At 48.8% G+C, this 57,671-nt stretch carries 54 protein-coding genes and 2 pseudogenes (1 of these 56 running past the window's edge); 31 read left to right on the forward strand and 25 right to left on the reverse strand.

The features are described from left to right. The 3 genes and pseudogenes from M977_RS25570 to M977_RS22710 all read left to right on the forward strand — a co-directional run. Positions 1–730: pseudogene (locus tag M977_RS25570) on the forward strand (hypothetical protein); the annotation flags it as partial. Continuing rightward, the gene (locus M977_RS22705) at positions 727–1,077 is read left to right on the forward strand and encodes an RrF2 family transcriptional regulator (RefSeq protein ID WP_064519119.1); all 351 of its coding nucleotides are present in this window, start codon (positions 727–729) and stop codon (positions 1,075–1,077) included. The pseudogene M977_RS25570 and the gene M977_RS22705, both read left to right, overlap by 4 nt. Then, entirely contained in the window at positions 1,065–1,283 is a 219-nt protein-coding gene (locus tag M977_RS22710) for a DUF1187 family protein (protein WP_064519121.1), read from the forward strand. The genes M977_RS22705 and M977_RS22710 overlap by 13 nt, the downstream gene beginning before the upstream one ends. Here the strand turns inward: M977_RS22710 and M977_RS25370 are convergent. Then, complete coding sequence (locus tag M977_RS25370) at positions 1,258–1,518, reverse strand: hypothetical protein (protein WP_157092121.1); 261 nt, start codon at positions 1,516–1,518, stop codon at positions 1,258–1,260. The genes M977_RS22710 and M977_RS25370 overlap by 26 nt on opposite strands. 57 nt (positions 1,519–1,575) lie before the next feature. Here M977_RS25370 and M977_RS22715 point away from each other — a divergent pair, with 57 nt between their 5' ends. The 5 genes from M977_RS22715 (at position 1,576) to M977_RS22735 (ending at position 5,649) form a co-directional block, all read left to right on the forward strand. Then, positions 1,576–1,836: a hypothetical protein gene (locus M977_RS22715; protein ID WP_064519123.1), complete on the forward strand. Its 261-nt coding sequence runs from the start codon at positions 1,576–1,578 to the stop codon at positions 1,834–1,836. Beyond that, on the forward strand, positions 1,814–2,956 hold the full coding sequence (locus M977_RS22720) for a tyrosine-type recombinase/integrase (RefSeq protein ID WP_064519127.1): 1,143 nt from the start codon (positions 1,814–1,816) through the stop codon (positions 2,954–2,956). The genes M977_RS22715 and M977_RS22720 overlap by 23 nt, the downstream gene beginning before the upstream one ends. Before the next feature lie 157 nt (positions 2,957–3,113). Next, entirely contained in the window at positions 3,114–4,514 is a 1,401-nt protein-coding gene (locus M977_RS22725; protein WP_064519129.1) for a cytochrome ubiquinol oxidase subunit I, read from the forward strand. Next, entirely contained in the window at positions 4,514–5,527 is a 1,014-nt protein-coding gene (cydB, locus tag M977_RS22730; protein WP_064519131.1) for a cytochrome d ubiquinol oxidase subunit II, read from the forward strand. Before M977_RS22725 ends, cydB begins: the two co-directional genes overlap by 1 nt. After that, positions 5,527–5,649 (forward strand): DUF2474 domain-containing protein, encoded by a 123-nt coding sequence (locus M977_RS22735; protein WP_064519133.1) that lies wholly within the window; start codon positions 5,527–5,529, stop codon positions 5,647–5,649. The genes cydB and M977_RS22735 overlap by 1 nt, the downstream gene beginning before the upstream one ends. 44 nt (positions 5,650–5,693) lie before the next feature. Here the strand turns inward: M977_RS22735 and M977_RS22740 are convergent, their stop codons facing one another. Genes M977_RS22740 through nfrB form a run of 3 tightly spaced genes read right to left on the reverse strand, consistent with a single transcriptional unit; the run spans position 5,694 to position 11,559 of the window. Further along, entirely contained in the window at positions 5,694–6,557 is an 864-nt protein-coding gene (locus tag M977_RS22740; RefSeq protein WP_064519135.1) for a DUF4434 domain-containing protein, read from the reverse strand. Continuing rightward, the gene (locus tag M977_RS22745; RefSeq protein WP_064519137.1) at positions 6,557–9,337 is read right to left on the reverse strand and encodes an NfrA family protein; all 2,781 of its coding nucleotides are present in this window, start codon (positions 9,335–9,337) and stop codon (positions 6,557–6,559) included. Before M977_RS22745 ends, M977_RS22740 begins: the two co-directional genes overlap by 1 nt. Then, positions 9,334–11,559 carry a cyclic di-3',5'-guanylate-activated glycosyltransferase NfrB gene (nfrB, locus tag M977_RS22750; RefSeq protein ID WP_064519141.1) on the reverse strand — a complete coding sequence of 742 codons (2,226 nt, stop codon included), beginning with the start codon at positions 11,557–11,559 and terminating at the stop codon, positions 9,334–9,336. Before nfrB ends, M977_RS22745 begins: the two co-directional genes overlap by 4 nt. A gap of 325 nt (positions 11,560–11,884) precedes the next feature. Between nfrB and M977_RS22755 the strand changes: the two genes are divergently transcribed. Together M977_RS22755 and M977_RS22760 are read left to right on the forward strand one after the other, a co-directional pair. After that, entirely contained in the window at positions 11,885–12,214 is a 330-nt protein-coding gene (locus M977_RS22755) for an SMR family transporter (RefSeq protein ID WP_034457061.1), read from the forward strand. Positions 12,215–12,423: 209 nt separating this feature from the next. Continuing rightward, positions 12,424–12,669, forward strand: coding sequence for a DUF2554 family protein (locus M977_RS22760; RefSeq protein WP_064519219.1), 246 nt, complete (start codon positions 12,424–12,426; stop codon positions 12,667–12,669). 70 nt (positions 12,670–12,739) lie between these two features. On the opposite strand, the gene M977_RS22765 is transcribed toward M977_RS22760, so the two are convergent. Beyond that, positions 12,740–13,483 (reverse strand): SDR family oxidoreductase, encoded by a 744-nt coding sequence (locus M977_RS22765; RefSeq protein ID WP_064519143.1) that lies wholly within the window; start codon positions 13,481–13,483, stop codon positions 12,740–12,742. Between the two features lie 170 nt (positions 13,484–13,653). Here M977_RS22765 and M977_RS22770 point away from each other — a divergent pair, with 170 nt between their 5' ends. Beyond that, complete coding sequence (locus tag M977_RS22770) at positions 13,654–13,956, forward strand: winged helix-turn-helix transcriptional regulator (protein WP_064519222.1); 303 nt, start codon at positions 13,654–13,656, stop codon at positions 13,954–13,956. 50 nt (positions 13,957–14,006) lie between these two features. Here the strand turns inward: M977_RS22770 and M977_RS22775 are convergent, their stop codons facing one another. The 3 genes from M977_RS22775 to M977_RS22785 form a co-directional block, all read right to left on the reverse strand. Continuing rightward, the gene (locus M977_RS22775; RefSeq protein ID WP_064519145.1) at positions 14,007–15,125 is read right to left on the reverse strand and encodes an S-(hydroxymethyl)glutathione dehydrogenase/class III alcohol dehydrogenase; all 1,119 of its coding nucleotides are present in this window, start codon (positions 15,123–15,125) and stop codon (positions 14,007–14,009) included. A gap of 31 nt (positions 15,126–15,156) precedes the next feature. Continuing rightward, positions 15,157–15,432 carry a metal/formaldehyde-sensitive transcriptional repressor gene (locus M977_RS22780; RefSeq protein WP_064519147.1) on the reverse strand — a complete coding sequence of 92 codons (276 nt, stop codon included), beginning with the start codon at positions 15,430–15,432 and terminating at the stop codon, positions 15,157–15,159. A gap of 298 nt (positions 15,433–15,730) precedes the next feature. Further along, positions 15,731–16,000, reverse strand: a complete 270-nt coding sequence (locus M977_RS22785) for a hypothetical protein (RefSeq protein ID WP_064519149.1) — start codon at positions 15,998–16,000, stop codon at positions 15,731–15,733. A gap of 413 nt (positions 16,001–16,413) precedes the next feature. Here M977_RS22785 and M977_RS22790 point away from each other — a divergent pair, with 413 nt between their 5' ends. Next, the gene (locus M977_RS22790) at positions 16,414–17,412 is read left to right on the forward strand and encodes a glycosyltransferase family 2 protein (RefSeq protein ID WP_064519151.1); all 999 of its coding nucleotides are present in this window, start codon (positions 16,414–16,416) and stop codon (positions 17,410–17,412) included. A gap of 62 nt (positions 17,413–17,474) precedes the next feature. Here the strand turns inward: M977_RS22790 and cybB are convergent, their stop codons facing one another. Continuing rightward, positions 17,475–18,005, reverse strand: a complete 531-nt coding sequence (cybB, locus tag M977_RS22795) for a cytochrome b561 (RefSeq protein WP_064519153.1) — start codon at positions 18,003–18,005, stop codon at positions 17,475–17,477. A 190-nt stretch (positions 18,006–18,195) separates the two neighbouring features. On the opposite strand from cybB, the gene gap reads away from it, so the two are divergent. Next, complete coding sequence (gene gap / locus M977_RS22800; protein ID WP_064519225.1) at positions 18,196–19,197, forward strand: type I glyceraldehyde-3-phosphate dehydrogenase; 1,002 nt, start codon at positions 18,196–18,198, stop codon at positions 19,195–19,197. 45 nt (positions 19,198–19,242) lie between these two features. Here gap and dbpA read toward each other — a convergent pair whose 3' ends face one another. Then, positions 19,243–20,616, reverse strand: coding sequence for an ATP-dependent RNA helicase DbpA (gene dbpA / locus M977_RS22805; RefSeq protein ID WP_064519155.1), 1,374 nt, complete (start codon positions 20,614–20,616; stop codon positions 19,243–19,245). A gap of 270 nt (positions 20,617–20,886) precedes the next feature. Here dbpA and M977_RS22810 point away from each other — a divergent pair, with 270 nt between their 5' ends. Further along, positions 20,887–21,177, forward strand: a complete 291-nt coding sequence (locus tag M977_RS22810; protein WP_064519157.1) for a Bor family protein — start codon at positions 20,887–20,889, stop codon at positions 21,175–21,177. Between the two features lie 528 nt (positions 21,178–21,705). Here M977_RS22810 and M977_RS22815 read toward each other — a convergent pair. Further along, positions 21,706–22,068: a hypothetical protein gene (locus M977_RS22815; RefSeq protein WP_064519159.1), complete on the reverse strand. Its 363-nt coding sequence runs from the start codon at positions 22,066–22,068 to the stop codon at positions 21,706–21,708. 599 nt (positions 22,069–22,667) lie between these two features. Between M977_RS22815 and M977_RS22820 the strand changes: the two genes are divergently transcribed. Both M977_RS22820 and M977_RS22825 read left to right on the forward strand, forming a co-directional pair. Then, positions 22,668–23,072, forward strand: coding sequence for an MbcA/ParS/Xre antitoxin family protein (locus M977_RS22820; protein ID WP_064519161.1), 405 nt, complete (start codon positions 22,668–22,670; stop codon positions 23,070–23,072). Further along, positions 23,072–23,761, forward strand: a complete 690-nt coding sequence (locus tag M977_RS22825) for an RES family NAD+ phosphorylase (RefSeq protein WP_064519164.1) — start codon at positions 23,072–23,074, stop codon at positions 23,759–23,761. Before M977_RS22820 ends, M977_RS22825 begins: the two co-directional genes overlap by 1 nt. Before the next feature lie 167 nt (positions 23,762–23,928). Here M977_RS22825 and M977_RS22830 read toward each other — a convergent pair whose 3' ends face one another. Next, the gene (locus tag M977_RS22830) at positions 23,929–32,502 is read right to left on the reverse strand and encodes a glycoside hydrolase family 94 protein (RefSeq protein WP_064519166.1); all 8,574 of its coding nucleotides are present in this window, start codon (positions 32,500–32,502) and stop codon (positions 23,929–23,931) included. A 299-nt stretch (positions 32,503–32,801) separates the two neighbouring features. Then, on the reverse strand, positions 32,802–33,098 hold the full coding sequence (locus M977_RS22835) for a putative quinol monooxygenase (protein WP_064519167.1): 297 nt from the start codon (positions 33,096–33,098) through the stop codon (positions 32,802–32,804). Between the two features lie 143 nt (positions 33,099–33,241). On the opposite strand from M977_RS22835, the gene M977_RS22840 reads away from it, so the two are divergent. Beyond that, positions 33,242–33,643 carry a YybH family protein gene (locus M977_RS22840; RefSeq protein WP_064519173.1) on the forward strand — a complete coding sequence of 134 codons (402 nt, stop codon included), beginning with the start codon at positions 33,242–33,244 and terminating at the stop codon, positions 33,641–33,643. 260 nt (positions 33,644–33,903) lie between these two features. Here the strand turns inward: M977_RS22840 and M977_RS22845 are convergent, their stop codons facing one another. From M977_RS22845 to M977_RS22860, 4 genes and pseudogenes are all read right to left on the reverse strand, one after another. Further along, positions 33,904–34,167, reverse strand: a complete 264-nt coding sequence (locus M977_RS22845) for a TA system toxin CbtA family protein (protein ID WP_243839566.1) — start codon at positions 34,165–34,167, stop codon at positions 33,904–33,906. A 127-nt stretch (positions 34,168–34,294) separates the two neighbouring features. Next, positions 34,295–34,630 carry a type IV toxin-antitoxin system YeeU family antitoxin gene (locus tag M977_RS22850; RefSeq protein WP_064519175.1) on the reverse strand — a complete coding sequence of 112 codons (336 nt, stop codon included), beginning with the start codon at positions 34,628–34,630 and terminating at the stop codon, positions 34,295–34,297. A gap of 13 nt (positions 34,631–34,643) precedes the next feature. Next, on the reverse strand, positions 34,644–35,123 hold the full coding sequence (locus M977_RS22855; RefSeq protein ID WP_064519177.1) for a JAB domain-containing protein: 480 nt from the start codon (positions 35,121–35,123) through the stop codon (positions 34,644–34,646). Positions 35,124–35,134: 11 nt separating this feature from the next. Next, positions 35,135–35,452, reverse strand: a pseudogene (locus M977_RS22860) (antirestriction protein); the annotation flags it as partial. Positions 35,453–35,456: 4 nt separating this feature from the next. On the opposite strand from M977_RS22860, the gene M977_RS22865 reads away from it, so the two are divergent. Next, complete coding sequence (locus tag M977_RS22865) at positions 35,457–36,677, forward strand: multidrug effflux MFS transporter (protein WP_064519180.1); 1,221 nt, start codon at positions 35,457–35,459, stop codon at positions 36,675–36,677. 122 nt (positions 36,678–36,799) lie between these two features. Here M977_RS22865 and M977_RS22870 read toward each other — a convergent pair whose 3' ends face one another. Further along, the gene (locus M977_RS22870; RefSeq protein WP_245163538.1) at positions 36,800–37,825 is read right to left on the reverse strand and encodes an alpha/beta hydrolase; all 1,026 of its coding nucleotides are present in this window, start codon (positions 37,823–37,825) and stop codon (positions 36,800–36,802) included. 272 nt (positions 37,826–38,097) lie between these two features. On the opposite strand from M977_RS22870, the gene M977_RS22875 reads away from it, so the two are divergent. The 9 genes from M977_RS22875 (at position 38,098) to M977_RS22915 (ending at position 46,389) form a co-directional block, all read left to right on the forward strand. After that, on the forward strand, positions 38,098–39,264 hold the full coding sequence (locus tag M977_RS22875; protein WP_209438618.1) for an aldo/keto reductase: 1,167 nt from the start codon (positions 38,098–38,100) through the stop codon (positions 39,262–39,264). Between the two features lie 14 nt (positions 39,265–39,278). Next, complete coding sequence (locus M977_RS22880) at positions 39,279–39,959, forward strand: heavy metal response regulator transcription factor (protein ID WP_012606387.1); 681 nt, start codon at positions 39,279–39,281, stop codon at positions 39,957–39,959. 15 nt (positions 39,960–39,974) lie between these two features. After that, positions 39,975–41,432 (forward strand): heavy metal sensor histidine kinase, encoded by a 1,458-nt coding sequence (locus M977_RS22885; protein ID WP_064519184.1) that lies wholly within the window; start codon positions 39,975–39,977, stop codon positions 41,430–41,432. A 64-nt stretch (positions 41,433–41,496) separates the two neighbouring features. Next, positions 41,497–41,976, forward strand: coding sequence for a (R)-mandelonitrile lyase (locus M977_RS22890; protein ID WP_012606389.1), 480 nt, complete (start codon positions 41,497–41,499; stop codon positions 41,974–41,976). After that, on the forward strand, positions 41,954–42,703 hold the full coding sequence (locus tag M977_RS22895) for a carboxymuconolactone decarboxylase family protein (RefSeq protein WP_064519186.1): 750 nt from the start codon (positions 41,954–41,956) through the stop codon (positions 42,701–42,703). The genes M977_RS22890 and M977_RS22895 overlap by 23 nt, the downstream gene beginning before the upstream one ends. 12 nt (positions 42,704–42,715) lie before the next feature. Next, entirely contained in the window at positions 42,716–43,300 is a 585-nt protein-coding gene (locus M977_RS22900; protein ID WP_064519188.1) for a flavodoxin, read from the forward strand. 107 nt (positions 43,301–43,407) lie between these two features. Beyond that, positions 43,408–44,472: an alpha/beta hydrolase gene (locus tag M977_RS22905; protein ID WP_064519190.1), complete on the forward strand. Its 1,065-nt coding sequence runs from the start codon at positions 43,408–43,410 to the stop codon at positions 44,470–44,472. Between the two features lie 520 nt (positions 44,473–44,992). Further along, positions 44,993–45,778, forward strand: coding sequence for a hypothetical protein (locus tag M977_RS22910; RefSeq protein WP_064519192.1), 786 nt, complete (start codon positions 44,993–44,995; stop codon positions 45,776–45,778). A 125-nt stretch (positions 45,779–45,903) separates the two neighbouring features. Next, entirely contained in the window at positions 45,904–46,389 is a 486-nt protein-coding gene (locus M977_RS22915; RefSeq protein ID WP_064519194.1) for a GNAT family N-acetyltransferase, read from the forward strand. A 153-nt stretch (positions 46,390–46,542) separates the two neighbouring features. Here the strand turns inward: M977_RS22915 and M977_RS22920 are convergent, their stop codons facing one another. After that, complete coding sequence (locus tag M977_RS22920) at positions 46,543–47,448, reverse strand: glutathione S-transferase C-terminal domain-containing protein (protein ID WP_064519196.1); 906 nt, start codon at positions 47,446–47,448, stop codon at positions 46,543–46,545. A 173-nt stretch (positions 47,449–47,621) separates the two neighbouring features. After that, complete coding sequence (locus M977_RS22925; protein ID WP_064519231.1) at positions 47,622–48,167, reverse strand: NADPH-dependent FMN reductase; 546 nt, start codon at positions 48,165–48,167, stop codon at positions 47,622–47,624. A gap of 107 nt (positions 48,168–48,274) precedes the next feature. Here M977_RS22925 and M977_RS22930 point away from each other — a divergent pair, with 107 nt between their 5' ends. Further along, positions 48,275–49,177, forward strand: a complete 903-nt coding sequence (locus tag M977_RS22930; RefSeq protein ID WP_064519197.1) for a LysR family transcriptional regulator — start codon at positions 48,275–48,277, stop codon at positions 49,175–49,177. 13 nt (positions 49,178–49,190) lie between these two features. On the opposite strand, the gene M977_RS22935 is transcribed toward M977_RS22930, so the two are convergent. Next, entirely contained in the window at positions 49,191–50,099 is a 909-nt protein-coding gene (locus tag M977_RS22935; protein ID WP_064519199.1) for a DMT family transporter, read from the reverse strand. Positions 50,100–51,134: 1,035 nt separating this feature from the next. Between M977_RS22935 and M977_RS22940 the strand changes: the two genes are divergently transcribed. Next, on the forward strand, positions 51,135–52,022 hold the full coding sequence (locus tag M977_RS22940; RefSeq protein ID WP_064519202.1) for a transporter substrate-binding domain-containing protein: 888 nt from the start codon (positions 51,135–51,137) through the stop codon (positions 52,020–52,022). A gap of 588 nt (positions 52,023–52,610) precedes the next feature. Here M977_RS22940 and M977_RS22945 read toward each other — a convergent pair. Together M977_RS22945 and M977_RS22950 are read right to left on the reverse strand one after the other, a co-directional pair. After that, complete coding sequence (locus tag M977_RS22945) at positions 52,611–53,114, reverse strand: GrpB family protein (RefSeq protein ID WP_064519206.1); 504 nt, start codon at positions 53,112–53,114, stop codon at positions 52,611–52,613. 406 nt (positions 53,115–53,520) lie between these two features. Next, positions 53,521–54,732, reverse strand: a complete 1,212-nt coding sequence (locus tag M977_RS22950) for a YbfB/YjiJ family MFS transporter (RefSeq protein WP_064519208.1) — start codon at positions 54,730–54,732, stop codon at positions 53,521–53,523. Positions 54,733–54,844: 112 nt separating this feature from the next. Between M977_RS22950 and M977_RS22955 the strand changes: the two genes are divergently transcribed. Continuing rightward, a complete protein-coding gene (locus M977_RS22955; protein WP_064519210.1) occupies positions 54,845–55,720 on the forward strand; it encodes a LysR family transcriptional regulator in 876 nt (291 codons plus the stop codon). Positions 55,721–55,761: 41 nt separating this feature from the next. Here the strand turns inward: M977_RS22955 and M977_RS22960 are convergent, their stop codons facing one another. Next, positions 55,762–56,439 (reverse strand): alpha/beta hydrolase, encoded by a 678-nt coding sequence (locus M977_RS22960; protein ID WP_064519233.1) that lies wholly within the window; start codon positions 56,437–56,439, stop codon positions 55,762–55,764. A gap of 110 nt (positions 56,440–56,549) precedes the next feature. On the opposite strand from M977_RS22960, the gene M977_RS22965 reads away from it, so the two are divergent. Beyond that, the gene (locus M977_RS22965; RefSeq protein ID WP_064519212.1) at positions 56,550–57,248 is read left to right on the forward strand and encodes a DsbA family oxidoreductase; all 699 of its coding nucleotides are present in this window, start codon (positions 56,550–56,552) and stop codon (positions 57,246–57,248) included. 59 nt (positions 57,249–57,307) lie between these two features. Here the strand turns inward: M977_RS22965 and M977_RS22970 are convergent, their stop codons facing one another. Next, a protein-coding gene (locus M977_RS22970; protein WP_342446883.1) for an ArsR/SmtB family transcription factor crosses the window boundary here: on the reverse strand, positions 57,308–57,671 show its 3' portion. 8 nt of this gene lie beyond the right edge of the window; only the last 364 of its 372 coding nucleotides appear in the window; the start codon falls outside the window, past its right edge; the stop codon is at positions 57,308–57,310.

Raw genomic sequence — 57,671 nt, forward strand, 5'->3', positions numbered from 1 at the left:
AGCCGAAATTGTCGCTGCAGCGTGTGGCATAAAATTACAGGTAACAGACAACAATGAAGATGCGACCGAACAGAGCCCGCAGAACACAGCAGATGTTCTGGTCACTGGCAGCTCAGAAGATGGCAAGCTGGCAGAAAATGCAGCTGGTGCTGGCGAACCGACGCAGGAAGTAGGTCCTGAATATACCCGTGTGTTGATGAGCGACCGGGAGATTGAAATCAGCCACGCTATTAACGCCCTGCTTTCTGGTTGCACTGACGTTATGGGGAAAGAAGAAGCTGAAGGTGTCGTTACCTGCACTGGCCATCTTATCTCTGAAATATTCCCTCTTCTTCTTGCTGACATCGCAGCAACAGAATTCTGCCTGTCGCCTGATTTCAGCGACGAAGAAATTCATCACGTGACCACCAGCATTCTTGATTCCTGGTCTGATAATGAAGCAAAGCGCCAGATAGTTACCCTGGATGCTATTACGGAATTGCGCACAGAATTATCCGCGCCGGCACTCATCAAGAAACCCGTTATTAAGGTGAAGCCACGCCCGGTACCAGAGACAACAACTACTCCAGACTTCATCCGCTATCAGCAATTAACGGCCGCCGCCATTCAGGGTTTGTGTGCCAATCCTGCTTATGCAATGCGTGATGCGGAAGATATCGCTTATCAGGCCCACGAAGTTGCTTGTGAGGCAATCCGCAACGAAGGAATGGCTCCGGGGGTGAGCGAATGAGAATAGCATCTAAGCACGATGCCGCACTGGCTTTACTACTGGCGCTAACAGATGAAGTTCATACCCTCGCCAGTATCTCTGTAGAGATCAACTTATCGGTCAGTTACCTGGAGCAATTGGCTACAAAACTGCGCGGGGCGAAACTTATTGAGTCTGTTCGGGGTCCGGGTGGTGGCTATCGTCTTTCCCGCCCACTGCATGACATTACCGTCGGTGACATTTTAACAGCCATTGGCACCGAAACGGGTCGTCAGGGTTTTGGGCTGTTTGACGAAATACAGCGTCGACTTAAGCACGTTGCATTGAGTGATCTGGGTAAAGGAGTGGAAGCATCATGTACAAAATAACTGCAACCATCCTGAAGTCTGGTGGACTGCCTGTTGCCTGGACTTGTAACTCGAAAGAACCGCTCACCAGCAGACAGTGTGAGAAGAGATTTTCCCGGGGTAAAGAGGTCGGGAAAACCGCTGAGGTGTGCGTCTCAGTGACAAATTTTGAATGCATCGCCATTGAGTCAGAGCGCAAGCCTAAGCGTGGCAAAAATGTCCAGTAAGCGCCGACTGCGTCGTAAGCAATGCGATGGAAAGATGCAACACCCTACTCTGGCAGGTGCGTTTATAGCGATAAAGATGCTTCACCGTCGTTATGGCCACCAGGGGCAAATGCGAGCCTACCGCTGTCAGTTCTGCCACAAATTCCATATAGGGCATGCACCAGGCAGAAATGGGATCGGTAGTGGCTGGCGGTAACGATACCCGGACATCGTTAAATACAGTGATTTTCAGCAATCAGTTTTCACCCGGCCTGTTAATTACAGTACAGGCCGGTCATGAGGTTAAGTGACCATGGCAAAAACCATTCTCATACAGGATTGGGCGAATGGCCCTAATGGATTTGGGTACCCACAAAAACAATCCCGTTTGAATCACCTGGCAAAAACAGGGCAGATTTCACCACCAGCCAAAAAAGACGGAAAAAGATGGGTGGTTGATGAAGATGCCGTTTTCATTGGTTGCGTCGGGAAAATTAAAATTTCCCGTAACTTGCCGGACAAAGTTAAATCATTGGTTGAGAGAACCATTAATGGGCGCTCCTCGCAAACATAACATCGATATCGAAAACCTTTATGTGAAACTCGATAAACGAAACAACAAAGTCTATTGGCAGTATAAAGACCCGCTTACCCTGAAGTGGCTAAGCTTTGGAACGGATGAAACGATAGCAAAGACGGCAGCAATTGAGCTGAACCGTATATTTGCGGAGCAGCAGGTAGAGCAAAGTTACGCTCTTATTGATATAGCCCGGAGGAGGCAAAAAAATCCTCAACCTGTTGGATTGAGATTTAAGGATTGGGTAGAGAAATATAATTCGATCGTTGAGAAAAGGAATGCCAAAGGTGAGATTTCAAACGCAAGTGCGTATGAGCGTAAGCGAGCAGCAAATATTCTGTGCTCGCGTATAGCCAATACTCCGTTAGCAAGTGTTGGCTCCAGAGAGATGGCTGCAATCCTGGAAGAGTACATCGATGAGGGGAAAAAAAGTATGGCTAAACATCTTCGCTCGAGCTGGACGGATATTTTTAAGGAAGCCCAGTTCGCTGGTGAGGTTCCTCCAGGATTTAACCCCGTACAGTCCACTCGTAAACCTAAAGTTGAAGTTACTCGCGCGCGCTTACAAATAGAAGATTGGCTAAAAATACTCGAAGCAGCAAGAGTTCGTTATTCTCCATGGGCTTTCAACGCCCTTCGTCTAGCATTGGTAACCGGGCAGCGACTATCGGACATTCTTCACATGCAATTTAAGGATGTAAAAGACGGTTATTTATTCGTGGTGCAGGGTAAAACCGGCAGTAAGATCGCCCTTCCCTTATCGCTTCGCTGTGAGGCTGCAGGGCTAACATTAGAAGATGTTATAAACGGATGCCGTGATCACGCTTTAAGTCCTTACCTAGTCCATCATTGCGGGGCGACTTCAAGGGCAAAAGCTGGGAAGACCATTAATAAAGCAACTGCGAGCACCATGTTTGCACGTTGTCGAGAGGATGCTGGCATCATCACGCCGGAGGGGAGAACACCAGTTTCATTTCATGAGCAGCGATCACTTGCTGAGCGCTTATACGAAAAACAAGGTATCAATACACAAAAATTGCTGGGCCATAAAACCGCCGCAATGACACAGCTGTATCATGACGAACGTGATGATGGATGGGCGTACATCGCAGTGTGATTTATACGCAATTTTGGGGAAGAGTTTTGGGGGAGTTTTGGGGAAAGGTTTTGGAAGGGGTAAAACTGTTATAGCTTTATGCTGAGAGTCTGTTTCTACAACCCAGATGTGACGCGGCTTACAATCGAATCGAATCAATTTTTATGCGGAGTACTGCATGTTCGGTTTAGACGCTTTTCATCTGGCAAGAATTCAGTTTGCATTTACTGTCTCCTTCCACATTATTTTCCCTGCCATTACTATCGGGCTTGCCAGCTATCTGGCAGTGCTAGAAGGGTTATGGCTGAAATCTAAAAATCCGACTTATCGTTCGCTATACGATTTCTGGTCAAAGATCTTCGCTGTTAACTTCGGCATGGGCGTGGTGTCCGGGCTGGTAATGGCCTATCAGTTCGGCACTAACTGGAGTGGTTTTTCTCAATTTGCGGGCAGCATCACCGGGCCGCTTTTGACCTATGAAGTGCTGACGGCATTTTTCCTGGAAGCCGGGTTCCTGGGCGTGATGTTATTTGGCTGGAAACGTGTCGGGCCTGGGCTTCATTTCTTTGCCACCTGTATGGTGGCACTGGGTACACTTATCTCGACCTTCTGGATTCTGGCCTCTAATAGCTGGATGCAAACGCCGCAAGGGTTTGAAATTCACAACGGCCAGGTGGTGCCGGTGGACTGGTTCGCGGTGGTATTTAACCCCTCCTTCCCTTACCGCCTGTTGCATATGTCGGTAGCCGCATTCCTCAGTAGTGCCTTTTTTGTTGGTGCATCGGCAGCCTGGCATTTGCTGCGTGGCAACAAAAGCCCAGCCATTAAAACCATGTTTTCAATGGCGCTTTGGATGGCGTTAATTGTTGCGCCTCTGCAAGCCATGATTGGCGATATGCACGGACTTAATACCCTGAAACACCAGCCTGCCAAAATTGCCGCTATTGAAGGCCATTGGGAGAATGTACCCGGGGAGCCAACCCCGCTACTGCTATTTGGCTGGCCAGATATGGAGCAAGAGCGCACGCGCTTTGGTCTTGAGATCCCGGCACTTGGCAGCCTGATCCTTACCCATAGCCTGGATAAGCAAGTTCCTGCGCTAAAAGAGTTCCCAAAAGAAGACCGCCCAAACTCAACGATAGTGTTCTGGTCGTTCCGTATTATGGCAGGCCTGGGCATGTTGATGATTCTGGCGGGCGTGATGAGTTTGTGGCTGCGCTATCGCCATCGTTTATACGAGAACCGCACCTTCCTGCGCTTTATGATGTGGATGGGGCCATCCGGGCTCATTGCTATTCTGGCCGGTTGGGTCACGACAGAAGTGGGACGCCAGCCTTGGGTTGTATATGGTCTACTGCGCACTAAAGATGCTGTTTCAGCACACGGCAACTTGCAGATGAGCATCAGCCTTCTGACCTTCTTTGTGGTCTATATGTCGGTATTTGGCGTGGGGTATAGCTATATGATCCGCCAAATTAAGAAAGGGCCACAACCGTTTAACGACGATACACCTCCTTCGCACGGCACACCTTCTCGTCCGCTCTCTGCGGCAACTCAATCATTAGAGGAGTTACGTTAATGGGCGTCGATCTGTCAGTTATCTGGTTTGTCATTATTGTCTTCGCAACACTTATGTACATTGTGATGGATGGTTTTGATCTCGGCATCGGCATTCTGTTTCCGTTTGTTCGTGATGCAGATGACCGCGATGTGATGGTGAACAGCGTGGCTCCCGTTTGGGACGGCAACGAAACCTGGCTGGTTCTCGGGGGAGCTGCATTATTTGGGGCGTTTCCTCTCGCGTACGCCGTTATTATTGATGCACTCACCATTCCGTTAACGTTAATGCTCATCGGCCTGATTTTTCGTGGTGTGGCATTCGAGTTTCGCTTTAAAGCAACGCCTGCGCATCGGCCTTTCTGGGATAAAGCGTTTATTGGTGGCTCAATAGTGGCGACGTTTTGCCAGGGCATTGTGGTTGGGGCGGTAATTTCCGGCTTCCCGGTCATCGGGCGCACCTTTGGTGGCTCGCAACTGGACTGGATTACACCGTTTAATCTGTTCTGTGGAGTTGGTCTGGTGGTGGCGTATGCGCTACTGGGGGCGAGTTGGCTGGTCATGAAAAGCGAAGATCCATTGCTTAAAACCATGCGTAAAGCCGTAAAGCCACTGCTGGTGATGATGTTGGCTATTATCGCAATTATCAGTATCTGGACGCCACTTGCTCATCCGCAAATCGCAGCCCGCTGGTTTAGCGTGCCGAATCTGTACTTCCTGTTGCCGGTCCCCCTCCTGGTGGTGTTGTGCAGCATCTGGTTATGGAAAGCAGTCGGTTCTGAGGAAAGCTGGCATAGCACACCGTTTTTGCTGACGCTGGGGCTGATTTTCTTAGGCTTTAGCGGACTGGGAATCAGTATCTGGCCCTATCTCATTCCGCCGTCAATTACGCTTTGGCAGGCCGCAGCGCCACCGCAAAGCCAGGGCTTTATGCTGGTCGGCGCGCTGTTTATTATCCCGATCATTTTGGTTTACACCTTCTGGAGCTACTACGTTTTTCGCGGAAAAGTACAACATGGCGAGGGGTATCACTGATGAAACAGACCGGGATCCGTTTGTTATGGATGGTGGCGTTATGGGGCGCGAGTGTTTTGGCTTTGACCGCTGTGGGGATGGGATTTCGGCTGTTAATGACAGCCGCCGGGTTTAAGTCCTGAGATAAAAATGTCGGATAACGTTTACGCATATCCGACATTGATTTTTAGATGGCTAACACACCGCTTGCCACACTCATATAACGCAATGAGAAGTAGACTCTGTCCTGCCCCGGCGGGACAGGTGTCGCAAGCCATTTTTGCTGATACTCCGATGGTGCAGGGGTCGCTTTAAAAGTTTTGGCCTGTTTATCCTGACGGAACAGTTCGATAACTTTCCCCGCAGACGGTGCTTTCAGGTACAGCGCCCGTTCAGCAGCAGTCAGCATTTGCGTTCCCGCTCCATCCTGCACCCACACTTTTACGCCACTATGACTAAGGGTTGTTACCCATTTACGGTAAGAGTCAGGTGTCATATTTCCGGCAAAGAAGCTACTCACAGCAACGGGTTTATCAGCAACCGCCGCCAATGACAGACGGGTTTTACTCAGCCAGCTAAGCGCTGCTTGCTGCATTTGCGGGTCACGCCAGCGCAGGTCATCGAGTTCACTACTGATATACCAACCCGCAATCGACTTTTCACCCAGTACGTCTACCCAACGTTTTGCTACCGCAACATCATCAGCACGTAAGCGATTGAGATAATTTTCTAGCGCGGGGAGCGGCTGTTTTTGCCGTTCGAAAAATTGACCGTCTGCAGCAAGGCCGATAACGAGCTTCATACCGTTGGTAGTGGTTAGTTGCGCTTTATGTTCAAGCCAGGCGCGAGATTCACCATCGCGAAACGCATTATCGTAGCGGCTCCACTGCAATACCAGGGTATCAATTCCCTGCCCTTTGAGTTTGTTCAACACGCTCTGCCACTGGGCATCAGTCACTGTGGTATCACGCAATTGTGGCTGATACATCACCGCATTCATGGCATTGGCAAAAGGGGTAACCAGCAGTAACGCGGTTAATAGGATCTTCATTACCAGCGAGCTCCCAGAGTCAGGAAAAGATTATTTTTGGAGTCTGTATCGCGGTTATGCCCGGAGAACGCACGCTGATACTCAAGCCCAACACTGACTTTGTGTGGGAAGGCGCTGTAGTGTGTCTCCCCAAACCAGGTATTCAGTCTCACACCGACACCACCAAGGGTGTTGTCACGATACGGAGTATCAGTACTGGCGTTGTACTGGGCATGCCAGTAAGGCTCAATAGTTTGTTTGCCGTTGATTTTTTGATGCCAGCTCATGCGGTAATCGGCGGTATAAACTTGATAATCCGCTTTAACAAAGTGCGCCGCATCCAGATAGAGATTTTGAGCTATCCAACCATTTCCTGTCGGATGCCAATCATCACTATATTTACCGCCGTTAAAGAACGAGGCACTGGCACGCAGCATAACGTCAGCCTGGCCGTGATGATGATCCAACGGGATCTGTTGTTCAGCCGCCAGATAAATAACCTGGTCACGAAGCGGTTTCCAGCGCACACCAACACCCAACATTGGCTCATATACCGGCATAAAGTTCTGCTGGCCATTGCTGTCGCTACCTGCAAACACACGGCTGTAAACGGAAAGCTGATCGCCGTCGATGAGTTGGTTTTTACCGATACGGTACTCAGCCTCAAATTGTTGATAGCTACGATAACTTTTCCCCTGCTGAACCCCGTTATTGCTGCCTCCACTATTAAGTGAGTCTGGCGTTAAACCGAATGAACCATCGTAGGTGAAAGTCCAGCGACGTTGGCTATCTTCGTGAGTTCGGCGGAACGCAAAACGGTCTTCTTGTTGTTTGTCGCTCAGCTGTTGTTGTGGCGTGATGCTGTTATCAATGTCATCCACAACTTGCTCGCTGTACTGCTTAGTTTTCGGCTTATCGTCCAGTCGTTCATTGAGATACACCAACTGGCGTAAGATCTCTGGCGAGTCCGTGTGGGTTTCACGGGCTTTTTCCAGTGCATCGCGGGCTTCGCGATGCTTACCTTGCGCTAATAGTGCAAAACCACGTGCGGCATCATCCATTACGGGAGTCGATTCCAGTTTCAGATCCGACATTCCACGCTGTGAGGCAACATTCTGCCAATGGGCAAAGGCCTTCTCGTCTCCGGCAAGTTTTGCGCTGCGAGCCGCAGCCTGCACATCGTTATCCACCATTTCTGTGGCAGGAACCTGTGCCCAACTCGCTTTGGCAAGTGCGTAATCTTCTGTAGCGTAAGCCAGATAAGCCACCTGACGTTGGTAAAATGGCGAAGGGTCACGCGCAACCGCTTGTTCGGCAGCGTAAAGCGCAAGGCCTGGCTGCCCCGGATAGCATTGCGCAAGATGCGACCAGCTTTCAGCGTCATACTGCGCAGATAAATCACCTAATATGTTTCGCACCTGCGTGCAGTTTTCCTGCCCCTGGAATAGTCGTGCCTGTGCCATACGTTGCGTGGCGGTCGGCAAAGGTCTGGCAAGGCGAGCTTTATTTTCGGCGGTCAACCAATCCGGATGTGCTGCAAGCTGGCTATACAAACGTATACTCAGTGAATGCTGTAACTTACCGGCCTGAGTAAATGGCCAGTAACGCAATAGCAATTTTGTAGCCGCTTTCCACTGACCCATAGAAACCAGCTGAAAGCTGGCAGTTTCCAGTTCTTGCGCTGATAAACCGCGAGTTTGCGTGATTTTACTAATGAGCTGCATGCTGGACTGCGTGTCTTTCTGCGCCAGACTTAATGCTAAACGCTGATCGAGCGCCTGCATTTCCGGGAAGGTATTGAGCAGTTCGTTCGCCCCTTTCCAGTCACCTTTTTGGATGCGGATGGGTACTAAAGTCGATAACACATACTGTTTGTTTTCTGGATGTTTAACGCTCCATCCCGCAACTGTGTGCCCTGGTTGCTGGCTATAGGTTGCCAATAACCGCATCCAATTACGTTCTTCTATGGCTGAATCAAATACCGGTTTACGGTTTGCGAGATAACGGCGCAACTGAGTCAGAGCATTACGCTCAGCCAATGACTGCGCGTAAGCCAGTTGCATTCCGGCACTGTTCATCACTCCCTGGCTTTGCAAATCCAGGATTCGTTGGTCACGCTGCATATGTAACAGAATGGCAAACCATTGTTGATACTGTGCGTCAGTCAGTGTCGCCTCACTGTCCAACAGGGCAAAACCCTGGTCTGCTGCACTCCACTGTTGCAAGAAAATTGCCCGCTGCGTGTAGTTGTCCGTCAGTTGCTGCCCCTCTTTTGAGTGACGGAATTTCGTGTCAGACAACTGCGCTCGGGCAATATCTAACTGATTGAGTTTGAGAGCATAGTTGCCTACTTCACTGCGACACTGAACGCCCGGTGAGGCATCGCAGTTTTTCTGGAATGCCAGCAATTGCTCGTAGGTTTTGACTTCTGGAGCAGGCACAGGAATCGCCACCAGTGCGCGCTGTAAGTCAGCGTTTTGTGGCCTTTTCGCGAGCTCAGTTTCTAGCAATTCCCGAGCTTTCTTATCGTGGCCGAAGTGTCGATAAGCCTCAGCAAGCCATAACGACAAGCGCACACTCTCGGGGGCCATTGCATGGGCATGTTCAAAACTACGCAATGCACGAGTTTCATCATTTGCTTTCAAGGCTTCATGTGCCCGCTCAATATGCGGATAAACCTTGAAGTAAAGGTAATCATTGAGTCCCAGATCTTGTTTAGTTCCTTCCTTAGCAGCCAAAGCTGGTACGGCAAGTAAAACACCGCAAACCAGAGCTGCCAGCGGGGTTAGACGTATCTTCATCCTGCCTCCCCGTATAGTCGAGCCTGTTGCAATCCGCTGATACCTGCTTTTTGCAGTAGGCCTTTGAACGAGGGTTGCAATCTCTTTTGCTGTGCCAGCGCGTGATCAACAACGTGTTGACTCACTACCCCTTCTTGCACCAGAAACTCGCCGAACATCAAATCGCTGCGTTCATAACGTAATAGAACAGCTCGCAGAACAGCTTCATTGAGGTGAGACTCATTACTCAACACTTCAGCAAACAGAAGTTGCCCGGAGACATATTTGTCCCAAATCTCATCAGCCTGCGCTTTCGTGAGAAGGTTTTCTTTGACGGCACAGTCGAGCAATTGCTTTTCCTTCGTCAATTGTTCATCGCCGTACCAATGACGCAGGCCAATAACTACCTGGCCTCGCGGCACAATAACGTAGCTCACATTCCGCCCGAGTTTGCGGCCCAGCGCCGACAGCGAAACCGGATCGATCGAGTTTTCACAAGCCAGAACAAGGGTGTCGCCTTCCATGCGCAATGGCAGAACCGCATGGTGCTGCACCACTTTTGCAGGAACGCTCTTAATCAATGATTCATCAAGTGCAAGAGGATCGATTGACTCCATTGGCACTTCAGCTTGTTTTGCCAGCGCAACAGCAAGCTGATATGCAGTGATATAGCCCAATTGCACCAGACTTCCGCCCAGTTTTAGGCCTGGAATGCGCTTTTGCAGCGCTTCCTCAAGTTCAGCCTGGGTAATCACACCAGAATCCACCAGGATATAACCCAGAGGTTGAGCAGAGCGTTGATCGCTTACGGTCGGGAAATCGTGAGTAGTTTTATCCCATGCCACGCGACGTGGATCGCCATGTTGGATAACCTGCTTAATCGCCCGCCAGTTCGCCACAAAGTTAATCAAGTTGCCCCAGAACAAGCGCGGTAATACCAATAAGCCTTGCCCCAGTCCGTAATAACCTGTCACGAATATCATGCGTTGAATGATGCGGTTAGACATCAGCAGTAAGTTAATCCACAGCAACATCGTCAGCCATGTACCGCCGACAAATATTGATAAGAACTGCCATGCCCCATCGACCATGCGCTGATAAATGATGATGGCAACCAGTTGCAGCATTACTAGCATTGCCGCGAAACTGAGAAAGTTTGCAATCGCACCTTTGCGGTCGCGCCACAGGAAATAGTTGAGAACCGGGCTTGAACTCCAGCGGTGAGTTTTAAAACCCTGGAACACGATGCCGATTATCCAGCGAGACTTTTGGCGCACAGCTGTGGCAAAGGTGTCAGGGAAATATTCGCGCACGCAGATAACATTGGCAGTTCGGGCACGTTGACCAAAGGGTTTGGCCGATTTGTCATTTGCGTCAACAACCGGGAAGCGACAAAAAATCTCTTCCATCCCTTTTTGACGCAGACGGAAACCAATATCGTAATCTTCCGTCAGGCTCTGCACATCAAACGCAATGCCGTCACCATCGGCTAATAGCGCCAAAACCGCACGGCGGCTAAAACATGTACCCACCCCTGCGCTGGGTACCTGCCCCGCTAAGGCCTCACGTACCGGTACATCTTTACCATGCAGCTCTGAAAATTCATCCAGATAACTCAAGCTTGTGAAGTGTGTCCATTTGCGTTCAAACGGATAAACTGGGATCTGAATTAAGTCTTTTCTATCAACCAGATAATTAAAAAGACGCAATTCGAGTGGAGAAATAACATCTTCTGCGTCATGAAGAATAAAACCGGAGAAATTAAAACGCGCGCTGTTTTCAAACTGTAAAATAGCATCCAGAATGTTGTTCAGGCAGTCTGCTTTGCTGGTGGGACCAGGCCGTGCGCATACCACTTTATGAACATTTGGAAAACGTGCGCAGACTTCATCTACATCACGTTGCGTATCCGGGTCATTAGGGTAAGTCCCTACAAAGATATGGTAGTTTTCGTAGTCCAGTGAACTGGCGGCAAGACGCGCCATATTACCGATAACCCCGGTTTCATTCCATGCAGGGACCATAATAGCCAACGCTTTTTCTTGCGGCTCATATAGGGCTTTATAGTCCAGATAATCATTTTTGCGGTATACCGTAACCGAGCGCCATACCCGGCGAACCCAGTAAACAATATCGATAAATAAATCATCAATTCCGCTAATTAACATCAATATCGCCAGAGTAATAGCGACAACTTTCAAACCGTAGAGATACGTTGAAAAGTAATCAACAAACCAGTCCATTTTTTACCCCAAAGGTCACGTAAAGCCTGTTGCAGCCATCCACAAGAGGTCAGATGCATCTACAGCAAGGCCTCAAATGTTACCGGTATCATAGTGTAATAAGATAAATCCAGGAAGGATATAAATCTAGTATTAACGTTTTTTACAATCCATGAAATTGTACCATCAACGCTAAAACCAGTGTTTTCAACTGACACTTACAACTGTTACAGGATATACAGCAAGGAAACAAAATGAGAATTTTCTATAACAGTGAGGGGCATTTCTTGCCAGAAATGGCTTTGATCTTTACATTGACGGCCTGAATAGTGAGGGAGAAACAAACATGACTTATATCTGGCTGATTGTGGCAATTATTGCAGAAGTGATTGCGACCACTTCACTGAAACTCTCCGAAGGCTTTAGCCGTTTATGGCCAAGCGTGGTCACCATTGTGTTTTACGGCGTGGCGTTTTATTGCCTATCGGTAACCATGCGCACCATCCCTACCGGGATTATTTATGCAATCTGGTCAGGTGCTGGAATTGTGTTAATCGGTGCGGTGGGCTGGATTTTTTTGGGGCAGAAACTCGATTGGCCGGCGATTGCGGGTATGGCATTGATCATTATTGGCGTGTTGGTCATTAACTTGTTTTCAAAGTCGGTCGCGCATTAATCCCTCTTTTTATAGCCATGTTTGCGGTCTTTTCCAACACGAAAGCTTGCCAGCATGGCATATCAATTATTAACCATTCGTAAACCAAATCTTAACTATTGAACCTTTTACACTGCTGACAATTCTTTTGCTTTATTTCTAAAAGTTGAATAGTAACTAGACGGAATTATCTATACAGTGTGCCCGTCAAGTTAATGAGGTTGATGGTAATGGTTAAACAATTGAGATCAAAATTAGGGATGATTTTGTTGCTGATAGGCACGGCGCTCTTCTCCGGCCAGACTACAGCGCAAACACATGGTCATTTTTATTTGGTCGTCAAAAGTGCTGACATGTTGCTACGCCATCAGGCTGATAGTGACGAAATCCGTCAGGCTGCCGAAGACTCCGCCGCCGATTTTCGTGAGCAGCATTTTCACGTGAAAGAGCGCCGCGCGGGGACTTATCAACTTTAAGACGATATAACTCAGTTCGATTTAAACGAATATCTACTGTGGTAAATCGAACTGAGCTCTTCAATCGCTCTTACAAATTGCCCACCCCACCATCTATTAATAATTCGCTGCCGACCATAAAGGCAGACTCATCGGATGCGAGAAAGACGGCAGCTTTTGCCAATTCGAGAGCCGTACCCAAACGACCTATTGGCACGAGCGCACGAATCTCTTCGCGGAGTGCTTCCTCCGATGCACCATTGCCAAGCTTACCCAAAGCCGGGGTTTCAGTTGGGCCAGGGCTTAATCCATTCACCCGAACTCCTCGCGAGTGCAGCTCGCCAGAAAGGGTTCGCGCCAGAGAAAGGATTGCGGCTTTGCTGGCCGCATAAGCATTGCTTTGTGGCAAACCAATATGTGCACTCACGGAACCACAGACAATTATCGACGATGGGTTAGCCAGAAGTGGCAATAGCGCCTGAATCAAGAAGAACGGCCCTTTAAGATTGGTATTCATCAATCGGTCATAACTGCTTTCGTCCCATTCCTGTAGCGGATGATGCGTTACGTCACCGGCATTTACATACAACACGTCGAGACGCGGGCACCATTGTGCAATCTGTTCAGCCAAATCACGTTGTTGATCGATATCTCCCGCATCGCTGCGAATGATATGTACATTTCCCAGTTGCTCTTTCGCGGCCAATAATCCTGATTCGCTACGTCCGGTGATGGTAACCGTCGCTCCTTCCGCAAGAAACTGCCGCGCCGTCTCAAACCCAATACCGCTAGTGCCACCGGTGATTAATGCGTATTTACCTTGAAGTCTGCCCATTACCGTTACCCCGCGATTGACTAGTCAGAGCATTATTTACGCTATAGTATCTTTTGGATAGTAGGCACCGTTTGGATACTAAGGCACTCGATGGGATGGATTGACAATTCACAGGAGCAAACGTGATAAATAATTTTTCGGCCTTGCCAATAGCAGGTGAAAGCTGCCCGATGGTCAGTTTTGTGAATCTGATTTCTGGGAAATGGGCAATCCCGATTCTTTACCGCTTGATAATCATTGATGAGCCGGTGCGCTTTAGCGATCTACAGCGTGCGGTTCATCCCATTACTCAAAAAGAGTTGACGCGCCAGCTACGCCAATTTGAATCCAGACGATTGTTGACCCGGCAAGTCTTCGCAGAAGTGCCACCGAGAGTGGAGTATCAGATAACGGAATTAGGAAAGTCGCTACGCCCTACGCTTGATTCATTAGCAGACTGGATGCGGGAAAATAGTGAGAAGTTGAGAGAGTAGCCCCCTCACTGATACGCTATTAAATAGAATCAGTGAGGGGTTTTTAACGGTTACTTATCGCCGAAATGGATAACAGTACGAATCGATTTACCTTCATGCATTAAATCGAAGGCTTCATTGATTTGTTCAAGCGGCATACGGTGGGTGATGAACGGGTCCAGGTTGATTTTGCCAACCATCGCGTCTTCCACCATACCTGGCAACTGTGTACGCCCTTTCACTCCACCAAATGCAGAACCACGCCATACGCGGCCGGTTACTAACTGGAACGGACGAGTTTTGATCTCTTGACCTGCGCCCGCTACACCAATGATAACGCTTTCGCCCCAGCCTTTATGGCAGCATTCCAGCGCGGAACGCATTACGTTGACGTTGCCTATACATTCAAAGCTGAAGTCCACGCCGCCGTCGGTCAGTTCGACAATCACGTCCTGAATCGGCTTTTCGTGGTCTTTCGGGTTGATGCAATCGGTCGCACCCATTTCGGTCGCCAGTTTGAATTTCTCTGGATTGGTGTCAATGGCCAGAATACGCCCGGCTTTCGCCTGTACCGCACCCTGAATCACTGCCAGACCAATACCGCCCAGGCCAAATACTGCAACAGTATCGCCCTCTTTTACTTTCGCCGTGTTGTGCACCGCGCCGATACCGGTAGTGACGCCACAACCTAACAAGCACACTTTATCCAGTGGTGCTTCCGGGTTAACTTTTGCCAGAGAAATTTCCGCAACCACAGTGTACTCACTGAAAGTACTGGTGCCCATGTAGTGGTAAATCGGTTCGCCATTATAAGAAAAACGCGTGGTGCCATCCGGCATCAAACCTTTACCCTGAGTGGCACGAACGGCCTGGCACAGGTTAGTTTTTCCTGATTTACAGAACTTACACTCGCGGCATTCTGCGGTGTACAAAGGAATGACATGATCGCCTGGTTTCAGGCTAGTAACACCCTCGCCCACTTCCATAACGATACCGCCGCCTTCATGGCCCAGCACTGCCGGGAACACGCCTTCAGGATCATCACCAGATAAGGTGAAAGCGTCGGTATGGCAAACGCCAGTATGGGTAATCTTTACCAGCACTTCGCCTTTTTGTGGCGGTGCTACATCAATTTCTACGATTTCAAGCGGTTTGCCTGGGCCAAATGCAACAGCTGCACGTGATTTCATGTTCTTCTTCCGTCGTCAGGTGGGAGTGATTTTATTTTAGATAAGAGCGAATTAAATTACCGACTTCTGCCATACGTACAGCACGCTGATCCTCAGAGGTTTCCCCCGCGACCAGCTCGTCTTTTAGATGGATCTCCATCATTTCGCCCATCAGGCCGTTCGCCGCTCCGCGAACCGCTGCGATTTGTTGCAAAATGGCGATGCACGGATCGCCATTTTCCAGGGCGCGCTCTATTGCTTCAGTCTGGCCCCGTATGCGTCGCACGCGAGTCAGAATGCGTTTTTTGTCTTCAGGTGAATGTGGCATTTTGACCTCCTGATACTATAGGGGGGTATGGTACACTATTTTCAGAAATATTGATGAATTTCTATTTTTGTTAAATAACAAAGAATTAAGTTCAAGAATAAACACGCACGTGAATCAGCGCTGATACATGTCAGTCTGCAAATACGTCAACAAGTCGAATGTTTAAACCACGATGGAATCATAGCAGAGCGATTGTTTCACTGAGGAATGGTACGAATGGAAGAAAGAAGATGAGAAAAAGTAGCCGTTGGTGTTGTGGCTGTTCCGGTGTCATAACACCAACGGGATTTATGATCTGCTACTTTTTGCGAAAGAGATTAATAGCAACTGCCGTCAGAATCCCTATCAGGGGCATGGCTATAGCGCCCGCTAAAAAATTATGCTGGTCTATTCGCTTTTCCCTGCGGATATCAGCAAAGCGGGCAAGCGCGTGTTTTTCATCAATAGCACTGACCTCTTCGAATTGTTTTTCGTAACCCTGTTCAGTCAACCGAGCTGTTTTGTCCGAGTCAGACCTTTCTAATACAACGGTTTGTTTACCTTGTTGAAAAAAACAATAATCCGGCATTTGGTGCTCCACATTGAGGAATATGTGATTAAACAACATACAGACCGGTATTAATTGCGTACATACCTGCCTGCGGATTCGCATCCAACTGCTCACATATTTGCATTTTAGTTGATCAATTCCAGCAAAATATGAAGTAATACTGGGATAGCTAACTGCAAGGTTCATCTGCTTTCACCCTACTTCGTTTGAGCCATCTGTCGGCACCACATCTTTTTGCGTGCGTGCAACGCTAACGTCATAGCCGCTCTCATCCCTCCATGCAGTATGGCGGCTAACTGGCGAAGTTCTATCACTTCGTTTATCGGTATAAAGGATCGATTCTTTCGTGAAATCTTGGAAAATGAAGATCTATTCCTTAACGCAACCAATAACTAATGGTTAGGATGCGGCGTAAACCAAGAAGTGTTAAAATGTGGCAATATTTTAAAGAAGAACAAAAAGCGAGCTTCGACACATTGATGAAACTAAGTATTATCATCCCATGCTACAACTCTGCCGAATTTATTGAAGATTGTCTTGAATCCGTCCTCCCTAATATCCAAAGTGATATGGAGGTCATCGTTGTCAATGATGGTTCGACTGACAATAGCAGTGACGTTATAAAAAACGTCGGGCACCGTTATCTTGATAAAAACTTGATCATTATTAATCAAGACAACGCTGGTTTATCTGCGGCCAGAAATAAAGGGTTAAGCATAGCTTCCGGAGAATATATTTCACTCCTGGATTCTGATGATATTTATGATCGACAATTTTGGTGTGAAGTTCCTCCTCTTCTTAACGATTCATCGATTGATATCATCGAGTTTAATGCTGAACAGTTTGAGAATGAACTATCGAACATAGTCGAACATATTGATTGTGCAGTTTTTTCTGGAAAAAAGCATATCTCTTCAGTCGAACAATTGAAGCCTGCATTTCAGCGTTCCAAGTGGTATCCATGGGCCAGGGTTTACAAAAAATCGTTATTTCTGGACAACAATATTGAATTCCCAAATGGAAGGCTATACGAGGACATGAGCACTGTCCCCGCTTTGTATTTAAAATGTAAATGCATTTTTGGAGTTAACAAATCACTTATCTGGTACCGTTTTCACAAAAAAAGCATCACCCAAACTTTCAGGCAAAAAGACATTTCTGATTTGGTTTATGTTGCAACCAAACTATCATCTCTTTCAAAAGAGAACCCTGAAGCAAAAGAAATTATTTTCCCTACCATGCAGAGGGTGTTTAATTTTATTAAATACACTCTGGTTAAAAATAAACAGGCAAATTTTCCGCTGTCAGAACAAAGAGCATTGCGAAAGGCATTAATGTCTTTTATAAGCGAATTCAAGCTCTCTCGTAAAATTCAAATACTCATTCTTCCTGTTTATCTAAATACTATCGTAAGAATAAGAAAAAAATAATTTAGTCTATGCGAGTTGGCCCTTCCAACCATTCTGGATTTCCAGGGCCAACTCGGTTGAATTTAGCCCTTTTTACCTGGCATCATGCGCAGCAATGTATTGTCTCTCCACACATAATGGTGGAACAGTGCGGCAAATGCATGAATGCCAATCACAAAGTAACCGATGTTAGCGATAAGCTCGTGGTAGCTCTTAATGGTAAATTCCATATCCTCACCAGGTTCAATCGCATGCGGCATAGGAATGCCAAACACCGACCAGTCACTGCCTTTAAAGTACACTGTTGTAAAGCCGAGAATCGGTAACACAATAAACATCAGATAGATAATCGTGTGCACCAAATGGGACATTCCCGTAATAGCAGGATGCGGTTTTGGAGTAATTGCTGGTGCGCGATATTTAATGCGTATCAGCAAGCGGGCAATCATCAAAAAGAACACGCTGATCCCACAAGTCACATGAGTTGCGTTGAAGACAGGACGATACGATCGCGGTGCAAAACCTTTCAGTTCCATCGCGCAATATGCCCCCACTATCAATAAAAAAACCAGCCAATGAAGTGTTATCTGTAACGAGGTGTATTTGCTGCGCATTAGGGTGTCCTGCTTAGTCACAATGATTTTTCCAGGATAGCGGCTAATTCTTAGAAAATCATTAACATCTGGTGAAATTATCTAACATCCCCCCTAACAAAACCTGTTTGCGGCACCTCGGTTTATGAACTATCACTAGAGTTGATTAAGGATTGAGCAATTCCTGATGATTAAAAGTGGGGTTCATATCATGAAAAAAATCGGTATCAATGGCTTTGGTCGCATTGGTCGTCTGGTATTACGCCGTGTTCTTGAAACTAAAAGCGAAGTTGAAATTGTCGCTATCAACGATCTTACCTCGCCAAAAGTGCTGGCCTACTTGCTTAAGCATGACTCCAGCTATCATAACTTTGACGGAACAGTGGATTACACTGACGGTGCGTTAATCGTCAACGGTAAGAACATTGCGGTGTATGCCGAAAAAGAGGCGAAAAATATCCCGTGGGGGAAATTGGGTGCTGAGATCGTTATCGAGTGCACTGGTTTCTATACTTCGGAAGAGAAAGCCAGCGCACATCTGGACGCAGGTGCGAAGAAAGTGCTGATTTCCGCTCCCGCTGGCGATATGAAAACCATCGTCTTTAACGTTAACTGCAACACTATTACGCCAGAAGATAAAATCCTCTCTGTCGCCTCCTGCACCACTAACTGCCTGGCGCCAATGGCGAAAGCGCTGCACGACAACTTTGGTATTAAAGTTGGCACCATGACTACTATCCATGCATATACCGGTACACAATCACTGGTGGATGGCCCGCGAGGTAATGATCTACGAGCCTCTCGTGCTGCGGCACAAAATATTATTCCGCATACCACAGGTGCTGCAAAGGCTATTGGTCTGGTGATCCCTGAACTGCAAGGCAAACTCAAAGGGCACGCGCAACGTGTACCGACACTTACTGGTTCAGTAACAGAACTGGTGTCTATTCTTGAGAAAAAGGTGACGGTAGAGGAAATTAACGCAGCGCTGAAAAAAGCAACTGAGGGCAATGAATCGTTTGGCTATACCGATGAGGAGATTGTGTCGTCCGATATAGTCGGCACGAATTTTGGTTCGGTGTTTGATGCAACACAGACAGAAGTTACCGAAGTTGGCGATTTGCAATTGGTTAAAACCGTGGCCTGGTACGATAACGAATACGGTTTTGTCACGCAGTTGGTACGTGTATTGGATGCGGTAGCGAAGGAATAACAGATCCCTCTCCCTGTCTGATTCGCAGGGAGAGGTTTTAAAGACTTATTTCAGCAAACGCACTTTAACTGATTTGCCTTTGATCTTGCCCTGTTGCAACTGTTTCCACGCATGGCGTGCAACAGACTCACGAACCGCAACATAAACGTGCATTGGGTGCACATCGATTTTACCGATATCCGCCCCATCCAGCCCCATGTCACCAGTCAACGCACCAAGAATATCGCCCGGGCGCATTTTCGCTTTCTTGCCACCATCAATACACAACGTCACCATTGTCGCTTCAAGTGGTTTGATGCTGCCACCGGTTGGTGCAGGCTGCCAGCTCAGGGACAAGTTCAGCATTTCAGCCAACACGCTGGCGCGTTGTGCTTCTTCTGGCGCGCAAAGACTGATAGCTAAACCACTTTCCCCCGCACGCGCAGTACGGCCGATGCGGTGAACGTGAACTTCCGGGTCCCAGGATAGTTCGTAGTTGATGACCATTTCCAGCGCTTTGATATCCAGGCCACGAGCCGCAACATCGGTTGCCACTAACACCCGGCTGCTACCGTTGGCGAAACGCACCAGCGTTTGATCGCGGTCACGCTGTTCCATGTCGCCGTGCAGCGCCAGCACGCTTTGATTGCTTTCGCTCAGTGCATCACAAACGGCCTGACAATCTTTTTTGGTATTACAGAACACTACGCAAGACGCGGGCTCATGCTTGCTAAGCAGTTTTTGCAGCAGGCTGATTTTGCCGCTACGTGAGATTTCGTAGAACTGCTGTTCAACAGACGGCAGTTCGTCTACTGAATCAATTTCGATAGTTTCCGGGGAACGCTGAACACGGGAACTGATTGCGGCGATCGCGGTAGGCCAGGTCGCAGAGAACAATAACGTCTGGCGATCCTGTGGTGCATAGCTAATGACTTCATCAATTGCATCTGCAAAGCCCATATCCAGCATACGGTCGGCTTCGTCCAGCACCAGCGTTTGCAAAGCGTTTAACTTAACGGTCTCTTTTTTCAAGTGATCCAGTAAACGGCCTGGGGTTGCGACAATAACATGCGGCGCATGTTGCAATGAATCACGCTGGGCACCAAATGGCTGGCCACCACATAACGTCAGCACCTTGATATTTGGCATATAACGCGCAAGGCGACGTAATTCTTTGGCCACCTGATCGGCCAGTTCACGCGTTGGGCATAGCACCAGCGACTGAGTGATAAACTGGCTCGCATCAATATGTTGCAACAAACCAAGGCCAAAGGCCGCAGTTTTACCACTGCCGGTTTTCGCCTGAGCACGGACATCTTTCCCAGCCAGTATCGCGGGTAATGCAGCCGCCTGAACAGGCGTCATGGTGTGGTAACCAAGTTCGGTGAGATTGGCGAGTTGTTCTGCTGGCAGAACGTTTAGGGTAGAAAAAGATGTCACAGTTATACTCTCAATTAATGGGCTGTCAGACAGCGTCTGGCGCGCATCTTAGCAGATTTGAGGTGGCAAGGCGGCAGTTTCAGGCAAAATAGCGCTGGAGTTTTCAATCATAAAGCGACCATGGGTAAACGTCGGCCCCACTGTTTGTTTGGAACATAAACGGAAATCAAACGATACCCGAGATAATTCTTAAGCATTGCTAGTCGGATTTAATAACCACATATACAATGCGAGGCTGTTTATGGTAACCATAATTAAAATAAGGTATTTATGAAAAAGTTAATGATAGCGGTTGTTGCTTCTATGGTTTTATCTGGCTGTGCTCAGCAAACATTTACGATTAACAAGGATATTGCTGAGAAACCACAGCAAACCACTACACACCATTTCTTTGTTAGCGGAATTGGTCAAACAAAAACTGTTGATGCTGCAGCTGTATGTGGTGGCGCTGATAAAGTTGTTCGCACTGAAGTGCAGCAGACATTTGCTGACGGTTTCCTGGGCTTTATCACTCTGGGGATTTATACCCCTCGTGATGCCCGCGTATATTGCTCTAAATAAATACCCTTGCCGGTGTTATACCCGTCGTACTTCAAGTTGCATGTGCGTTGGCTACGTTTACTCACCTGACAAATCTGCCTGGAGCAGATTTGAACGCTGTTTACAGCGCCCCAAAGGGGCCAGCGCAAGCGCTGTTCAAAAGGCTGAAGCCTTTTATCCTGCATCTTGAATTATTTTGGGTATATGCACCGATATTAAACATTGTTGATATGGTTAATACAAAATAATAACATGCCGAAATGATACCATCAGGCAATAGTATAAAAATAAATAAGAAGATAATTTTCAATGACATGGGGATTTAAAATAGCAACAGCAATTCTTGTTGTTGTCGTGCTAGTTTGGTTGATGCTAATTATCAATACATTTGATAAATATGCACACTTTCATTATTTGATCGATCAAATTGAAGGGACTTACTTGAGGTGACCTAAGTTAAATCACCTCAATTTATAATATTGTACTGATTCTAAAACCCCACCACTGACACATTGCCATTTCACAAAAATTATCTAAAATATCAATACATTAACTAGTGTGCGTGTTGATATTGAGATAGACCATTAACTCAGCTTTTGCGCTCTGTTTAGCGGCTGCGTCTTCGGCAACGATATAAAATGTTCTGGATGAACCTTCTGGTGCTTTCTCAGCAGGATAAACGGTGTAATTTAAATCCTTCTTACCTGATGCTATCTGGCATTTCATAGCCCATGCATTCACCTCTTTCTCATCACTCATACATGTCGTCGGCCCGTAGGAATAGCTGAGATAAGAACCCACCCGCTCCTCTGCATCTTTTACATAGGATGGAGCACAGTTGAGCCAATAAACCCCGCAAAGCACTAATGCAAGTGGAGTTGCGACTAAAGAAATAAGATGTGTTTTTTTCATGATCCCAGAGCTATTTTAAATTAGAGGGCTCGAAGTATATAGGAATCCGCTTATTGATTACACATTTTGAAATGGTTTTTTTATATTTGTATTAAATCGTATTCAATCACGCCAATTATAACTGTGCGTGAATATTAATTTTGATACTAGTTTGCGGTATCTATATTTTAATTTATTGTTAATAACATGTTGTACTCAGCAGTATAAAACTCGTAAGTAATTAGTTTTCCCCTAAAAGTATATCCATAAAATATTTAAGCCTTTCTGTTTATTTGGCAATTATCTCTCATCGCCATAATTCCTGGCATCAATACCTGCCCGTGTATAGGCCGTCATTCCATACAAGATTCGAACAGTAGGACATGCTAAAAGCTGCGAGCCATGCCTCTCACTGGAAAAATACCGAACGGGAATCACCTATGGAATGGCTACCAAATTTAGCTTGCGACTCTGAAGGCAGATAATGTCTATGCGAGGTATTGCTTCCACATGCGGTTAGCTACGTCTTAATTGTACATATATGAACAATTCCTCTATGCTTGTAATTAAGTTAACTCATGTCTCAGTTTTTAGCTGGCACAGATTATAGAGGAGGACATATGGCTAACACAGTACAGAAAGACCATCTAAATGGCGCCATTGACCCCAGCAAAGCGCTACCTGTGGTGTTTCGCATTCTGGATAAATGGCACTGCAATTCTGATGAACAGCTGAAATTACTGGGTATTTCATCGCGTTCAACATTGAACAAATACAAAGAGTCTAACGGGGGAATTCGTCTAACCTTGGACATGCAGGAACGAATGAGCTACATCCTCAATATTCATAAGTGTCTGCGATTGCTGTTTACAGCTGACGACAGTATTTATGGCTGGGTGCGCAAACCTAATAGCCATCCTTTCTTTGCTGGACGTACAGCAATGGATGTGATGAAAAGTGGCCGAGTGGCCGACCTGTATGAGGTTGCCAAACGGCTGCATGCATGGCGTGGGGGAATGGCTTAATGCAAGAGCCGCCACTAACCAAGTTCGAAGGGGAGAAAGCCTATCGGATAATCCCAAGTCGCTATCCAACAATTGATTTGTATGAGGACGTGGCTAGCACCGACGAACTTGAGGCTGTTTGGGCTATAGAGGCAATGACCAATGACCGGTTAAAAGAAGAGGCCGGAGAGTTATCATTGGTACCAAAACACGATTGGTTGGTGGGTATTCATGGAAGCAGTTATGTAATGGCGGCATTCACCCATTTAAATCCGGAGGGAGCACGATTTACCACTGATGATTTTGGCGGCTACTATTGTGCTCCTAAGTTAGATACCGCTATCAAAGAAACGGTGTACCACCAGGAGCGTGTATTAGGTTATACCTGCGAGCCTGCACAGAAAGTGCAGATGCGCGTTCTGTTAACTACATTTGACGCAACCTTGTCTGATATTACAAGCGAACCGTTCCTCTCCTCACCTATCTATCACGCCACGGATTACAGCCAGGCAAAAGCCTTTGCTCAGACTCAGAAGTCCCAAAACGTGGACGGTATCCATTATCGCTCCGTTCGCCATACAGAGCATTTTTGCTATGTACTCTATCGACCTTGCCTGATTACTCATGTTCATCAGGCGCAACATTTAGAGTATCACTGGAATGGAAGCGCCATTACAAACGTACTCAGTATTCAGCTATATGGTGAATAACTGAAAACCGCTGGTTTGCCTGCGCCATTTTTTCGGTAAACATTTCAGTGGATACTACTGAAATGAGTAGTATCCTTTTGAACTGTCGTAAAAGTATGGTTCTGTTTGTGGCTCATCTGTAACTTAAGCGACAAGCCGCTAGCAGCTTTCTTCTGTGTTAGAAAATATTAGATTTCTGTCCCTAAATTAATCTCTACAACGTGCCGCTGCCCATCATCCATCAGCGGGATAATATTTCCTGGCTGCGATACTCCATCCAGCATGACCTGATATTCGCCCTCACCGCGCTGCGCATTTATCTGATAATCACTCGAACTATGTCGATAAACCATGCTTACATAAGGCCAGTCGCGTGGCAGTAATGGGTGAATGGTGATTGAGTCACCATGGCGTTGAATACCCAGCAATGTTTCAATGATTAACCGATACGCCCAACCGGCCGAACCGGTATACCAGCTCCAGCCACCCCGCCCGGTGTGCGGCGCAACGCTATAAATATCTGCCGTCATTACATACGGTTCAACTTTATAACGTTCAATGGCATCCGCAGTAAGTCCGTGATTGATCGGGTTAATCAGCGACCATAGCTGCCAGGCCCGCTCGATATTCCCGCTACGGGCAAATGCCATCACCGCCCATATTGCTCCGTGAGTATATTGCCCACCGTTTTCACGCACACCAGGCAGGTAACCCTGAATGTAGCCGGGGTTAGGCCCGTTTCCGTTAAATGGCGGGGTAAGAAGTTTTATCAGCCCAGCCTCGTTATCCACCAGGCGTGAGTCCAGCGCCTGCATCGCTTGCGCACACCGCTCCGCACTTCCCGCACCGGATAACACAGCCCAACTTTGGGCGATAGCATCTATCTGGCACTCTTTTGCGCTTTGCGAACCCAAAGCTTCTCCACTATCAAAATAGCCCCGGCGATACCACGCACCATCCCAGGCCGCAGCTTCAAGATTGATTTGCAGTTTTGCGGCTTCTTGACGGCACATTGCGCCAATTTCATCGTCGTGGATTTGTTCGGCAAGCTGCGCAAATTGCTGCAAAACATCATAGAGGAAGAATCCAAGCCAGACGCTCTCGCCCTTGCCTTCCAGCCCGACGAGGTTCATGCCGTCGTTCCAGTCGCCCGCGCCCATCAACGGCAAACCATGTTGACCAAATCGCAATCCGTGACGAATGGCTTTTACGCCGTGTTGCCAGAGCGTCTCTTCAAGCGCGCTGATAACCGGTTGTTCATAGGCCGACTCTTCTCCTGGCTGTAATTCACGACCTTCAAGGTACGCCAGACGATGGTCGAGCAAACCGATGTCGCCGGTGGTTTTAACGTAGTGGCAAATAGACAGCGGCAACCAAAGATAATCATCAGAACAACGGGTGCGAACTCCATTCCCTAATGGTGGATGCCACCAGTGTTGAACATCTCCTTCAACAAACTGACGTGATGCACACAGCAAAATTTGCTCGCGCAGCCGTTCCGGCGCGGCATGGCTCAGAGCCAATGTGTCTTGCAACTGATCGCGGAAACCAAAAGCGCCACCAGACTGGTAGTAACCGCTGCGAGCCATCAGGCGGCAAGCGATGGTCTGGTAAAGCAGCCAGCCATTAGCCAGTAAGTTAACCGCAGGGTCCGGGGTAGAAACGATGATTTTGTCGAGCATGCGATGCCAGTGGCTGTGAACATTCGCCAGCTCACCGCGCGCGGCGTCTTCACTCAGATACTGGTTAATCATTGATTCCGCGTCATGCGGACTCTGCCCGATACCCAGCACAAAAATAAATGTCCGTTGGTCCCCATCAATCATCGTAGTAGCAGACTGAACCGCGCCGCATGGGTCGAGCCCCGCGCCCGTTTTATCAGACAAGGTGCGTAGCTTCATGGCTGCCGGGTCGCGCTGTGAACCATTGCGTCCAAGAAATTCCCGACGGTCGCCCGTGACTGAGCAATGCACCCCCGTCACCGCGAAGAATGCCGTTCTCTCCGACCCATTGCTGTTGTAGAAGTTATTTGCCAACACGCCGCAGCCGCGTCCGGTTGTCGACGCTCGAGTCACAACATGCATACCCGATTTACTGCGAGATTCACCCAGCGTCCACTCCACATAACCGGTCACGGATATTTTGCGGGTGCGCCCTGAAGTATTGCTGAGCGTCAGAATGGCGATTTTTACCGGGGCATGTTCTGCCACCAGTATCGTCAACTCCGTATCGATGCCAGTTTCACGGTGTGCAAAAACGCTGTAGCCAAAGCCGTGGCGGGAAAGATAGTGCCCGTTGCCGCGTACCGGCAAGGTGGTTGGTGACCAAACCGCACCGCTTTCTTCGTCACGCAAATAGTACGCTTCACCAGAACGATCGCTAATGGGGTCGTTTTCCCATGGTGTGAGCCGATATTCGTGTGCATTTTCATACCAGGAATACGCCTGGCCCGCTTCTGAAATGACGGTGCCAAAACTGGCGTTCGCCAGCACGTTGGCCCATGGTGCAGGTGTCTGGTCGTTTTCACCCAGCGTAATCTGGTATTCGCGTCCATCTTCCGAAAAGCCGCCGCGTCCGTTGAAAAACACCAGCGCACGGGTATCTGGCTGCCACGGATCGTGTTGATTGGCGGGGATCGCCAGGCGTGGCGTAAAGGCCGGTTGTGCAGGAATGGTTGCCTGGAGGCGCTGGTTAAGCTGTTCTTTCAGGCCGCCTGCCCGGTCATCGAGCACAATTTGCGCCACGCTCAGTAGTAAAAGTCGGTCTTCCGCCGACATATGTTCGCCGTTGCGCACAAAAATGCCGCCGGATTTATCTATCTGGCTGGCTTCAGATCCGGCCATAATCAACTCTATTATCTGATTTTGTAGCTCTTGCTGATAGCCGCCAGGGTTATCGTTAAGGATAACCAAGTCCACTGCCAGCCCTTTCAAACGCCAGTAATGGTGCGCCTGAATCATCGTGGTGATGAGCAAAATACTTTCATCACTGGTGATGTTAAGAATCACAATCGGCAGGTCGCCTGAAATAGACCAACCCCACAGGCCTGACTGCCCGCGACGGTTACGACAAAGCGTTTTGGCATCCGCTCGCAGTTCGGGGCCTGGGAAAAGCACCGCGCTGGCGAGGCGGTTAAAGAGCGTTGCGTCATCTTCGTTGGCATTAATCTGGCGCAATACTATCTGGCTATGTGACCACGCCAGCTCAAATACGCGATCGGCGATCGGGTGGTCGTGATATTTCTCAATCAGCGCCTGGCTGTGCTGGCGACTTCCCGTCACGCCGTAAATAATATCGACGGTAACGGGCAATCCGGGTTGTAAAACGACAGACTGACGAATGGCAAGAATCGGGTCGAGCACAGGCCCAACGCTGTTACTGAGCGCGCCGTTTTGTATCGTTGCAACCGCATTGGACGGGGTTCTTCCCCGGCCGAGGAATTTTGCACGGTCGGTTTCAAATGAGGTGTCGCCAGGGGCCTGACCATGTACCACCATGGTATGAAACATCCACGGGCAAACCTCATCAGGAGCGCGAGGCCTGCGGTGGCAGAGAATGGCGTGCTGATCGGGTAACAGCTCGGTCTGAATAAACAAATTGCTGAATGCCGGATGGGCCACATCGCTCTCATTCGGCGCCAACACTACTTCTGCGTAAGTCGTCAGCTCAATGGTGCGCGCTTGCCGCCCTCGATGCAGTAGCGTGACACGTCGCAGCTCAATATCGTCTTCAGGTGAGACAACAATCTGCGTTTTAACACTGACCGTTCCCGCCAGCAATTTATACTCGGCTCCCGCGTCGGTAAATATCACATCGTACTGGCTGACCGGCTCACCAAGTGGCTGCCAGGTATTGCTCCACACTTCATTGGTGACAGGGTCACTGATATAGCAAAATGCACCCCAGTTATCGCAGGTTGCATCGCTGCGCCAGCGGGTTAACGCCAGATCTTTCCAGCGACTGTCTCCGCCACCAGACTGGCTGACCATTAGGTGATAATCAGCATTCGACAGCAATTGAACTTCAGGGATCAGGCTGTCTACGTCAGTAAACTCACGCGTTTCATACTGAACCGGTTGCAGAACCCCTTCGTGAGATTCGAAATGGCGACGCGGGCTGTACAACTCGACCGCATCAGGAACCCGTTCTTGTAGTAACAAACGAGCCGACTGGAATGACGGGCTGGTCATAAATCGGTCGACCATAGGTGCACCCAACAACACGTGGGAAAGTGCCTGGAACGCCATACCCTGGTGGTGAGCCATCCATGAACGAACCACGGCATACATCTGGCCACTGGCGAGGCGCGAAGGCGTGTAGTCCAGCGCTTCATAGAAACCATACTCCCCACGAGCACCATTTTTCTCGAGCTTCAGCAGGTTCTCGCAGGCTTTATGTGGCGAAACCGTCAGTGCCATCATGGTGGCATACGGGGCGATGACCATGTCATCTGCAAGTCCCCGTCGCAAACCAAGGCCCGGCACACCGAAAGCGTGGTACTGGTAATTTTGCAGCGCGTCAAAGGAATAATAACCCGACTCTGAAATCCCCCACGGCACGCCCCGCTCCTTACCCCAGTCAATCTGGCGTTTGACCGCCGACTGGCTCATCTCTTCCAGCAAACTTCCCGGATAAGTCGGCATCACCAGGTTCGGCATTAAATACTCGAACATTGATCCACTCCACGACATTAGCGCCGTTTCGTTATCAATGGTGGTAAACAGCCGCCCTAACGCAAACCAGCTTTTCAGCGGCAACTGGTTAGTGGCAATCGCCAGGAAACTGGTGAGACGAATTTCCGAAGGCAACAAATCGTAATGGCTGTTATCGAGCTTGTTATTGTCGCAGTTATAACCCACGCTGAGCAGGCTGGTGACCTCGTTATATAGAAAGACAAAGTCCATGCGCGCGTGCTCAGTCAGGCGCTGTTCCAGCTCGGTAATAATATCCAGACGTGTACGTGCCTGGCGGATCACCGATTCTGAAGGGCTGCCTTCGCCGGTATGTTTGGCCTGCGCCAGCCAGGAAAGCGTTGGTAGCGTTTCACCCTGCCAGTTGGCAGGAAGCCAACTGAGAAAATGCGTCCATTCATGGCAGATAAGTACTAACTGACGCTGGAGATGATCCACCCAACGGCGGATGCGCCCCTCTTCATGATTGCAAAGTGCGTGAAGGCGATTACTTTGCGCACGCATGTTTTTCAATTCAGGAAATAGTAACGCCGGATGGAGTGTTGCAGCGGTTTTGCAGTGATTGCGAAGTTGGCGCAGTGATGTTGGGGCATGTTGCCCCCAGGCTTTCTCGAGGATTTGTAATGTGTCATCGAGGCCCGTCAGTAATTGCTTAGTGTTCAGTATTGGCCGGTTACGCAGCCCTGTTAGCCCAGCGCTGAGGGTGAGTAAATGTCCGGCCATATTGCCGCTGTCGACACTTGAGATATAGCGCGGATTCAGCGGTACCAGGGTACGCGTGTCGTACCAGTTGTATAAATGGCCGCGGTAATGCTCCATTTTATCCAGCGTGTCGAGCGTCAACGTGATGCGTTGCAGCATTTCACCCTGCGGAATATAACCAAAGTCCCACGCCGTCAGGTTAGCCATCAGCGACAAGCCAATATTTGTTGGCGATGTGCGATGTGCGATCACCGGCTGGGGAATTTCCTGGTAATTATCCGGCGGGAGCCAGTTTTCTTTCTCCGTAGCGAACGTTTCAAAAAAGGCCCAAATCTCGCGACTACTTTGGCGCAGCAGGCTTTTGTTTTCAGCATTAAACGTGATGGACGCCCGGGCAGGTTCACGGCTCAGCCAGCTTAATAATAATGGAGCGAGACACCACAGCACGCCGACTGGTAGCGCAACAAAAAGCATCATCGGGGCCAGGAATGCCGCGAGCGCAATCAGTACCAAACCGGCAACAACATTGAGCCACATTGCGCGATAAAAACGCATTGGCGACGCTTTTGCGCTCTCAGTGCTCTGGTCGAAGCTGGCCCACTGGTTGAGATTGTGATGGCTGATACCGAGGCGCCATATCGTCACCGCAATGGAATGCAGCGAATAACCGGCCTCATGAGGCAATGTGATAAACCCGAGGCCAATGCGCATCAGGCGTTTAAGGCCGCCCGATGACACCAGAATCAGATGCTGCAAGAATGGCCGCCGAGCGGGCTTATTGAGAATATCCTGGGCGATAACCAGCACCGTAGGAAGTAGCAACACCGCGGCCAATACGCATATCCAGTAAAATGGGTTCGGAACCAGTAAAAGGGTACAAAACACCAGCACCAGAAATGACGGCGCGACCAGGCTACGACGCAAGTTATCCAGCAGTTTCCAGCGAGAAAGCGTAGTTAGCGGGTTTTTGCCACGCGTACCATCCGCTTTTCTGGGGTTGAGTTTAAGCCAGTTCAGCAGTTGCCAGTCGCCGCGTATCCAACGGGTACGCCTTGCCACATCGGTAAGGTAATTATTGGGGTACTGTTCATAAAGCAGCACTTCACTGAGCAAACCCGAACGGGCATAGCACCCTTCCAGTAAATCATGACTCAGCACCAGGTTTTCCGGGCAGGTATTGCGCGTGGCTTGCGTAAAAGTATCTATATCGTAAATACCTTTGCCGACGAACGAGCCTTCACCAAACAGGTCCTGATAAATATCCGATGACATCATCGAATATGGATCGTTACCCGGCACGTTACTGCACATAGCCGCATAGCGCCCCTGCCCGTTACGCGGGATCTCTTCAGCAAGCCCAGGCTGCAAAATACCGTACCCTTTGACGACGCGCTGTTTTACCGGATCGTAGACCGGATGATTAAGCGGGTGCGCCATAGTTGCGACCAGCTTATGGGCAGTATCGCGCGGCAGGACTGTATCGCTATCCAGAGTGATGACATATTTCACCCCCGCAGGCGGGCTAATTACATTGCTGTGGACTTCGGAAAACTGTTCTGCAGGTTTGCGTAACCAACTATTGAGCATCGACAATTTGCCGCGTTTACGCTCATAACCCATCCACACGTTTTGCTGTTCATTCCACTGCGCCGTGCGGTGAAGCAGGAAGAAAAGCGGCTGGGAAACGGAAGCATAGCGGCGGTTCAGATTCTGCATTTGCGCTTCAGCCCAGTGCAGAAGCTCGGCGTTTTCCGGCGAGTTTTCATCTGGGGAATCTGCAAAATCCGTCAGCAAAGCAAAGTACAGATTAGCCGTATTGTTACCGAGGTAACACACTTCCAGACTATTAAGCAGCTTGTCTATCCCCGTGCGGCTGGTAAGCAAACAAGGGATAACAACCATGGTGCAAAACTCGGCCGGAATACCAGTCGAGAAATCCATACGTGGCAGCGGGAGCGGCGAACGAAAGCGAGTCGTCGCCTCACTGAGTAAATTGATCGCTAACTGACTAACCAGCACTACCAACGGCAGCGCAAGAAGCGCCAACGGCCAGTTCATACCTTGTTCGTGTGTATGAGATAAAACGTCGGCGGTAAGTGCGGTGGTCAACAGGGCCAGGCTACCGAGCCATGAAAGCAGCGGAATTTGATTAAAGCTGTGGCGCAGTCGAACGACCCAAGACGTATTGGCCCCAAGCTGATGCTCCAGTTTCGAGCGCCCTTCCCCAATAAGATAATAACCAACATGGTTACCATCTGACTGTGCCATCTCCAGAATGTGACGCGCGACTTCTGGTTCACTGTGGTGGCTGTGCCGGGCTAAGATCTCAATAATGTGCCGATAGTGGTCGCGAGTATCAAAATGCATAGCCGGGTAAATACCACCGGGATCCTGGCGCAATGTCTGTTCGACCAGGCTCATGGCTTCGGCAAAGTCTGCCCAGTTGGTTTCGCTTAGCAGACGCAAACCGGCAATGCTGTTACTAACCGATAGCTGGCTGGCAGCAAGTTGCTGGTTGAAGCGGTGAATCAGGTAATCGGTGGTGACGCCTGTTTCAGCAAGGCGCTGTTCAACCCAGGTCAGCGGCAAAGAGAGCATATTCCCCCGCCCCTGCAAGCGGCGAACTAGCTCAGCCACAAAGGCACTGCTCAATGGCGGGCGCGAACGAGCCATATCCGCAATCACCATAATCAAATCTGCTGGCGTGTTCTCGGCACATTCAAAAATACGCGTAACCCAGACATCGGCCAGGTTTCGTTCTTCTTGCGCGTCAGCGACTTCGATACTGACCCGGCGTAAATTCTCGATAAGCGCCAGGCGCAACATTCCCGGCAGTGCCCAAAGCTCTCCGAGTGTTAGCGGCGTGACCTGTTGGTATGCTGCAATGTAGCTTGTCAGACTGGCGGCATCCCAACGGCCATCGGCGTGGGCAATGGCTTCGGAGGCAATGTCATAAATACGCGGGCAATTATGTGGTGCGGCTAACGGCGGCAAACCCTTGCCAAAATTCTTGGGTAAGTGATGGCGAACCACACGAATTTGTTCTTCGATAAGATAGTAATTATCCAGCAGCCATTCGCCAGCGGGCGTAATCCCTGACTTTTCTCCCGCATTGAGCAGGTAACAGTTACGGGTAATGATGGCTTCATTATCTTCCAGGCGCTTGAGTAAGTAGTAAGGCAACTTGGTGGTCGATAATTTATGGGAACGCGCCAACTTCTGGCCATACCGTTCCATTTGGGCCGCAGAAAATAGCTCAGCTTTGATAGGACTTTCATTCGCAGGCTCAGTGCCCAACCAATCAGGGGTTTTTGGATGCAATTCCAGTGACTTACTCGCGGTAAACCACTGTTTAAGGTTTAATTTCATGAATTTGCTCATCAGGCGATGTGAACGCACAGGAGCAGTTGTTCAATCAGATCAGAAACGTTCTCTCAGGATGGGGTGTCAGGCATCAGGGATTTAACAGCTGCAAGAGTCTTCTATAAAGTATAGGTTAAATTTTGTTCGTTTTTCTTGCGTGAGTTTTCATATGCCTGTGAAAAGCATTGCGAGTAAGCCTGGAGCTATAATGCGATTTGCCTTTCAATGAAGGGGGTTCATCCTAGCACGCCCATGAGTAAATAACGCACAGTTATCGGGGCGGCGAACTGAAAGCCTGCTGGCTTTCAGTTGAGGAAACCAACCGAGTTCATCAGGATAAAAGTCGCTTCTTTTCGAGTGTATTGATTAATCTGGGGCACAAGACGTTTGAAATGTTCGCTGGCGCAGTGTGCATCCAGAGCCGAGCGGTCAGGCCACTCCTCTATAAAGATAAAATGCCCTGGATCTTTCTCATCAATATATAAGTCATAGGCAATACACAGCGGCTCCTTTTTTGTGGCTTCAACTAGGGCGAGATAAAGTGGCAGCACTATTTCTATAGCCTCTGGTTTTATAAAATCTTCGGCAATCACTTTTAACATTTATACCCACCGGGAAAGTTGAACTGTTCATAAATACTCCAGGGCTTTATGCTATCAAAAACCTCGATAAGCAGTTATTAATGCATGTGTTTTTCAGGGTTAATTATGCCTTTTATCATTATCACCATGATGGAGAATAATATATGTGTCCACACCCCATCCGGCAGGTCATTGAGTCATGCGATAGCGCAATTTCCGCAAAAGACTTCGATTCTCTTATGCAACATTATGCGGAAGATGCAGCCCTTGTGGTAAAGCCAGGTATGGTTGTTAAAGGCAAAAACAACATCCGTAAAGCGTTTATCGCTATAGCTGATTATTTCCAGGGCGAACTGGTGGTTGAACAGGGAGAAATGCAGGTTATTGAAGGTGCGGGAAATGCTCTGGTTATTATGGAAACGTTGCTTCATTTCCTTGATGAGCAAGGCGACAGTGTTGAAACAACGCGACGTGCAACCTACGTTTTTCGCCAGGAACCCGACGGGCGCTGGCTATGCACCATTGATAATTCTTACGGCACTTCTCTTCTGGATAGCGACGCCTGAATATGATTAAAGAGGGGGTGTTTTTATCCCACCAAATTGGTTGAATAAGAAGATTTGTTTGGAGGTCAGCGGGAATAGAACGACTAACACAACAATATGAAAATAAAAGTATTTCTAATTTATAAGTTGTTTTATACCCCCAACCATACCCCCAAAGCATGGATGCTTTAAATTCGACCAATTTCTAATATTGATAAATCAGCAGATAGCAAGATGATAATAAAATGCATACGCAAAAGTAGCGATGCCGTTGCACCTGACTAGTTACGATTAAGTATACCGAGCGCGCGCCTGGCTCTCATGATACCGATAGTTGTAAGGTATGGTGTTTGTTCCTGCCACGTAAAACCCTTACGATCTGAACGTATCAGTTTATAGCGTTTCACCAGGAAATTCACCGAGTCAGCCAATGTTGTTCCCGCCTCGATATGTTCCTGAATGACCGCGTCCTCATGGAATGGCGTGTCGTTAAGTGTCAGGCCGTAATGCTGCTCCAGCAGATACGTTAACAGTTGTTGCCACACCTAGACCGGCGACAGGGGTGACGAAACCGGCACCGTGGCCGGTACAGTTGATATTTGCATATGTTGAGTCTCTTAAATATAGGAACGGAAGATTTGATGGCTTACAAAGCTGAGATGATGCTGAGGATCAGTCTTTAACCTGATTTGTGGGATAAATTGCTATATACACATACCCATAACTGCCCAGCGTATCGGCTTCACAGGTCAACCCGTTACGGTAGAGCGTGACGCAGTGCGCGTACCGGGGATTCAGCTCGTCAGAGAGCAGCATCAACTCCAGATCTGCGACAAAATGCGGGAAGGCTTCATCCAGCTGTAGGGTCTGCACCTCACTGAATGAGCCCGTGAATCCTGCCCGGTCAGCCAGAAAATGCAGGCGATGACCTTCCTGCACCAGTCGGGCTCCGAAACACGGAGTGATATCTCGTCTAAGACCCCAAGTTTGCGTTGAGTCGTTGTTCATAATTTTATTCCTGTTAAAGAAGACCATGTTCCGCAAAGGAGAATATCTGCCTGCAACCGACAATCAGGTGGTCAGGTACCCGGATTTCCACCAGCATCAGCGCCTGTACCAGTCGTTGGGTAATGGCCTTGTCTGCCTGACTTGGATTCACCTCCCCGGATGGGTGGTTATGGGCGAATATCACTGCCGCCGCGTTAAAGTACAGGGCGCGTTTTACCACCTCACGGGGATGGACTTCAGTGTGACTGAGGGTGCCGGTGAAGAGCGTTTCGTGGGCAAGCAACTGGTTCTGGTTATTAAGGTACAGCACGATAAATTCCTCGCGCTCAAGGGTTCCCATCTTCAGCCTGAGCCAGTCGCGAGCGGCCTGTGTGGAGGTGAATGCAACGCCTGGTTCGCGCAGATGCTGGTCTAGCAGATTCAGGGCACGTTTAATGCTGCGCTGTGCCGGTAAAGGTAGTTCCGGCGTAAACAAAGTCAGTTGTTTCTCCATAGCAAAACTCCTTAATCGATGATGGCGAGAATGGCGTGGGATTCGGGATGGCTAAGGGCGTAATCCCTCAGTCGGTAGTAATGCTCTGTCATGGCATCGCACTCCGTGCGACAGGCATGGTGGCTGTATTCAATCAGACACACCGCAATGCCTGCCGCCTCAGCGCTCATTTCCGTACTGTTGCCATTCATGTTGTTGAACAGCATCCATTTTTCATCACTATCAGCTTCGGGTGCCATAAAAGCGCCACCGTTACTGAGGGTGTAAAACTGCCAGATACCGCAGCTGTAGTCTTCACAGAAGCGGTCCATCCAGCCAAAGATACGGGTCACCATGCTTAATCAACAGGCACGTACACAGTCGGCTACAGCTAACAAAACGGGTCTCTCGTTTCTACTCATTCTCAGCGCCCTGATGGCTGTTACCTCTTTATCAACCGACATTTATCTTCCTGCTATGCCGGTCATGGCAAAAGATTTACAGGGTGATGCTGAGCTGACAATCACAGGGTTCCTTATCGGCTTTTGCATTGCGCAACTGATTTGGGGACCGATTAGCGATCGTTATGGGCGTAGACTGCCACTGTTTATCGGTTTAGGTCTATTCATCATTGGCTCGGTGGGCTGCGCGTTATCAACAGATATCGAGCAAATTGTCTTCTGGCGTGTTTTTCAGGCGTTAGGTGCCTGTACCGGGCCGATGTTGGCACGAGCAATGATCCGTGACCTGTTTAGCCGCACTCGTGCAGCACAAATGCTTTCGACACTGATGATAATCATGGCCATCGCGCCGATTGCAGGGCCACTGATCGGCGGGCAGATGATTAAAGTCACCTCGTGGCATGCCATTTTCTGGCTGCTGGCGATTATCGGAACATTAATGCTGATGTCTTTATTCTGGTTACCTGAAACATTACCTGCTGAAAAACGCTCACAAGCCTCCGTGACCAGAGCCTTTCACAACTACTATGCTTTGCTAACCAATGCCAAATACATGCGTTTTACGCTATGCCTAACGTTCTATTACGTTGCAGCCTACGCCTTTATCACGGGCTCTCCGTTTGTGTACATCACGTACTTCGGCGTAGATCCGCAGCACTACGGTTGGCTGTTTGCAGTAAACATTCTTGGACTGATGGCGGTGAGCATGGTCAACAGACGTCTGGTTCACCGCTATCCACTGGAAGCGTTGCTCAGGAATGCCGTATTCATCGCCACTATTGCAGCAATAGTGCTGGCGGTCACAACCGGCCTGGGTGTCGGTGGAATTACCGTGATTGTCGGCGCGGTGTTCGTATTCTTCTCCATGAATGGCATCATCGCTGCGACATCCACGGCTTGCGCACTTGATGCAGTTCCTAATGTTGCAGGCTCAGCGTCGGCGCTAATGGGAGCATTACAATACGGTAGTGGCATCATATCTTCACTGCTTCTCGCTCTGTTCAGTGACGGCACGCCATGGACGATGGGCTGGATAATTGCGGTGTTTACGGCAGCCAGCGCCTTGATGGCATTGACTGTTCAGGTAAAAAACAACTATCCCCTGCCCGAATGATTTTATGAATTTCATTCATAGTGGCTATTAACCAGGCGTAATTATCTTTCATCCCGACTCCGTTAATCTGAACGATAAATTCTGGATAAATCGATACCCGCCGGGGTATCGACAGATGCGGATTAAATATTCTTATCGAAGAAGACGTCTAACTTTTGCAAAGCCTTATCAACGTATTCAGGCACCCAATACGTCTCGATATGGGTAGCGCCATCGATCAGGAAGAGTTCTTTGTCCTTCGTACCAGTGGCTTTCGCGAACGCGTCTTCAGTCATATAGAGCGTATCCGCTTTTGTACCGGCAATCATCAGCAGCGGTTTATTGATGAGATTGATATCGTCCGTTACGTCAAAGCTCATCAAATCCAGCAGACTGCTGGTGGTGTATTTAAACGTGGAGTTCGGGTGCGCGTGGGTTTTCCAGTAGTACTCGTAGCCCTGGCGATACAAGGCGAAAGGTAATTTAGCAATCTGTTCATCAGTCAGGTTGGCATCGCCGGAGTAAAGCACTTCTCCTCCGGCTGCTTCCTGAGCACGTGCGTCAGAAGCCTGCTGAAGACGCTGCTGGATAGTATCCAGCTGTGAATCCTGCATACCGTTGCGGCGCACAAGGCCTGAATTAAACATGCTGATGGTTGCTATCGATTTGAACCGCTTGTCAGTTTGAGCCGCAACAAGTGAATAACCGCCGCCTCCGCAAATACCCAGCAGACCAAGGCGGGCGGTATCAACCCCCGGATACTGGCTGATGTAGTCAGCCATGCCGTGAACATCTTCAATACGGTTAGCCGGTTTATCCACGCTACGAGGCATACCACCGCTGGCGCCCTGATAAGCCGCATCGGCGGTAATCGTGATGTAGCCCTGTTCGGCGAGACGCTGGGCATACAACCCGGCGACCTGCTCTTTTACGCCGCCATTAGGATGTGCAACCACCACCGCAGGGTATTTTTTAGCGGGATCATAGTGAGCAGGGGTATAGACATTCGCGGCGATCTGGATGCCATGCAGATCGTATTTCACCGGATGAATGTTGACCTTGCCTTTGACGTTCTCGGTGATGGCACCGTCATAGGCCAGTGTGAATGGATTTTTTTTATAATCAGCCGCATTGACTGAGGTCACTCCGGCCATTGCCGTGAGTAGCATTGCACTGATAAGCGTGAATTTCATGGTCTCTCCCGATGAGTGTCAGCCTGGTTATGCAGGCTCGCGGAATCAAATTTGCAGGCTCAGATTAGGCAGAGAGGGCTGTCAGCATCGTGACAGGGAAATAACATTGTTGTCAGGAAAGGGACCGGGATGGTTAGTGTTTCTGACAACGCTGTCAGGTAACTGTCAGCTTTATGTTGGCAATCAGGAGGCAGAATGGTCTCGCTTAATGAGTTTCACGTTCAATTTTCTGAGAAAAGGAGCGATCAATGAAAAGCCAGAATGATCCAACAATGCCAGCGCGACGCAAGCTATTAGTCGCCGGGGCGGGTATTGCCGCCGCCACGCTGATCCCCCATGTATCGGCAGCGAGCCCATCCTCTCAGGTCGATTCATCCAGACAAACCAACCAACACTCTGCTGCTCTGGGCAAACGTAGACTTGGGAAACTGGAAGTTTCTGCCGTCGGTCTGGGCGTGCAGAACATGAGTCGCAAATATGACACCTCTGTTCCCTGGCGTCCTGAGATGATCAATGTTATCCACCGGGCATTTGATGAAGGGGTAACGTTCTTCGACGCTGCTGAAGCCTACGGCCCCTTTGAAGTCGAAAAAATTCTCGGGGAAGGCGTCGCCCCATTCAGGGACAAAATCGTTATTGCCACTAAGTTTGGCTGGAACATTGACCAGCAGACAGGTAAGCGACTGCCGGGTCTTAACAGCAGACCGGAGCATATCAGACAGGTCGTCGAAAACATGCTCAAACGCCTGCGCACCGATCGCATCGACTTACTGTATCAACACCGGGTTGATCCGCAGATCCCAATCGAAGATGTCGCCGGTGTGGTGAAAGATTTAATGGATCAAGGAAAAGTCCTGCACTGGGGTCTGTCTGAAATGGGCATCAACACGTTGAGACGCGCCCATGCGGCATTACCCGTTACCGCCGTACAAAGTGAATACTCCATGCTCTGGCGCGGCCCTGAAAAGCAGGTACTTCCGGTATGTGAAGAGCTGGGCATTGGTTTTGTGCCATGGAGCCCACTCGGCGTACAGTTTTTAACGGGCTGGATTGATGGAAATACCCGGTTCGCTGCCGGTGATATACGTGCTATAGAAACGCGATTTTCACCCGACAATCTCCCGCACAACTTACAACTCGTTGAGTTGCTGAAAACCTGGGCGATAAGAAAAAATGCCGCACCGGGTCAGATTGCGCTGGCATGGCTCCTGGCCCGTAAATCCTGGATAGTTCCGATCCCGGGCACCACCAATAAAGACCATATGCAGCAAAACACAGCGGCTACCGGCGTGTCGCTGACTGCGGCAGAAATGACCGAGCTCACCCGCTCACTAGATGCGATCACTATCCAGGGGCAACGTCTGCCGGATGCCGTGCAGGTTTATTCCGATGTTGAAGCACCGATGAAAAGTTAAGAGGAAGTCCCGTTATGCGCCTGTTGTTAGTCGAAGATGAAGAAAAAACGTCAACCTATCTCAACCGTGCGTTGAGTGAGTCCGGATTTACGGTAGATGTCTCTGCAGATGGTGCTGAAGGTCTTCATTACGCGCTGGAGTTCGACTACGACGCGATAATACTGGATGTAATGCTACCGGGGATGGATGGCTACCGGGTACTTGAGGGTGTGCGAGCAGCTAAACAGACGCCGGTACTGATGCTCTCGGCTCGCGGCTCGGTCGACGAGCGTGTTAAAGGGCTACGTCTTGGCGCGGATGATTATCTGCCCAAGCCCTTTTCGCTTATTGAACTGGTGGCGCGTATTCAGGCACTGGTGCGCCGCCGCGCTACGGATGGCGCAGACATCACCCAACTGCAAATTCACGATCTGCATCTCGACCTTCTGGCTCGCCGTGTATTTCGTGCCGGAACGCGACTGGAGCTGACCGCGAAAGAATTTTCCCTGTTGAGCCTTCTGGCCCGGCATCAGGGGGAGATTCTGTCAAAGATGATGATTGCGGAGCAGATATGGGACATGAATTTTGACAGCGATGCCAACGTGGTTGAGGTGGCCATTAAACGACTTCGAGCCAAAGTGGATGCCCCGTTCGATATCAAACTATTGCATACCGTTCGTGGCATGGGTTATGTCCTCGAAGTACGGTCCGAATAAATGAAGGGGATAAGCATGCCTAAGCGTTCCATCTCCGTTCATCTGGCGCTGATGTTTGCCTTATCCGCGCTGCTGATTGTATCCGTTATCGGCATCCTGCTAAGAAGCTCCTTACATGACTCTTTGCAAAAGCAGATGCACAACGAACTGCTGTTCCGGGAATCATTAATGAGTCCGTGGATCACCGCCCGAACCTCGGCTGACGGCTGGTCTACGCTGGCCAATAAATTCACTGTGTTAACCAATTCTGAAGGTGAACGCGTTCGCTACTGGATAGTGAGCGATAACCCACGCTTTAGCATAGGGGGAACACCACCGGTGGGTGTTCAGTGGTCTTCTTTACAGGAAGGCTTTAATAAAGTGCCAGGTGCATCAGAAGGTGCATGCTCGCTGTTTCTGTTAGTGAAAACCATCCCCGCCAACGGTGAAAGGCCTGAGCTGCGCTATGTGGTTGCCATCGACTCCACGCCGTACATGGGCACACTCGATGCGTTCACGCGTACATTGCTGATCATTACCGCTCTGGGCGTCGTGATTGTCGCCTTGCTGGGATACGTCGTTTCAAGGATCGGTCTTCGTCCCGTTGGGGCGCTCAGTAAACAGGCCCGGCAACTCGCTCCCGGGGACCATGGTCAGCGCCTGAATATCCGCGATTTGCCCGAAGAGTTGCAGCAACTGGCGTCATCCTTTAACGGCGTGTTAGAGCGTCAGGAAATCGCCTGGAGGCAGCTCGAAAGCTTTAATGCCGATGTTGCGCATGAACTCCGGACTCCGCTGACTAATCTGATCGGCCAGACTCAGCTGGGGCTCTCGCGCCGACGTTCTCAAGATGAACTGGAAGAGTTACTGGGTTCTAACCTGGAAGAACTTGAACGCATGACCTCGATAGTTAACGACATGCTGTTCCTGTCCCATGCCCATGCGGGTGAACATGCGTCCCAGCTTACCCAGGTGTCCCTGCGGGAAGAAACCCTGAAAACAGCGGAGTATGTGGAACCCTCTTTTGCTGAAAAACAGCTCTCTCTGGATGTTCAGGGCGACGTTACCGCGCACATCGACCGACGACTCTTCCACCGCTCACTGGCCAATTTACTGGAAAATAGCGCAAGACACTCACCCTCCAACAGCACGGTTACGGTGCGCTTAAGCGAAAGAAACAATCAAGCCTGTGTTGAAGTTTCAAACCCGGGCGATCCGATAGCACCAGAGCACTTACACCGGCTTTTCGAGCGGTTCTATCGCGTTGACACCTCCCGGGCCAGGAGTGATACCCATCATGGGCTGGGCCTGTCTATCGTGCGTGCCGTCGCCATTATGCACCGGGGAGATGTCTTTGCGCGAAGTGAAGGTGGCATCAATACATTTGGTCTCACCTTTGCGATGCAAGCGGATAAAGCTGAGGGCAATGCTCACTCCGACACTGAGCCGGGACCAGGGTTAACTGACAGAATTGTCAGGGGGGCGTCAGCCTGACGTCATCACCCCCTCGATAAAATTATCGCAGGCAATCCCCTCTTCATTGATAAGGACGCTTTGCATGATCGGACATTTTCGTTACCTCGGGCTGTTACTGCCCCTCTTCACATTTTCATCCTGGGCAGCGGAGCAAAATCCCGCTGTCCATATCGCCCCCGCCGGAAGCCAGAATGCGGTGTACGGGCCAGCCGAGAACTTTACCGGTCGCGTCCGGGTTGATCCTCTCTTCAAACCGGATAACGACATCAGTGTTTCCGGGGCTTATGTCACTTTTGAGCCTGGTGCTCATTCCGCCTGGCATACGCATCCGGCAGGTCAGCGGCTGATTGTGACCTCGGGTGTGGGGCTCACCCAACAAGAAGGCCAGCCGGTGCAGGTTATCCGCGCCGGTGACGTTGTCTCTTGCCCGGCGGGCGTCAAACACTGGCACGGAGCGGCACCCGGCAGCGCAATGACGCATCTGGCGATAACCGGGATTGTGGATGGCAAAAGCGTTAACTGGATGGAGAAAGTGACAGATGAACAATACCACGCCCATTAAAGCATTAGCGGCAGCGGTACTGCTGACCTTTGGTTTTGGTCTCGCGGCACATGCTGCGCCCGTCAATAAAGGAGCCTCAGAAATGAACCACGAAAAAAAGGTTTCAGATACCCTGTCAGCCAGCCAACAGGCCATCCCGTTGATTGCGGCATCAATGGCCAGCAGTCAGATGGACAAGCTGAATGCCGTCCTGAATCAGGGACTTGACGCAGGACTCACGATAAACGAAACCAAAGAGATTCTCGTCCAGCTTTATGCCTACACAGGCTTTCCCCGTAGCCTGAATGCACTTAGCGAACTGATGAAGGTCGTCGAAGCACGTAAACAACGTGGTATCAAAGACGTTGAGGGTAAAGAACCGGTTGCCCCAATCCCTGTCGGAGATGAGCTTCGCCGTGTCGGTACCGCAAACCAGACGAAAATCTCAGGCGCTCCCGTACAGGGACCGCTATTTGATTTTGCCCCGGTCATTAACCGATTCCTGCAAACGCATCTGTTTGGCGACATTTTCGCCCGCGATAACCTTGACTGGCAAAGCCGCGAGCTGGCAACGGTTGGCGCATTGGCGGCCACTCCAGGCGTTGAAGCCCAGCTGTTATCGCATACACGAGCAAGCATGCGGGTCGGCCTGACGGCAGCACAGCTGGTACTGGTTCTGCGTGAACATGGCGAAAATGATGCAGCAACGCGGGCTGAAAAGGCGCTGCAACAAGCCCTCGCAAACTAACAGGAGCTGGTTATGGAGCATGATCCCAACCGCAGAATGTTGATAACCGCGCTTGCCGGGCTCACGCTGGCGAACGTCTCCCTGGCTTCAGCAGCCACCGGAAATGCAAACGTGCAGGGTAAAAGTCGAATTCTGGTAGCGTACTTTTCTCGCAGCGGAAATACACGGGTGATTGCGGGTGTCATTCACCGTAGCCTGAACACCGATCTGTTTGAAATCGAACCGGCAACGCCTTATCCGGAAGACTATTTCCAGACCGTTGAACAGGCGAAAAATGAGTGTGAGCAAGAAGTAAAACCAGTATTAAAAAATAGCGTCGCAGATATCTCACATTATGAGACCGTGTATTTAGGCTTTCCCATCTGGGGAACCAGCGTGCCGCCCGTAGTGCAAACGTTTCTCAGCAGCCACAACCTTGCGGGCAAATTACTCATCCCCTTTATTACTCACGGTGGCTACGGTAAAGGAGACAGCGACGACATCCTTGCCAGTCTCGCGCCAACTGCGCACCGGGAAAAACCGCTGGTACTTGAATGCGACCAGGAGCGAAGAACAACTGAAACGGTCACCAGTTGGTTAGAAACAATACGCAGTTAATCGTCCGCATTCATGAGTCTGCCAAATAAGGGCAATCAGGGGTGCTAAATAATTAACGCTGACAACTCAGATATGATTGAACAGCAAACATAACAGAGGATGTAATCTTGAAGACGATCTTAAAAACGCTGGCCATTTGCATGATGGCGGGTGGTCTGGTGGCTCAGTCGGTATATGCCGAGCCGCTGGTCATTCAGGAACAGGGAAGCTTTTCTGCTGGTGGCACTATCATCACCGCACCAGGAACATTTGACGCGAAAAAGCCGCTGGACTCAGCTGGCCAAACCTACCATGGCGATCATGCATCTGTGTTCTACCAAATCCCGGAGAATCCGCATAAATACCCTATCGTCATGCTGCACGGCACAGGTCAGTTCTCCCGTACCTGGGAAAGCACCCCGGATGGTCGCGAAGGTTTCCAGAACATATTCCTGCGTCGCGGTTTCTCAACCTATCTTGTCGATCAGCCACGTCGAGGAAGCGCCGGGCGCACGACTGTAGAAGGTACTGTTTCGCCAAAACCCGATGAGCAGATGTGGTTTAATCAGTTCCGCGTTGGCGTATGGCCAGAGTATTTTAAAGGCGTTCAGTTCTCTCACGACAAAGAAGCGCTGAATCAGTATTTCCGTCAGATGACCCCGAATACCGGGCCGTTTGATATCAATGTCATCTCTGATGCGATGTCCGCCGTCGTGGATAAATCCGGCCCGGCTATCCTCTTCACCCACTCTCAGGGTGGCGGACCAGGCTGGTACACGGCGATGAAAAACGACAAGGTTAAAGCCATTGTCGCCTTCGAGCCTGGCAGCAGCTTTGTCTTCCCCGAAAAAGAACTCCCTGCCCCTATGCCAAGCGCGTTCGACACGCTGAAGGGTGAGCCTGTGCCAATGGCGCAATTTATGGCACTGACCAAAATCCCGATTCTGATTATTTACGGTGATAACATACCGGATAAACCTGTCGCCATGCCCGCGCAGGACAGCTGGCGGGTACGTCTGGCGATGGCTCGTGAGTGGCGCGACGTGGTGAACAAGCATGGCGGGGATGTGACGGTAACGCATCTGCCAGAAGTGGGAATCAAAGGGAATACTCACTTCCCGTTCTCTGATTTAAATAATGTGCAGATTGCTGATTTAGTAGGTCAGTTTTTGAAAGAGAAAAATCTGCAGTAGGACGAAATAGTATTGAGCTTTCATTATTGAGGGCTCAATACAAACATCAATTTTTTTCAAAAAAAATGGGAACGTGACGGTCTGCTTTGAGCGAGGAGCAGACGTTCAGCATAAATGATTTACCTCCTATGAATGCTTATCACGGGCGCAACAGAGCCTTTTTTTAATTATCCAACAACATTTTCTCTAAACGATGCCTGTCAATTCGATTCGATGTCTGACAAACATTTCTGAGCACCAATTGGTCATGTGATTCCGCATACTAAACATTCTGAAGCTGGCATCTGATGTGTGGCACATAAACTATCTCTTATATCGAGCCTGGCATTGACAGATTTGAGGCCATTTCTATGAATTCTGGTAGTGAGTAAACACGTTCTGGCGGCAGGTATCGGTATAAAATAGAAAAATTCGTATTCAATATTCATAACTAAAAGTAAATTGTGTATTCATTGTAATGCTATTTTAGTAAATCATTCAGATGCTTAAACTGGATTCACACCTAAATGAGGAGTCCAGAATGAAACTGACTAAAATTGCTTTACTGGCTGCGGCACTGGTATCAGTAGCTTCCGTTAATGCTTTTGCTAATGATGCTGTTTCCCTGAAATTCAGCGATGGTCGCGCGGATATAAAAGGTGTTGAAGCGGTCAATGCCGTACTAAATCCCATTGGCATCAACGTGACGACTATTGATATTCCTGAAGCAGCAAATCCAGTTCTCAAAGTTTCTGAAACTCGCGCTCTGACCAGTGCTGAGCAGGATTTGCTGATTAAAGAGTTTCACCTGAATCAGGAGCAGTTGCTCGAGCAGGTACGCATGTCGGGCCGAACACCCGCAGTCAAAGGCGGTGGTGTGTTAACTGAGGAAACTGGCTTCGGCCCATACCCGAAAGTGTATGACATGAAAGCGATGGATGAAAAAACCCATAAAGCGGTGCTGGAAAAATACGGCCGCATGCATGTGAATTCCGCCGATGACGGAACCGACGTCGATGAAGTAATGACGGTGGTTAACGGTGGTCCGTTCCGCTGGGGCTTTACGCTAAAAGATGGTTCAATCGCGCGGTTCCAGGTTGAAAAAGTCGGTCTGAACGACAAGGCTGTCCGTGTGAGCTACCACGGTCTCGGCATGCACGCCGGTATAATGGATCCCAAACAGGGTCTAATTGTTGCCTTCGGCCATGGGCCGAAAGAATTCACAATGCGCTACAAAGCTGACGTACCACATCAGGAACTGCTGGGAACCAATCCATGGATCGACTTTAGCGGTAATTATCCGGTCGTACTGGATAAAGCCAAGTAATCACCGATATCTGGGTATGTATTAATTGCTTCAGATGAAATAATGCCAGACGGCCATAGAGAGGCATCAGGAAACCACATCCTGCTTCTCGGGCCGTTTTTTGCTAATTTATTACAAGGAAATTCATGCTCATTAAAGCAGCCATAATTACTGATGCCAACGAACTTGAACGAATTTATACTTTGTCTTTTGAATCGAATGCATCTTATTTCCCTGCTGATATGGAGGATGATGAAGGTGATTCAGAAGATGAATTTTCATGTGAATCCGAAATAAGCATGCCGGGGAAATGTGTCCTGGGGTTTTGGGTGGCTAACCATCTGATAGGCGGGGCTGTCATTTCGAGAGCAGTTCATGAAGCAAACCTCCTGGAAAAGCTATTTATTTTGCCTGAAGAACAAGGAAAAGGTTATGGCCACCGTGCATGGTTAGAGATTGAAAAGATGCAACCATGTAAAGAAGGATGGAAGTTGAGAACACCAACCAGTCTTATCAATAACGTTGGTTTTTACGTGAACAAATGCGGATTTTCGATAATCAGCGTCGAGGACCTGGGTAATGACGGAGTTGGAATGTTTGTCTTCTACAAGCCGACAAGTTCGAATTTATAAGTACTAATTTAAAGGAATGTTTATTACCTCTTCCGCATTAGCATCGCTAATAGCCAGAAAAAGGTTTTAACCGCTTAATTCAGAATAATCAAATACTGAGTATTTAAAAAGGGCCTCTTACTTATAAACGAAAGTTTTATCGACCCTCAATGGTTAATCCATCAAACCAAATTGCTTCAACCACTCAGGACGAGGTCCTGCAGGGATAATACCTGTAGGATTGATATGGCGATGAGACAAATAATAGTGTTGATGAATGTGGTGCATATGTACGGTCTGGCGGAACGACTCCCGGGTGAGTAAATTCAGCATGTATCGGTACAGGGCTGAAAACGTCTCAAGTGGTCTGCTATTTGCCTTGAAATGAACGGCATATATGGTTTCAAATCTTACCAGTGACGGGAACAGGAAAAGGTCGGATAAGGTCAATTCATTACCGAATAGGTACAGCGTAGTGGCCAGCCTGTCGTCCAGTATTTCCAATGCCTCAAAAAGAACGGCAACTTCACGTTCATAATCCTCCTGACTAGTCGCAAAACCTACCTGATAAACACGGCGGTTTATGTTGCTATGAAGCCAGGCATTCAATTCTTCTACCTCACTGGCAAGCGATGCCGGAAACAAATCGATGCTATTACGTGCAAGAGTCTTCCAGTCGGTGGCGAGCGTCTCAGCAAGCGCGGCAGAATCGCTACAAACGATTTCCCTGTTCTGCTTGTCCCAAAGAGCAGGCACCGAAACCCGGCCGGTAAAATCTGATTTGGAATGCACATACAGTGAACGCAGGTAGGCTTCCTGGTTTACTGGATCGGGATTTTCCTTACTGAAGGCCCATCCGTTGTCATCCCGGATGGCGGCCACTGATGAAACAGAGATCACCTCATCAAGTCCCAACGTCTGAATAACCAGCCATGGCCGGTGAGCAAAGGGGCAAGCGGCAGAGACGTATAGATGATAACGCCCGGCTTGCGGCAGGACTTTACCCGAAAAGGTATCCTCAAGCGTTAGCGTATCTGCGGACATATTCGGATACCAGCTACCATTTTCCAGAACAGCCATTTTGACCTCCATATAGTTATAGTCAGAGAATTAGTAATTAAATGTTGTCAGATCAGTATGGTCTGGCGTGATTGGTCATGTCAGAAAGTTACAAAGAAATAGCAAAAAAGGCTGCAATCGCAGCCAACAGAAGCAAACTCCCTTGATGAAGGGATAATGATGAAGAAGAAATATCAGAGCTGTGATTCGAACTGAGAAACCAGAACCTGTAGCGCCGTGTCGGTTTCTGTATCGAAGCTGCCGTTCTGATATTTTTTATAAAAGTCCCCCACACTGTAGGTGCCTGCCACCTCACAGCCCCACCATGGCATCAGCTCGCCCATATACTTGAGGTTAGTTGCCCCACCGTTTTGCCCCGGCGACGTGCTTAACAGCAGAACTTTTTTCCCATGGATACCAAAGAACGACTCGCCCTGTTCACGTATGCGGGACAACCAGTCAATAGCATTTTTGAGACAGGCCGGCATCAATCCATTATGTTCAGGTGACACGATAACAAGCGCAGTGCAATCCCTGACAATTTGGCCTAATTGGCTAACGGTATCTGGCAACACATCATTCTCATGGCCTAGTTGGTACATAGGTAATGGAAGGTCGTGAAGGCTCACCTGGCACACTTCATGTCGGGAGAATTTAGTGGCAACCTCGGAGGCCAATAGCCCGTTAATGGATTCTTCCGGCACACTGTTACTGCCATTCAGGATGAGGATTTTATTCATGATAATTGCCATCAGTTAATAGTGTCGTTACGATACTGATTTCCTGAAAGTGTATAAAGATCGTTGTAGTGATAATATAATTCACTGATAGTAAATTAAGAGTAAATATGAACAGAATAACGGCATTGAATATTTTTCGCCGGGTAGTGGAGCTGGGTACCTTTAAGGCAGCGGCAGAAGATCTGCATTTGTCGCAAGCAGCTGTCAGTAAAAATATTAATGAGCTTGAGGATCATCTGGGTACCGCGTTAATTAATCGTACCACGCGAAGGATGAACGTAACGGAGTCCGGGCTGGTCTATTACCGTCAGATTTGCAGCGTACTGGATGCGCTGGAGTCAGCTGACCAGTCCGTCATGGCCTCCTCATTTTCCCCGAAAGGCAGTCTGAGGGTCAGCGCCCCGATGTCGTACGGATTAATTAAAATTAATCCGCTCATCTGCGACTTCAGACACAAGTATCCTGATATCAGTACTGAGGTCATCCTGAGTGACACCTATGTTGATCTGATAGACAAAGGTGTTGATGTTGCTATCCGAGGTGGAGGGGTGCTGAATGATTCTTCCATGCGCTCTCGACTGATCTGTAAGGTTCGCCGGGTGCTTTGTGCATCCCCTGACTACCTCAGTCAGGCCGCACCTGCGACTCATCCGGACAATCTGAAAGAACACGACTGCCTTGTATACAGCCTTTCTTCTTCACCAAGAAAATGGATTTTTACCCGAGGAAACGAGAGCACTTCTGTAGATCTGATGCCAGCCAATTATTCGGTAAACAACGGCATTGCCCTGAAGCAGGCAGCAATAAAGGGGCTGGGTATTATTCTTATTCCGGAAGAGTTTGTCCGTCTGGAACTAGAGTCAGGAGAACTGGTTGAGGTCATGCCGGAATGGGTGCCTGACACCCATTCGCTGTATGCAGTTTACCCTTATCATAAGGAACAATCGCAAAAGGTCCGCCTGTTCATTGATTTCGTGATGGCAGCTTTCCGGGAGATCGATAAGGGATAAATCTTTGGTCGGTTCAACTTCGCGCCGTGACAGGTCGCCGCTCCTTAACGGCCTGTACCTGAAGCAGAACAGTAGCAAGGACTGACAATGCGATACCTGGATAAACGCTAACTGGCAGAGGCTGCCCGCTGCTCAGCATGCTAATGAACGCCACAAAAACCGGGTTCAGGTAGATATAAGCTGAAACTTGGCGAGGACTTAGCTTCACAGTCGCAATCTGCATGATCCAGGATGTCAGCAGCGTAGCGAAGACGGCAAGGTAAAGCATATGCAGAAATTTCTCAGGATCCATTCCGGAATAATCAGGGATCTCCCCGGAGAGTATCAGCGCACCGGCCATCCATGCCGCGCCTGCGACCAGAGTCGTGAACACAAAAACCAACATCTCTTCGCCTTTGTACAGCAGTTTCATCGACACCGAGAATCCCACCATAGAAAGACATCCCACCAGGAACAGAGCATCTCCATGGTTCAACTTCAGGTGCAGGAGTATGCCCACATCCCCCCGGCTGATCACCCAAACTGTACCGATGGTGCTGATGATGTAAACCAGGAGTGTCCCGGGACGAATTTTATCCCTGAACAGGAAAATACTGGCCACCGCAGTCAGAAAAGGTACCAGGGTGTAAAGCGTGCCGGTATTCAGCGTGGTGGTTGTTTTCAACGCTTTAAACATAAGCAGGAAAAAGGTGGCATAGAAAAAACTGATAATTAACCCTTTAGGCAGGATCCGGATAAAGGTCCGGCGCCGTTCCGGATTGAAGATGATAAAGGGTGCCAAAATCAGTGCGGCCAGACAGAAGCGCATCAGCGCAAGCGAAGCAGGGGTGATTTCTGCAGAAAGAGCCTGTGCTGAAATAAACGAACCCGCGATAATAATGGTGCTGGCTATCAGTAACAGGTGGTATTTAAGATGTCCCATGTTTCCCCGGGCAGCCTGAATTGGCGATGAAAATTAGTATTTACGCTATCTTCCGTTAAAATAATATTTACTGAAATAACGATAAAGTAATTTGATAATTCACTATTGGTGATGAATGGTCTATGGACGAGCCTGTATATTCTGACCGGGTGGCTCCTGCATCAGACATAAGCAGGACAAATTTACGGGGGAATGACGCTGATGCATCTGAAAGGTAGTGAAACAGTTTTGAAGCCCGGTAACTTCCCCTTAGCAGCTGTAGATACTCAGAAAGTAAAGTTTTTCCCAGAACTCTGTGGCTGGGGCGGGCGATTATGATGAGTTGGGAGAATTTCAGTATGCGCAATTAATTATTGACGTTTGCTTAATTAAGGGAGTTTCTACAAGCCAGCATTAATGTGGTTGTATCCGCACTAATGTCCGCTCCTGGCACGAAGCGGACCGTTTGAAGAGCCGTGTGGTCTGCTAAGAGCGAGGAACAGACATCAGTAACTTTCGCTCAGCGAGGGGTGTAAGTTAACCCCATACGAACAATATCAGTTTGTCGAAAGATCTCTAAAAGTGAAAGGTATGGTTTGGAGGGATACTTACAAGTTCAATACTGAAGCTTTATTAAATACACCCTGGGACTAATTATAAATATTGATACCACCGACAATAAAAAACTGATATTTTATTGGAATAAGATCATTCGTTCATTAATAAAAATAAACGATGTGAATAAAATTAAGTGCCTACCAACAACCCATTAACGTACCGCACTCCAAAATCTGACAACCCCTGCACATCGCAAAACATGACTACAACATTTGATGTATAAAGTAAAAAAAATCACCACATGCACAAGAAAATTATTTTATATCAAAATAAAATAAATATAATGACAGATATGAGAAACTACGTGATTCGTATATGCATACAAAATTATTAATGAAGGGCATAGCGACTTAAGAAGTGTTCTTCGCTCCCTCTAAATCCATACGGTTAAATATCCATACATTCAGCCTCATGAACTAAAACAAAAGGTAGTGAATAATGAAGTTCTTAAAAAAATACACAGGGAAGTTTTTTCTATTTATTTTTATGTTACTGCCGATTGATAACTCCCATGCTACCACACTAGATGAAATCATCTCGCGTGGCTATATTAACATCGTTTACCATGACACTCCACCTTACTCGTACGAAAACAATGGTGTGGCTATAGGTTTTACCATTGATATTTGCAGTGAAATTATTAGCGCCATAAATAAAAAATCCTCACCAAAAAAAATAACCGCTAATTACATTAGCACTAAATTGTCCGAAAGATTAGAGCTAATAAAGAGTGAAAAGATAGATTTAGATTGTTCTAATTCTTTCATCACTAAAACCAGGGTCGAAAGTTTAAGTGCTTCTATTCCTATTTATGTCACCAGTGATGCCTATATCCATAAAAAATCAGACCATGCACATAGGCTAGATGATTATAAAGGGAGAAGCATCTCTTCTGTGAAGGGTTCTATAGACACAACTATGATTGGAAGGGCTAATCGTTTTGACAATCTCAATATGCTGATGTTACCAGCAGGCACCATGAATTCAGCATTCGAAAAGCTAACAACCGGTGAAGTAGCAGTCGTAGTTCTGGAGTACATGAAGGCAAACTATTTAGTTCATTCATTGGATAAGGATAATATCTACGAAGTCACTAAAATAGGACCGCCATTTTTGGTGGGTATTTTGATGAAGAAAAATAATGATGACCTCTTAACGTTAGTGAATGACACTATCACTCATTTAACTAAAACGGGTAGATTGCAGACTCTTCGGGACAGATGGTTTACGCAAAAAGCGCCGGGTTATGGCATAATTAAAAATGATCAAGAAATACAAAACATTCATGCTAATGCTACGGATTTCGCCTCATTTCGAGATTATTGAGTCGCCCCTAAGAAGAAGGTTGTGTATGCAATGCGCTGGCTACCAAAACCGTTTTGCTCCTATATGCTTGCTTAATTCATAAAAAAACTCAGACTAACATCTGATATATAATTTATAACCAAAGGTTACAAACGAAACCGTCAGCATCAACTAAAAAACAAGGCCTTACATCGTCGCGCTAACACTACCATTTTGCGAACCAGCACAATCACTACAAGGCCTGAAAGCAACTACATCCCAAACAACAAGCTTCGTGGCCTGTAAAGCAAAATGGCTTTCCCAGAACTTATTTCTATTCACTAACTTACTAACTTACTAACTACTTTCATTGTGCTGCTGAGTACTCATTTGAGATTTGAGGTCAATACTGTTTTTTAAAACATGTTTTTATTTACAGCGATAGTGACTGTGCTATATCCCGCTACTCACTGTACCGACTTGTTAGCAAAGTTCGCTATTGGCACTCACCCACCCTTCCAAACATCTTCGGCAGCTAAGAGCGAACAGCAGACGTTGACTGATGACTGCTCAGTGAATTCATTATTATTGAACATCCCCTCCCGGCAACGAACTCAATCTCAATCGTTCTCAGACAGCTAGCGCTAGTTGTTGATGACGCTCTATAAATTTCGCTTTGAGGGCGCTATAGCGATGAGCATCGTTCCTGCTGAGTAATGCAGCTGCGTGTTTTATCTCAGCATACTCTTCTGCAATGTCTTTGTTTCTTCGAAGATAATCACGGAAAGCAAGATGTCTCAATACCTGCATATCTCCGACTGCAAACGCATGGACTTGATGACTACGCTGATCACCACCTTTAATGAAATATCTGCGCCCCGCAATCCCATTCTCACCGCGAGCAACATACCCGGCTTGGGTCATTGCTGAATGGTACTTATCCAATTCATTGATGTCGGAAACTTCAAGTAGCATATCAATTACGGGCTTTGCTGAGAGACCAGGAACTGACGTGCTTCCAATATGATGGACATCTTTAGCCATCCCACCGAGCAATCTTTTTATCAGTAAACTTTCAGCTTCAAACATCTCAGGCCATCTATCATCGTATGGCACAACAATAATCTTCCGCATAAACACATTCTCTCTGTCCTAAGTGTGCAACTCAACCCTGAACCTGCCGATAGATTGATCCCTGGCAGCTAAGAGCGAGGAACGGACCTATGATGTTTAGAAACTGCGCGATTTACAGTTACGCAATAAAGTAAAGATGGTTAATTCCGATCTGACTGATCTCATGGCCCGGAGAGGCAGGCGCGTGTTGTTGGTAGTACACTGCTCGCCTCTAACTAGAAGCGAGTTTTTTCATTTCAAGAATGTCCTGAATAGCATTGGCATGTTTGCTACTTAAATCCAGGTAACGTGATAATGACTGAGTGTCAACGCACATAACGTGACCAGATCCGCATTCTTCGTTGAGTCGCCGACGTTGAGTAGATTGGCAAGAAACCGGGACTGGTCACATCAAAGCATCAGTGATTCAGTTCAATACATGCCGTTGGCGATCACGCCAATTGAGTAAGTGCATCCCCTGTTCCAGCAACAACGCTACAACTATCGCGCCAGCTGCGATAACGAATAACAAGGTGTGATGCCCGCCACTGATATTAAACAACGCCGAATAAGCAAACCCGGCGATGGCCTGGAATGTGGCGAACGAAACCGTCGCGCGACTCCAGGCAATTTGCTGTTGGTGATGGTGCGGGATCAGTTCGTGAACCCGTGCCAGTGCCAGCGGGACGATACCCGGAGGGAACGAGCCGAGGATCACCGCCAGCAAGGCCAGAGCTGCGAAAGAACTGAAGATGGACAACAGTCCTAAGGCAATCGCCTGCACTATTAGCACCAGGCGAATACTCAGCGTTGCGCCCAATTTATCGGCCAGAAACCCATAACTCACCGGCCCGATAATCGCGCCAGCGCCATACATCACCCAGATCTGTGCACCGATGTGCGAACCGTCGCCGAGCCCGCGGGCCACGTAATCCACCAGGAATACCATGGCTGGCACAAGCCCGGCGGCCATGAATGCGTATTGGGCAAACAACAGATAGACGCGCGGGTCGGTCCGTGCAGACAAAGTGTGATCCGGCGTCGTTGCGGTCGCAGAGTGCGCGTCTGACGGCCAGCAGAACCAGCTCGCGGCAGTCAGCAGCAGGGCCAACAGGCCGAGACCAAACCAGGTTGGCTGCAAGCCAAGGCTTAGCAACGGCGGAATAATCGTCCCCGACCCGGCAATGCCCAAACCGATACCCAGGAAAATCGCGCCACTGGCCAGGCCTCTGCTAGCTGCCGGCACATGGGGTAATACCGTCGCGGCCACTAGCACCATGATCGCGCCTCCAGCAATGCCAGAAATCAGGCGCCACCCAAAGAACCAACTCACCGACAACGGAAAGCCACAGGCGAAAAACGATAAGGTCACTACAAGCATCATGAGCCTCAGGGCCGTTTTGTTGGACGTTCGCTGGGCCAATGGTCGGCCGCTCAGTGCGCCTATCAAATAGCCAACCAGGTTGGCAGCACCGAGGTACACCACGTCGCTGGGCGAGAACCAGTGTGCCTGGATTAATGATGGAATCAACGGCGTGTAAGCAAACCGTGCCAGACCAATGCTGACCAGGCTGGCACAGAGGCCGGCGAAGATAGGTGGCCAGATCGTGTGGCGCAGGGTGGTCGATGTACTTTGCATGAGAACTGTCCCGTGGATTGATACTGGTTACTAAGATATCGCGATTTACTGATGCAGTAATGCAGCCATTTTGCGTTACAATGATGCATATTTGCAGCATCAGGGGCGCACTATGAATTGGGATGATGCACGGGTATTTCTGGCGGTGTGTCGAGAGTCGACACTACGCGGCGCGGCTCGGGTGCTGAGTGTCGATCAGACTACCGTTGGCCGGCGGATCACGGCGCTGGAAAAATCCTTGAGTTGCACGCTGTTTCTGCGCACCTCCGAGGGTTATGCACTGACAGCTGTCGGCGAAGCAGCGTTGCAGGCAGTGGAAAAAATGGAGCATTCAGCGCTCGAACTGGAGCGCCGGATCCAAGGGCTCGACGATCGCCTGACCGGGCTGGTAAGGGTCAGCACGACGGACTCTCTGGCCATCGACTTCCTGATCCCGGCGATTGCTCACCTGCATCAACAGCACCCTGACGTGCGAGTACAACTGGACGCTTCGACGCAGATTCTCAGCCTCTCAAAACGTGAAGCCGACATCGCCGTGCGCAATATCCGGCCGGATAACCCTGACCTGATCGCCCGAAGAATCGCTGACTGGCCGGTGGGTCTTTTCGCGTCTCAACACTATGTCGATACCCACGGCGTGCCGGAGCCGGGCTCGGCGTTTGAGGGGCATGATCTGGTGGTATATCAGCCCTATCTGCAAAGCTACAAAGACATGACGTTGGTCTCGGAGCCACTGGGTCGCGGGCGTATTGTATCGAGCCTGAGTTCCAGTCTGCTGGTACGCCGAGCCATTGCTGCGGGGATCGGATTGGGGGAAATTCCGGTTTATATGGGGGAAAGGGACGGACTGGTCAGGCTGTGGCCAGAACAAACAAGACCGATGCCGTATAGCGTGTGGTTGGTAACCCACGCAGATCTGCGGCATACCGCCAGAGTGCGTGTCGTAATTGATGAAATTGTCGCGCAGTTTTCAGGTACAGCTAAGTGATGCCCCTACAGCCCAGCCCTATGAGCATCATGTGTATCTGACTAAGCCAAAACATTCTTTAGCCATAGACTCAAATCATGGAGTTCATCATCACTTATAGTGTGCCCAACAGGATAGGTCTTCCATGTAACGTCATGCCCCACATTTTGAAGAATATCTCGTGCTGTCATTGCCAGCGCGGGTAATACGATGTCGTCTTTTTCTCCATGGGCCATAAAGACAGGCGTTGTTCGATTTGTATCATGCTGCTCAGTTGAAGAAGCAGAGGCAAGAGGCAGATAGCCAGACATGCCAAAAATTCCGGCCAGACGATGCCCGAAACGGATACCTGTCATCAGGGATAACGCGCTGCCCTGAGAGAATCCCCCAATGACAATGCGCTCGGCTTTAATACCGCGCGAAATTTCCCGGTGTATCAGACTTTCATAATATCCCATCGCATTACGCAATCCTGTTTCGTCTTCCTGACGAGAAAAATCAGAATGACGTAAATCGTACCAAGCTGGTATGTACTGTCCACCTGCCCACGATACTGCTTGAATTGGGGCGTTTGGCAGGACCATGCGGATGTCACCTACCCCAGTGAAATCCAAACTACGTGCAAGGGGTAAGAAGGCTTCTCCACTTGAACCCAGACCGTGAAGCAAAAAAATCGTAACCTTTGGGTGCGGGCCGGTTACAAATTCAATAGGGGGACGAGGTGATGTAACAGATTTCATGGTGCTCTCACTCAGAGGTTTGTGCGGGTTGACTTTGAAACCATGGTACGAGTATGCTCGTACCCAAGCAAGGGGATTCTCCTCTTCTACTATTATTTCGGAGAACAATAATGAAAATTGAAGTGTGGTCTGATTTTGCCTGTCCTTATTGCTATATCGGTAAGCGTCATCTTGAACAGGCACTCTCCGAATTTACGCATTCCGATGATGTCGAAATGGTATTTAAAGTCTTTGAATTAGATCCCGGCGCTGAGAAAAAAGTTACAACCTCTACGCAGGGCAGGATCGAGCGTAAGTACGGGAAAAGTCCGCTGCAGGCTAAGGAAATGATTGACCACATAGTTTTAATGGGGGATCGGGTTGGTCTGGATATGCGTTATGAAAGCGTGTTGTATACCAACACATTTGATGCCCACAGGCTGACAAAATTTGCTGAAACGAAAGGCAAAGGCGCCGCAATGAGCGAAAGATTATTCCGGGCTTACTTTACTGACAACCTGCCGCTGGCTGACCATGATGTATTGGTAAAAATTGCAGTTGAACTTGGGCTCGATCTTGATGAAACCTCAGGCACGCTGCAGTCCGAAGCGTTTGCACTGGAATCCAGGCAAGATGAAATACTTGCCGGAAAGGCCGGGATTAATTCCGTCCCCTGTTTTGTAATTGACGGTAAAGAAATGCTTTTAGGCGCCCAACCAAAAGAGTATCTCCTGAAAACAATCGAAATGTTGTGGGCTGATAATAAAACTGATGTGATAACGACTGAAGGTGACGCTATTGCGTGTGGTAAAGATGGATGCTCAATTTAGAGGGTGTTCTGAATATTAACCTAAATCGGGATACGCATATAACTCAGGCTATCCCGGTATTATTTTTGATATTGCATGATGGTATCGGCTGTCAGTCTATCACTGAACAACGGCTGCAAAACTGCCTCCAACAGCCCGGGAAAACGCTCATCCAAATCCTCACGTCGAAGTGACAATCGATATTCACGGCCTACCCGTTGTTGCCATACCAGACCGCTGTCGCGCAATATTCGCCAGTGATGAGTCATCGTTGATTTGGGGATCTCAGACAAAATGTCACAGCATGAGAATTCCCCACCCTGCGCGATCATGCACAGTGCAGCAAGTCTGATAGGATTCCCCAAAGCTGCGAAGACATTCTCAAGGCGTATCGCATCACGGGAAGGGTGGTTGGGCAGCATCTTTTTCAAAATCGTATATTCG

The organism is Buttiauxella gaviniae ATCC 51604 (assembly GCF_001654835.1).
In the GTDB taxonomy this organism is placed as follows: domain Bacteria; phylum Pseudomonadota; class Gammaproteobacteria; order Enterobacterales; family Enterobacteriaceae; genus Buttiauxella; species Buttiauxella gaviniae.

Excerpts from the sequence above, each read along its gene's own strand:
- M977_RS22740 (WP_064519135.1), bottom strand. The coding sequence starts at position 6,557 with ATGAAGATCCTATTAACCGCGTTACTGCTGGTTACCCCTTTTGCCAAT.
- M977_RS22915 (WP_064519194.1), top strand. The coding sequence starts at position 45,904 with ATGCTCATTAAAGCAGCCATAATTACTGATGCCAACGAACTTGAACGA.
- M977_RS22775 (WP_064519145.1), bottom strand. The coding sequence starts at position 15,125 with ATGAAATCACGTGCAGCTGTTGCATTTGGCCCAGGCAAACCGCTTGAA.
- M977_RS22965 (WP_064519212.1), top strand. The coding sequence starts at position 56,550 with ATGAAAATTGAAGTGTGGTCTGATTTTGCCTGTCCTTATTGCTATATC.
- M977_RS22900 (WP_064519188.1), top strand. The coding sequence starts at position 42,716 with ATGGAGCATGATCCCAACCGCAGAATGTTGATAACCGCGCTTGCCGGG.
- M977_RS22705 (WP_064519119.1), top strand. The coding sequence starts at position 727 with ATGAGAATAGCATCTAAGCACGATGCCGCACTGGCTTTACTACTGGCG.
- M977_RS22755 (WP_034457061.1), top strand. The coding sequence starts at position 11,885 with ATGACTTATATCTGGCTGATTGTGGCAATTATTGCAGAAGTGATTGCG.
- M977_RS22885 (WP_064519184.1), top strand. The coding sequence starts at position 39,975 with ATGCCTAAGCGTTCCATCTCCGTTCATCTGGCGCTGATGTTTGCCTTA.
- M977_RS22925 (WP_064519231.1), bottom strand. The coding sequence starts at position 48,167 with ATGAATAAAATCCTCATCCTGAATGGCAGTAACAGTGTGCCGGAAGAA.
- M977_RS22950 (WP_064519208.1), bottom strand. The coding sequence starts at position 54,732 with ATGCAAAGTACATCGACCACCCTGCGCCACACGATCTGGCCACCTATC.
- M977_RS22840 (WP_064519173.1), top strand. The coding sequence starts at position 33,242 with ATGTGTCCACACCCCATCCGGCAGGTCATTGAGTCATGCGATAGCGCA.
- M977_RS22725 (WP_064519129.1), top strand. The coding sequence starts at position 3,114 with ATGTTCGGTTTAGACGCTTTTCATCTGGCAAGAATTCAGTTTGCATTT.
- M977_RS22780 (WP_064519147.1), bottom strand. The coding sequence starts at position 15,432 with ATGCCACATTCACCTGAAGACAAAAAACGCATTCTGACTCGCGTGCGA.
- M977_RS22945 (WP_064519206.1), bottom strand. The coding sequence starts at position 53,114 with ATGCGGAAGATTATTGTTGTGCCATACGATGATAGATGGCCTGAGATG.
- cydB (WP_064519131.1), top strand. The coding sequence starts at position 4,514 with ATGGGCGTCGATCTGTCAGTTATCTGGTTTGTCATTATTGTCTTCGCA.
- M977_RS22890 (WP_012606389.1), top strand. The coding sequence starts at position 41,497 with ATGATCGGACATTTTCGTTACCTCGGGCTGTTACTGCCCCTCTTCACA.
- M977_RS22865 (WP_064519180.1), top strand. The coding sequence starts at position 35,457 with ATGCTTAATCAACAGGCACGTACACAGTCGGCTACAGCTAACAAAACG.
- M977_RS22835 (WP_064519167.1), bottom strand. The coding sequence starts at position 33,098 with ATGTTAAAAGTGATTGCCGAAGATTTTATAAAACCAGAGGCTATAGAA.
- M977_RS22785 (WP_064519149.1), bottom strand. The coding sequence starts at position 16,000 with ATGCCGGATTATTGTTTTTTTCAACAAGGTAAACAAACCGTTGTATTA.
- M977_RS22875 (WP_209438618.1), top strand. The coding sequence starts at position 38,098 with ATGAAAAGCCAGAATGATCCAACAATGCCAGCGCGACGCAAGCTATTA.
- M977_RS22820 (WP_064519161.1), top strand. The coding sequence starts at position 22,668 with ATGGCTAACACAGTACAGAAAGACCATCTAAATGGCGCCATTGACCCC.
- M977_RS22930 (WP_064519197.1), top strand. The coding sequence starts at position 48,275 with ATGAACAGAATAACGGCATTGAATATTTTTCGCCGGGTAGTGGAGCTG.
- M977_RS22935 (WP_064519199.1), bottom strand. The coding sequence starts at position 50,099 with ATGGGACATCTTAAATACCACCTGTTACTGATAGCCAGCACCATTATT.
- M977_RS22710 (WP_064519121.1), top strand. The coding sequence starts at position 1,065 with ATGTACAAAATAACTGCAACCATCCTGAAGTCTGGTGGACTGCCTGTT.
- M977_RS22815 (WP_064519159.1), bottom strand. The coding sequence starts at position 22,068 with ATGAAAAAAACACATCTTATTTCTTTAGTCGCAACTCCACTTGCATTA.
- M977_RS22960 (WP_064519233.1), bottom strand. The coding sequence starts at position 56,439 with ATGAAATCTGTTACATCACCTCGTCCCCCTATTGAATTTGTAACCGGC.
- M977_RS22850 (WP_064519175.1), bottom strand. The coding sequence starts at position 34,630 with ATGAACAACGACTCAACGCAAACTTGGGGTCTTAGACGAGATATCACT.
- M977_RS22880 (WP_012606387.1), top strand. The coding sequence starts at position 39,279 with ATGCGCCTGTTGTTAGTCGAAGATGAAGAAAAAACGTCAACCTATCTC.
- M977_RS22745 (WP_064519137.1), bottom strand. The coding sequence starts at position 9,337 with ATGAAGATACGTCTAACCCCGCTGGCAGCTCTGGTTTGCGGTGTTTTA.
- M977_RS22720 (WP_064519127.1), top strand. The coding sequence starts at position 1,814 with ATGGGCGCTCCTCGCAAACATAACATCGATATCGAAAACCTTTATGTG.
- M977_RS22870 (WP_245163538.1), bottom strand. The coding sequence starts at position 37,825 with ATGCTACTCACGGCAATGGCCGGAGTGACCTCAGTCAATGCGGCTGAT.
- M977_RS22920 (WP_064519196.1), bottom strand. The coding sequence starts at position 47,448 with ATGGCTGTTCTGGAAAATGGTAGCTGGTATCCGAATATGTCCGCAGAT.
- gap (WP_064519225.1), top strand. The coding sequence starts at position 18,196 with ATGAAAAAAATCGGTATCAATGGCTTTGGTCGCATTGGTCGTCTGGTA.
- M977_RS22715 (WP_064519123.1), top strand. The coding sequence starts at position 1,576 with ATGGCAAAAACCATTCTCATACAGGATTGGGCGAATGGCCCTAATGGA.
- M977_RS22760 (WP_064519219.1), top strand. The coding sequence starts at position 12,424 with ATGGTTAAACAATTGAGATCAAAATTAGGGATGATTTTGTTGCTGATA.
- M977_RS22770 (WP_064519222.1), top strand. The coding sequence starts at position 13,654 with ATGGTCAGTTTTGTGAATCTGATTTCTGGGAAATGGGCAATCCCGATT.
- M977_RS22830 (WP_064519166.1), bottom strand. The coding sequence starts at position 32,502 with ATGAAATTAAACCTTAAACAGTGGTTTACCGCGAGTAAGTCACTGGAA.
- M977_RS22895 (WP_064519186.1), top strand. The coding sequence starts at position 41,954 with ATGAACAATACCACGCCCATTAAAGCATTAGCGGCAGCGGTACTGCTG.
- M977_RS22910 (WP_064519192.1), top strand. The coding sequence starts at position 44,993 with ATGAAACTGACTAAAATTGCTTTACTGGCTGCGGCACTGGTATCAGTA.
- M977_RS22790 (WP_064519151.1), top strand. The coding sequence starts at position 16,414 with ATGTGGCAATATTTTAAAGAAGAACAAAAAGCGAGCTTCGACACATTG.
- M977_RS22940 (WP_064519202.1), top strand. The coding sequence starts at position 51,135 with ATGAAGTTCTTAAAAAAATACACAGGGAAGTTTTTTCTATTTATTTTT.
- nfrB (WP_064519141.1), bottom strand. The coding sequence starts at position 11,559 with ATGGACTGGTTTGTTGATTACTTTTCAACGTATCTCTACGGTTTGAAA.
- M977_RS22855 (WP_064519177.1), bottom strand. The coding sequence starts at position 35,123 with ATGGAGAAACAACTGACTTTGTTTACGCCGGAACTACCTTTACCGGCA.
- cybB (WP_064519153.1), bottom strand. The coding sequence starts at position 18,005 with ATGCGCAGCAAATACACCTCGTTACAGATAACACTTCATTGGCTGGTT.
- M977_RS22955 (WP_064519210.1), top strand. The coding sequence starts at position 54,845 with ATGAATTGGGATGATGCACGGGTATTTCTGGCGGTGTGTCGAGAGTCG.
- M977_RS22735 (WP_064519133.1), top strand. The coding sequence starts at position 5,527 with ATGAAACAGACCGGGATCCGTTTGTTATGGATGGTGGCGTTATGGGGC.
- M977_RS22825 (WP_064519164.1), top strand. The coding sequence starts at position 23,072 with ATGCAAGAGCCGCCACTAACCAAGTTCGAAGGGGAGAAAGCCTATCGG.
- M977_RS22810 (WP_064519157.1), top strand. The coding sequence starts at position 20,887 with ATGAAAAAGTTAATGATAGCGGTTGTTGCTTCTATGGTTTTATCTGGC.
- M977_RS22765 (WP_064519143.1), bottom strand. The coding sequence starts at position 13,483 with ATGGGCAGACTTCAAGGTAAATACGCATTAATCACCGGTGGCACTAGC.